This is a genomic window from Chryseobacterium indologenes, from assembly GCF_001295265.1.
Classification (GTDB): domain Bacteria; phylum Bacteroidota; class Bacteroidia; order Flavobacteriales; family Weeksellaceae; genus Chryseobacterium; species Chryseobacterium indologenes_A.
The window spans coordinates 173,015-218,969 of the sequence record NZ_LJOD01000009.1 but is presented as its reverse complement, the minus strand read 5'-3'; the positions used below and the strand labels follow the sequence as shown (position 1 = coordinate 218,969).

General features: G+C 38.1%; 54 protein-coding genes and 1 tRNA gene (1 of these 55 only partly in view). 30 read left to right on the top strand and 25 right to left on the bottom strand.

Annotated features, from left to right (window positions below; genetic code table 11):
- Positions 1–155: 155 nt before the first annotated feature.
- Positions 156–392, top strand: a complete 237-nt coding sequence (locus AOB46_RS14690; RefSeq protein WP_131724390.1) for a hypothetical protein — start codon at positions 156–158, stop codon at positions 390–392.
- Positions 393–467: 75 nt separating this feature from the next.
- Here AOB46_RS14690 and AOB46_RS14685 read toward each other — a convergent pair whose 3' ends face one another.
- From AOB46_RS14685 to AOB46_RS14670, 4 genes are all read right to left on the bottom strand, one after another.
- Positions 468–1,658, bottom strand: coding sequence for a multidrug effflux MFS transporter (locus AOB46_RS14685; protein WP_157845068.1), 1,191 nt, complete (start codon positions 1,656–1,658; stop codon positions 468–470).
- Between the two features lie 169 nt (positions 1,659–1,827).
- The gene (locus AOB46_RS14680) at positions 1,828–2,649 is read right to left on the bottom strand and encodes an AraC family transcriptional regulator (RefSeq protein ID WP_062700667.1); all 822 of its coding nucleotides are present in this window, start codon (positions 2,647–2,649) and stop codon (positions 1,828–1,830) included.
- 81 nt (positions 2,650–2,730) lie between these two features.
- The gene (thiL, locus tag AOB46_RS14675) at positions 2,731–3,795 is read right to left on the bottom strand and encodes a thiamine-phosphate kinase (protein WP_062700666.1); all 1,065 of its coding nucleotides are present in this window, start codon (positions 3,793–3,795) and stop codon (positions 2,731–2,733) included.
- 85 nt (positions 3,796–3,880) lie between these two features.
- On the bottom strand, positions 3,881–4,375 hold the full coding sequence (locus AOB46_RS14670; RefSeq protein WP_062700664.1) for an acyl-CoA thioesterase: 495 nt from the start codon (positions 4,373–4,375) through the stop codon (positions 3,881–3,883).
- A 113-nt stretch (positions 4,376–4,488) separates the two neighbouring features.
- Between AOB46_RS14670 and AOB46_RS14665 the strand changes: the two genes are divergently transcribed.
- From AOB46_RS14665 to AOB46_RS14645, 5 genes are read left to right on the top strand one after another with little or no spacing between them, the layout of a single operon-like run.
- Entirely contained in the window at positions 4,489–5,691 is a 1,203-nt protein-coding gene (locus tag AOB46_RS14665; RefSeq protein ID WP_062700662.1) for an NAD(P)/FAD-dependent oxidoreductase, read from the top strand.
- A 3-nt stretch (positions 5,692–5,694) separates the two neighbouring features.
- Positions 5,695–6,111: an energy transducer TonB gene (locus AOB46_RS14660; RefSeq protein ID WP_062700660.1), complete on the top strand. Its 417-nt coding sequence runs from the start codon at positions 5,695–5,697 to the stop codon at positions 6,109–6,111.
- Positions 6,095–6,781: a DUF2306 domain-containing protein gene (locus AOB46_RS14655; protein ID WP_241489221.1), complete on the top strand. Its 687-nt coding sequence runs from the start codon at positions 6,095–6,097 to the stop codon at positions 6,779–6,781. The genes AOB46_RS14660 and AOB46_RS14655 overlap by 17 nt, the downstream gene beginning before the upstream one ends.
- Positions 6,778–7,695: a YARHG domain-containing protein gene (locus AOB46_RS14650; RefSeq protein ID WP_062700658.1), complete on the top strand. Its 918-nt coding sequence runs from the start codon at positions 6,778–6,780 to the stop codon at positions 7,693–7,695. Before AOB46_RS14655 ends, AOB46_RS14650 begins: the two co-directional genes overlap by 4 nt.
- A gap of 10 nt (positions 7,696–7,705) precedes the next feature.
- Positions 7,706–8,116, top strand: coding sequence for an energy transducer TonB (locus tag AOB46_RS14645; protein ID WP_131724389.1), 411 nt, complete (start codon positions 7,706–7,708; stop codon positions 8,114–8,116).
- Positions 8,117–8,196: 80 nt separating this feature from the next.
- Here the strand turns inward: AOB46_RS14645 and AOB46_RS14640 are convergent, their stop codons facing one another.
- From AOB46_RS14640 to AOB46_RS14630, 3 genes are all read right to left on the bottom strand, one after another.
- The gene (locus AOB46_RS14640; protein ID WP_062700654.1) at positions 8,197–8,595 is read right to left on the bottom strand and encodes a DUF2809 domain-containing protein; all 399 of its coding nucleotides are present in this window, start codon (positions 8,593–8,595) and stop codon (positions 8,197–8,199) included.
- A gap of 95 nt (positions 8,596–8,690) precedes the next feature.
- On the bottom strand, positions 8,691–9,350 hold the full coding sequence (locus tag AOB46_RS14635; protein WP_062700652.1) for a thioredoxin family protein: 660 nt from the start codon (positions 9,348–9,350) through the stop codon (positions 8,691–8,693).
- Between the two features lie 9 nt (positions 9,351–9,359).
- Entirely contained in the window at positions 9,360–9,848 is a 489-nt protein-coding gene (locus tag AOB46_RS14630) for a TlpA family protein disulfide reductase (protein WP_062700650.1), read from the bottom strand.
- A 178-nt stretch (positions 9,849–10,026) separates the two neighbouring features.
- Between AOB46_RS14630 and AOB46_RS23400 the strand changes: the two genes are divergently transcribed.
- Positions 10,027–10,185 carry a hypothetical protein gene (locus tag AOB46_RS23400; protein WP_157845067.1) on the top strand — a complete coding sequence of 53 codons (159 nt, stop codon included), beginning with the start codon at positions 10,027–10,029 and terminating at the stop codon, positions 10,183–10,185.
- Between the two features lie 30 nt (positions 10,186–10,215).
- Here AOB46_RS23400 and mutS read toward each other — a convergent pair whose 3' ends face one another.
- A complete protein-coding gene (mutS, locus tag AOB46_RS14625; RefSeq protein WP_062700648.1) occupies positions 10,216–12,804 on the bottom strand; it encodes a DNA mismatch repair protein MutS in 2,589 nt (862 codons plus the stop codon).
- 144 nt (positions 12,805–12,948) lie between these two features.
- Between mutS and AOB46_RS14620 the strand changes: the two genes are divergently transcribed.
- The gene (locus AOB46_RS14620) at positions 12,949–13,479 is read left to right on the top strand and encodes a GNAT family N-acetyltransferase (protein ID WP_062700646.1); all 531 of its coding nucleotides are present in this window, start codon (positions 12,949–12,951) and stop codon (positions 13,477–13,479) included.
- A 145-nt stretch (positions 13,480–13,624) separates the two neighbouring features.
- On the opposite strand, the gene AOB46_RS14615 is transcribed toward AOB46_RS14620, so the two are convergent.
- Positions 13,625–14,503: a cupin-like domain-containing protein gene (locus AOB46_RS14615; protein WP_062700644.1), complete on the bottom strand. Its 879-nt coding sequence runs from the start codon at positions 14,501–14,503 to the stop codon at positions 13,625–13,627.
- A gap of 271 nt (positions 14,504–14,774) precedes the next feature.
- Here AOB46_RS14615 and AOB46_RS14610 point away from each other — a divergent pair, with 271 nt between their 5' ends.
- Positions 14,775–15,653, top strand: a complete 879-nt coding sequence (locus AOB46_RS14610; protein WP_062700642.1) for a bestrophin family protein — start codon at positions 14,775–14,777, stop codon at positions 15,651–15,653.
- A gap of 9 nt (positions 15,654–15,662) precedes the next feature.
- Here AOB46_RS14610 and AOB46_RS14605 read toward each other — a convergent pair whose 3' ends face one another.
- Positions 15,663–16,262 (bottom strand): hypothetical protein, encoded by a 600-nt coding sequence (locus AOB46_RS14605; protein ID WP_062700640.1) that lies wholly within the window; start codon positions 16,260–16,262, stop codon positions 15,663–15,665.
- Between the two features lie 55 nt (positions 16,263–16,317).
- Here AOB46_RS14605 and AOB46_RS14600 point away from each other — a divergent pair, with 55 nt between their 5' ends.
- From AOB46_RS14600 to AOB46_RS14555, 10 genes are all read left to right on the top strand, one after another.
- Entirely contained in the window at positions 16,318–16,938 is a 621-nt protein-coding gene (locus tag AOB46_RS14600) for a toxin-antitoxin system YwqK family antitoxin (protein WP_062700638.1), read from the top strand.
- A gap of 4 nt (positions 16,939–16,942) precedes the next feature.
- A complete protein-coding gene (locus tag AOB46_RS14595) occupies positions 16,943–17,473 on the top strand; it encodes an RNA methyltransferase (RefSeq protein WP_062700636.1) in 531 nt (176 codons plus the stop codon).
- 187 nt (positions 17,474–17,660) lie between these two features.
- Positions 17,661–18,311, top strand: coding sequence for a CBS domain-containing protein (locus AOB46_RS14590; protein ID WP_062700634.1), 651 nt, complete (start codon positions 17,661–17,663; stop codon positions 18,309–18,311).
- A 1-nt stretch (position 18,312) separates the two neighbouring features.
- Entirely contained in the window at positions 18,313–19,179 is an 867-nt protein-coding gene (locus AOB46_RS14585) for an NAD kinase (protein ID WP_062700632.1), read from the top strand.
- Between the two features lie 69 nt (positions 19,180–19,248).
- Entirely contained in the window at positions 19,249–20,319 is a 1,071-nt protein-coding gene (fbaA, locus tag AOB46_RS14580; protein ID WP_062700630.1) for a class II fructose-bisphosphate aldolase, read from the top strand.
- Between the two features lie 90 nt (positions 20,320–20,409).
- A complete protein-coding gene (accD, locus tag AOB46_RS14575) occupies positions 20,410–21,264 on the top strand; it encodes an acetyl-CoA carboxylase, carboxyltransferase subunit beta (RefSeq protein WP_062700627.1) in 855 nt (284 codons plus the stop codon).
- A gap of 54 nt (positions 21,265–21,318) precedes the next feature.
- Positions 21,319–21,828, top strand: a complete 510-nt coding sequence (locus tag AOB46_RS14570; RefSeq protein ID WP_062700625.1) for a DUF6973 domain-containing protein — start codon at positions 21,319–21,321, stop codon at positions 21,826–21,828.
- A gap of 229 nt (positions 21,829–22,057) precedes the next feature.
- A complete protein-coding gene (locus AOB46_RS14565; protein WP_062700623.1) occupies positions 22,058–23,461 on the top strand; it encodes a nucleoside recognition domain-containing protein in 1,404 nt (467 codons plus the stop codon).
- Positions 23,462–23,473: 12 nt separating this feature from the next.
- Positions 23,474–24,040 carry a hypothetical protein gene (locus tag AOB46_RS14560; RefSeq protein WP_062700622.1) on the top strand — a complete coding sequence of 189 codons (567 nt, stop codon included), beginning with the start codon at positions 23,474–23,476 and terminating at the stop codon, positions 24,038–24,040.
- A 33-nt stretch (positions 24,041–24,073) separates the two neighbouring features.
- Positions 24,074–24,466 carry a hypothetical protein gene (locus AOB46_RS14555; RefSeq protein ID WP_062700620.1) on the top strand — a complete coding sequence of 131 codons (393 nt, stop codon included), beginning with the start codon at positions 24,074–24,076 and terminating at the stop codon, positions 24,464–24,466.
- A gap of 15 nt (positions 24,467–24,481) precedes the next feature.
- On the opposite strand, the gene AOB46_RS14550 is transcribed toward AOB46_RS14555, so the two are convergent.
- From AOB46_RS14550 to AOB46_RS14535, 4 genes are all read right to left on the bottom strand, one after another.
- Positions 24,482–25,366 (bottom strand): hypothetical protein, encoded by an 885-nt coding sequence (locus AOB46_RS14550; protein WP_062700618.1) that lies wholly within the window; start codon positions 25,364–25,366, stop codon positions 24,482–24,484.
- Between the two features lie 33 nt (positions 25,367–25,399).
- Positions 25,400–25,798: an ExbD/TolR family protein gene (locus AOB46_RS14545; protein ID WP_062700617.1), complete on the bottom strand. Its 399-nt coding sequence runs from the start codon at positions 25,796–25,798 to the stop codon at positions 25,400–25,402.
- A gap of 9 nt (positions 25,799–25,807) precedes the next feature.
- Positions 25,808–26,512 carry a MotA/TolQ/ExbB proton channel family protein gene (locus AOB46_RS14540; protein ID WP_062700615.1) on the bottom strand — a complete coding sequence of 235 codons (705 nt, stop codon included), beginning with the start codon at positions 26,510–26,512 and terminating at the stop codon, positions 25,808–25,810.
- Positions 26,513–26,685: 173 nt separating this feature from the next.
- Positions 26,686–27,147: a hypothetical protein gene (locus AOB46_RS14535; RefSeq protein ID WP_062700613.1), complete on the bottom strand. Its 462-nt coding sequence runs from the start codon at positions 27,145–27,147 to the stop codon at positions 26,686–26,688.
- A gap of 166 nt (positions 27,148–27,313) precedes the next feature.
- Here AOB46_RS14535 and AOB46_RS14530 point away from each other — a divergent pair, with 166 nt between their 5' ends.
- The 3 genes from AOB46_RS14530 to AOB46_RS14520 all read left to right on the top strand — a co-directional run bounded on the left by AOB46_RS14530 (position 27,314) and on the right by AOB46_RS14520 (position 30,076).
- A complete protein-coding gene (locus tag AOB46_RS14530) occupies positions 27,314–29,110 on the top strand; it encodes a DUF885 domain-containing protein (RefSeq protein WP_062700611.1) in 1,797 nt (598 codons plus the stop codon).
- 152 nt (positions 29,111–29,262) lie between these two features.
- Entirely contained in the window at positions 29,263–29,709 is a 447-nt protein-coding gene (locus tag AOB46_RS14525; RefSeq protein ID WP_185113874.1) for a DinB family protein, read from the top strand.
- Positions 29,710–29,713: 4 nt separating this feature from the next.
- Positions 29,714–30,076, top strand: coding sequence for a hypothetical protein (locus tag AOB46_RS14520; protein ID WP_131724388.1), 363 nt, complete (start codon positions 29,714–29,716; stop codon positions 30,074–30,076).
- A gap of 3 nt (positions 30,077–30,079) precedes the next feature.
- Here the strand turns inward: AOB46_RS14520 and nth are convergent, their stop codons facing one another.
- Positions 30,080–30,700, bottom strand: a complete 621-nt coding sequence (gene nth, locus AOB46_RS14515; RefSeq protein ID WP_062700608.1) for an endonuclease III — start codon at positions 30,698–30,700, stop codon at positions 30,080–30,082.
- Between the two features lie 33 nt (positions 30,701–30,733).
- Between nth and bcp the strand changes: the two genes are divergently transcribed.
- Positions 30,734–31,180, top strand: a complete 447-nt coding sequence (gene bcp / locus AOB46_RS14510) for a thioredoxin-dependent thiol peroxidase (RefSeq protein ID WP_062700606.1) — start codon at positions 30,734–30,736, stop codon at positions 31,178–31,180.
- 97 nt (positions 31,181–31,277) lie between these two features.
- Here the strand turns inward: bcp and AOB46_RS14505 are convergent, their stop codons facing one another.
- From AOB46_RS14505 to AOB46_RS14485, 5 genes are read right to left on the bottom strand one after another with little or no spacing between them, the layout of a single operon-like run.
- A complete protein-coding gene (locus tag AOB46_RS14505) occupies positions 31,278–31,808 on the bottom strand; it encodes a GNAT family N-acetyltransferase (protein WP_062700604.1) in 531 nt (176 codons plus the stop codon).
- On the bottom strand, positions 31,780–32,442 hold the full coding sequence (locus AOB46_RS14500; protein WP_062700602.1) for a hypothetical protein: 663 nt from the start codon (positions 32,440–32,442) through the stop codon (positions 31,780–31,782). The genes AOB46_RS14505 and AOB46_RS14500 overlap by 29 nt, the downstream gene beginning before the upstream one ends.
- Positions 32,443–32,481: 39 nt before the next feature.
- A complete protein-coding gene (locus AOB46_RS14495) occupies positions 32,482–33,564 on the bottom strand; it encodes a mannose-1-phosphate guanylyltransferase (RefSeq protein WP_241489220.1) in 1,083 nt (360 codons plus the stop codon).
- The gene (locus AOB46_RS14490; RefSeq protein WP_062700600.1) at positions 33,558–34,157 is read right to left on the bottom strand and encodes a SprT-like domain-containing protein; all 600 of its coding nucleotides are present in this window, start codon (positions 34,155–34,157) and stop codon (positions 33,558–33,560) included. Before AOB46_RS14490 ends, AOB46_RS14495 begins: the two co-directional genes overlap by 7 nt.
- Position 34,158: 1 nt before the next feature.
- On the bottom strand, positions 34,159–35,484 hold the full coding sequence (locus AOB46_RS14485; protein ID WP_062700598.1) for a TolC family protein: 1,326 nt from the start codon (positions 35,482–35,484) through the stop codon (positions 34,159–34,161).
- A gap of 98 nt (positions 35,485–35,582) precedes the next feature.
- Between AOB46_RS14485 and AOB46_RS14480 the strand changes: the two genes are divergently transcribed.
- The 5 genes from AOB46_RS14480 to AOB46_RS14465 all read left to right on the top strand — a co-directional run bounded on the left by AOB46_RS14480 (position 35,583) and on the right by AOB46_RS14465 (position 37,905).
- The gene (locus AOB46_RS14480) at positions 35,583–36,827 is read left to right on the top strand and encodes a bifunctional folylpolyglutamate synthase/dihydrofolate synthase (RefSeq protein ID WP_062700597.1); all 1,245 of its coding nucleotides are present in this window, start codon (positions 35,583–35,585) and stop codon (positions 36,825–36,827) included.
- A 41-nt stretch (positions 36,828–36,868) separates the two neighbouring features.
- Positions 36,869–36,942, top strand: a tRNA-Val gene (locus AOB46_RS14475).
- An 18-nt stretch (positions 36,943–36,960) separates the two neighbouring features.
- Entirely contained in the window at positions 36,961–37,275 is a 315-nt protein-coding gene (locus AOB46_RS14470; protein WP_131724387.1) for a hypothetical protein, read from the top strand.
- Positions 37,276–37,402: 127 nt separating this feature from the next.
- The gene (locus AOB46_RS23120; protein ID WP_241489219.1) at positions 37,403–37,531 is read left to right on the top strand and encodes a DUF3871 family protein; all 129 of its coding nucleotides are present in this window, start codon (positions 37,403–37,405) and stop codon (positions 37,529–37,531) included.
- A 116-nt stretch (positions 37,532–37,647) separates the two neighbouring features.
- Positions 37,648–37,905 carry a hypothetical protein gene (locus AOB46_RS14465; protein ID WP_062700593.1) on the top strand — a complete coding sequence of 86 codons (258 nt, stop codon included), beginning with the start codon at positions 37,648–37,650 and terminating at the stop codon, positions 37,903–37,905.
- A 158-nt stretch (positions 37,906–38,063) separates the two neighbouring features.
- Here the strand turns inward: AOB46_RS14465 and AOB46_RS14460 are convergent, their stop codons facing one another.
- The 5 genes from AOB46_RS14460 to AOB46_RS14440 all read right to left on the bottom strand — a co-directional run bounded on the left by AOB46_RS14460 (position 38,064) and on the right by AOB46_RS14440 (position 41,783).
- Positions 38,064–38,969 carry a glycosyltransferase family 2 protein gene (locus AOB46_RS14460; protein ID WP_062700591.1) on the bottom strand — a complete coding sequence of 302 codons (906 nt, stop codon included), beginning with the start codon at positions 38,967–38,969 and terminating at the stop codon, positions 38,064–38,066.
- Positions 38,969–39,940, bottom strand: a complete 972-nt coding sequence (locus tag AOB46_RS14455; RefSeq protein ID WP_241489218.1) for a glycosyltransferase family 9 protein — start codon at positions 39,938–39,940, stop codon at positions 38,969–38,971. Before AOB46_RS14455 ends, AOB46_RS14460 begins: the two co-directional genes overlap by 1 nt.
- A 2-nt stretch (positions 39,941–39,942) precedes the next feature.
- Positions 39,943–40,362, bottom strand: coding sequence for a SufE family protein (locus AOB46_RS14450; protein WP_062700586.1), 420 nt, complete (start codon positions 40,360–40,362; stop codon positions 39,943–39,945).
- 99 nt (positions 40,363–40,461) lie between these two features.
- On the bottom strand, positions 40,462–41,562 hold the full coding sequence (locus AOB46_RS14445) for a glycosyltransferase family 4 protein (protein ID WP_062700584.1): 1,101 nt from the start codon (positions 41,560–41,562) through the stop codon (positions 40,462–40,464).
- Complete coding sequence (locus tag AOB46_RS14440) at positions 41,559–41,783, bottom strand: hypothetical protein (RefSeq protein WP_062700699.1); 225 nt, start codon at positions 41,781–41,783, stop codon at positions 41,559–41,561. Before AOB46_RS14440 ends, AOB46_RS14445 begins: the two co-directional genes overlap by 4 nt.
- Positions 41,784–41,935: 152 nt before the next feature.
- On the opposite strand from AOB46_RS14440, the gene AOB46_RS14435 reads away from it, so the two are divergent.
- Together AOB46_RS14435 and AOB46_RS14430 are read left to right on the top strand one after the other, a co-directional pair.
- Positions 41,936–44,470 carry an ATP-dependent Clp protease ATP-binding subunit gene (locus tag AOB46_RS14435; protein ID WP_062700697.1) on the top strand — a complete coding sequence of 845 codons (2,535 nt, stop codon included), beginning with the start codon at positions 41,936–41,938 and terminating at the stop codon, positions 44,468–44,470.
- Positions 44,471–44,628: 158 nt separating this feature from the next.
- Positions 44,629–45,955 carry the 5' portion of a T9SS type A sorting domain-containing protein gene (locus tag AOB46_RS14430; protein ID WP_062700582.1) on the top strand. Its footprint extends 455 nt past the window's final position, so the window shows 1,327 of its 1,782 coding nt (coding positions 1–1,327); the start codon lies at positions 44,629–44,631; the stop codon falls past the right edge of the window.

The window sequence follows — 45,955 nt, the reverse complement described above, 5'->3', positions numbered from 1 at the left end:
CTGTCTCAAAAGGTAAACTAACGCTCTGAGAATCTCCTAAACAACAAAAGTTGTCAGACAGGAGTTCGAGAGATGGGGTACTTTTGAGACAGCCTCTTTATTTTTTTTCTATATTTACCTCACTACCAATCATTAACAACTTTATTATGAAAACAATGAAAAAACTTTTAAGAAAGGATCTTACTTTAATTCTCGGAAGCGGCGGAAACGGCTGCCATATGAACGGAGATTCCGCTTATTGCTGGTCTGATTGCGAATGCTCTTTTGGAAAAGCATGTGAAATGGCCGATGACGGAAATCCCGGAACCTGTGTATCTGCTGGAGGAGGAAACCCCGGCGGCGGAGGCGGAGGCTGTCAGCCCATACAAAACTGTGAAGAGCAGCCTTATTAAAAAAAATAACCGGAAGAATATTCATCCGGTTTTTTATATGCTATCTATAACAACTTTTTTTGTCTCTTCCGCCCATTAAACAATCCCCTTTTTACCCGTAAAGGAACGCCAGCCGAACCACACAGCAATCAGGGCAATTCCCGCCCTCATCACCACCATTGGGATGATAGAATCCGATTCTAAAAATCCGGCTAATCCTGACAGCAGAAAAGTAACCATCAACTGCATGAATCCCATAACAGCTGCTGCTGTTCCCCTTCCCTCTTTAAAAGGAGACAGTGCATGGGCAGAAGTAATAGGAAACAGAATCCCTATAGCCAGCAATGACAGATACAGCATCCCTATTTCTAAAGCTACAGAAAGGTCTCCGGCTGCAATAAGGATATGAAGACTGCAGACAGATAATAACAGAATGGTAGCAATGAACAGAAGTTTGGTATCTCTTATCCTTTTAACCAGCTTTGGGGTAAGATACGCAGCTGTAATTAAAGCCAATGAATTAAACCCGAATATCAGGCTGAATACCCCGCTGGAGAAGCCATGAAGCTTCATAAAAAGAAAAGGCGCATTGGAAATATAAATAATCAGAGAGGCAAAAGCAATACTCCCAATCATCGTATTATTGATAAAATCTTTATTGGAAAGAATCAGTTTCAGCTGATCTTTTAACCCTCTTCCGCCTTCTGTTTTATCCTGAATTTCCGTTTTTGAATTGGTTTCAGGAATATATCTGATTACCATAAACAAAGTAATCATTCCTAATATGCCCAGAAAAGCAAACGAACTGTTCCAGCCCCAGAACTTAAGGAATACGCTCCCCAGCAATGGTGCAATAATGGGCGCAATACCACTGATCTGGGACTGCTGGGAAAAAATAGCCACTGACTTTTGTTTATCATACAGATCAATCACAATAGCCCTTCCAATCACAATACCGGCACTTCCGCCAAAAGCCTGAAGAAAACGCATTATCCATAAAACATAAATATTGGCAGTGAAAAATATAGCGATAGTTCCTGCAATGAAAAGCAAAAGCCCGCAGTACAGCATAGGCTTCCGACCTGTTTTATCAGACAAAGGCCCCCAAAGCAGCTGGCCAAAGGCAAATCCTGCAAAAAACACTGAAATTGAAATCTGAATATGTCCTATATCTGTTCCGAAAATTTGGGCCATGCTTGGGAAAGCAGGCAGATAAAGGTCTATACTCAAAGACTCCAATGTGTTGAGCAGCGCTAAAATAAACACTACAATATTTAACTTCTTCATAAATAACAATAAGCCTTCGCAGGCGATTTTTTCAGTGTGCAAAAATGCCCGAAAAAGCAAAAACTTACAATAAAAGAAATGGAGGAAGTATAGGACAAACTGAGGATTTAAATTCAGAATAAAATGAAACAGGCTCATTTAAATCCAATCAAGCTGTAAATATTGAGGATCACCTTTTTTCATTATTCTTAAAGCTATCGGGATTCCGGCCGGTATGCTTCTTGAAAAACCTTGAAAAATATGAAGCATCATTAAAACCGAGCTTGAAAGCAATTTCTTTCACGGTGAGAGCTCCAAAGCTGAGTTCTCTTTTGGCCTCCAGAATAAGACGTTGGGAAATCATTTTTTTTACCGTTGTCCCTCTCGAAATACGGACAATATCATTAAGATGATGGGCACTTATCTTTAATTTCTCAGCATAGAAAGCTGTTTCTTTATGCACAATATAATGCTTCTCAATGAGGCCCATCAGCTCATGAACGCGCTGGCGGTCATTTAATAAAGGCTCAGGAGGAGTAATCTGTTCTCCGATGATGATGCAGAGTGCCTTCAGATAGGCCTTCAAGAGCTCAGTTCTTGATGTGGCTTTATATTCCTGCTCAATCAATGATATGATTGTAGCACAGATTTTTTCATTGTCAGGATGTAAAAAAAAGGGAAGTACTCCTCCTGTGAGCACCGACTCTATATCGCAGGCTTCACTGAAAATTTCCCGGCTTATCGCCATTGCATACCCTTCTTCTCCTCTCAGTTTCATGTTGAATGCCTGCCCTGGTGCTATGATGCAGATTTGGTTGTTCTCCAGCTGATAGCTTTCAAAATCCAGTTCCAGGCGGCTGTTTTCATACACCTCTCTGAACCAGATAATTTCAAAAAAATTGTGCCGGTGAACATCATGAAAATTCTCCGGACCAGCCATTCTCAGAGTACTCATCTGAAATTTTTCAGAAGTCAGGTGGTGAACCGGGATTTCTTTTTCTGGTATAATCATCAGTGCATTTTAAAACAGTAAACAAAAACCACAGCAAAAAAAGTGCTGCGGTTTTCTACAATATTCAAATTAAATATAATTTTATGGGTTCTGCTGGCTGCCTAAAAAAGCATCCCAGCCCTGAGCGGTAAGGGCAACTAACTGATTGGACCCTCTTGCTACCATGAAGTTTCCGTCTTCTTTTTCCACAGCATGTCCTATAATGGTAAAATCCGGATGGTTTTTAATCTTATCAAAATCATTAGGAGAAATGGTAAAGAGCAGCTCGTAATCCTCACCTCCGCTTAACGCTGTCATTACAGGGTTTAAATTCATTTCATCCGCCGTAGAGATGGTAAGGCTATCCAGAGGGATTTTCTCTTCATACAGCCTGAATCCTACTTTAGACTGATCGGAAAGGTGAAGAATTTCAGAGGCCAGACCATCTGAAATATCAATCATAGAGGTAGGTTTAATACCCAGCTCTTCAAGAATCTGTTTAACATCTGTTCTTGCCTCAGGCTTCAATTGTCTTTCCAGAATATAATCATATCCTTCCATTTCCGGCTGCATATCAGGATTCGCCAGATAAACGGAATGCTCTCTTTCAAGAATCTGAAGTCCCATGTAAGCTCCGCCTAAGTCTCCCGTAACAACAAGAAGGTCATTAGGTTTTGCGCCGCTTCTTTTGACAATATTTTCTTCATTTTCAATTCCTACAGCGGTAATGCTCATCACCAGTCCCGAATTGGAGCTTGTGGTATCTCCTCCTATCAAATCTACTTTGTATCTTGCGCAGGCTGCCTGAATTCCGGCATAAATCTCTTCCAATGCCTCCACCGGAAAACGGTTGGAAACGGCAAGGGAAACAAGAATCTGAGCAGGAACGGCATTCATTGCGGCAATATCGCTGAGGTTTACCACCACTGCCTTATACCCTAAATGCTTTAACGGAACATAGCCCAGGTTAAAGTGCACTCCTTCTGCCAGGACATCTGTGGTAAGGACCACTTTCTTATTTTCAGGATTAATAACAGCCGCATCATCTCCAACTCCCAGCTCTGAAGAAGCATTGGAAAGAGGAAAATGCTCTGTAAGATGCTTAATAAGACCGAATTCTCCCAGTTTTGAAATGGGTGTTAATTCCTGTGATTTATCTTCAAACATAGTTTCTTGTATTAATGTTCAATGTAAAAGTATTAATGCTTTCAAAACAATTCTGAACCATTAAACTCTGAACCTGAACGTTGAATTATTTAGTAAATTCTGCCGGATCAATGTTATGCGGGTGGAAAGGAAATTTTTTGAAATCTTCTTTACTCAACACCACTGTTTCCGGGCTTTTATATTTATTCATTGCTTCCACCACATCATCCGGCGGTGTTGTCATTTTTCTCAGCATCATATCAATCCATACGCCTGTAGCCTCAGCTGTTGCACAGTGTACACCATCCGGCGTATAGAATTTGTGAACAAAACGGTAGATGGCAGAATCATCGGAGCATCCGTCAATTTCTACACTTACAATGACTGTCTGATCCGCATATATTTCTTTGAAAAATGAATATCTTTCATGCAGAATCACCGGTCCTATCCCCCATCTGCTTAATTGGGTAACCCCCATTTTTTCTTTGGTCATAAAAGCCATTCTGGCCTGGGCACAGTACTGAACGTATGATGAGTTGGCCAGGTGCTTGTTGGCATCAAGATCACTCCAGCGCACTTCAAATGTATGGTAGAAAATCATGTAAAAATCGTTTTTAGTATAATTAAATTATAATCTTCAAAAATACTCAAATAAGATGGTTTATAAAAATTGTACTTTTGGAAAAATAATCTTCAGCATAGGATTACATATACATGAAAAAGATCATCATTATCGGAGGCGGTGCAGCAGGTTTTTTCTGTGCATCGAATCTTGACGAAAAGAAATATCATATTACAATTCTGGAGCAGAATTCAGATGTTCTGCAAAAGGTAAAAATCTCCGGAGGCGGGAGATGTAACGTTACACACGCCTGTTTCGATCCCAGGGAGCTGGTACAATTCTATCCCAGAGGACATAAAGAATTACTAAGTGTTTTCACTAAATTTCAGCCGGGAGACACCATGGAATGGTTTGATCAGCGTAATGTACCCCTGAAAATTGAAAATGACAACAGAACTTTTCCTGAAAGCAATTCTTCACAAACCATCATCAATACTTTCATGAAAGAGGTTCAGCATAAAAATGTTGAAGTAAAAACCAAATGTACGGTAAAAGAGATTGAGAGACAGAATGAGAAGTATCTGATAAAAACAAATTCGGGAGACTTCGAGGCAGACTATGTGGTTTACACTACCGGAAGTTCTCCGAAATCTTTGAAAATTGTTGAAAACCTGGGGCATAAGATCATAGACCTTGTTCCTTCTCTTTTTACTTTTAATATTAAAGATGATCTTTTAAAAGACCTTCCGGGAACCAGCTTTGAAAATGCAGGTATTTCAATTCCTCAACTGAAAACAGATGAAAGCGGACCGTTGTTGATTACGCACTGGGGACTTTCCGGGCCTGCAGTTCTGAAGATTTCTGCATGGGAAGCCATTAGCCTTGCAAAGCTTAAGTATAATTTTGAGATTGAGGTTAATTTTGTTTCCATAGCCATAGATGATGCTGAAGAAATTTTTCAGAACTTTAAACAAAATAATCCTAAAAAATCCATCGGACAATCTAAAATCTTTGATATTACCAACAGATTCTGGCAGAAAATCCTAAATATTTCAAAAATAGACCTCAACAAACAGGTAGCTAATATTTCAGGAAAGGAAATGCAGAAAATACTGGAAAATCTTTGCAAAAAGAAATTCCAGGTAACAGGGAAATCTACCTTTAAAGATGAATTTGTAACCGCCGGAGGTGTTGATTTAAAGGAGATTAACTTTAAAAACATGACTTCAAAACTGCTTCCGAATTTTTATATTGCTGGCGAAGTTCTGAACATCGATGCGGTAACGGGAGGATTTAACTTTCAGGCCTGCTGGAGTGAAGGATGGCTGATTGCACAGGATTTAAATACTTTATAGGTTATGAAAAAGTTTTTACTATGTTTTTTACTTTTAGGCTTTAATATTGCATTTTCTCAAACGGTACAGGAGGTAAAACGCCCTCCAATAAACAATTCAACAGAAGATACAAGTGTAAATCCAGATATTCCGCCGGAATATCCCGGTGGGATGGGAGGAATAAGAAGCTATATTGGGGAAAAATTTAATAGTTCTAAAATAACTGGTTCGGGTATTGTCAAATCTGTGACTAAATTTGTGATTGAAGCTGACGGCAAAATTACTTCTGTCACAACAACAGGAAATGATGAGGGGATGAATAATGAAATGAGCCGCATTATACAATCTATGAAAGGTAAATGGAAGCCAGCTATGTTAAAAGGAAAGCCCGTCAGAGCTTGGGTTACAATCCCTATGGCATTTAATGCAGAATCGCATTAAATATTTTATTGATGTATTTTTTGAAATAAACAGAATGCTTTTCGCCCGAAAAAATATCTCGATTTTAACAATCCTTTTACTCATTGGATTTGGATATTTCTTTTGGCTGATGCTGAAGATCACACTGGAATACATTCCTCTGGACCCTAATGTGAGTTTTTTAATGATCAAGCAGACTGAAGTTCACGAAAGACCAGAATATCTTTCTTTTTTCTATACTCATGTTTATACCAGTATTTTTGTGCTGCTTTCCGGGTTTCTGGCTATTCTCAGAAAGAATTTCGGGGTAAAGAATTTTCACCGTACTGCCGGAAAAGTCTATATTTTCCTGATTCTGATCTGTGCTGCACCTTCCGGAATTTATATGGGAATTTTTGCGAATGGCGGTATTTTATCAAAGATTTCATTTGTTATTCTAGGTACACTCTGGTGGTTTACGACTTATAAAGCTTATCAGCAGGCAAGGCAAAAACGGTTCTCAGAACACAAACATTGGATGTGGCGGAGCTTTGTCCTCACTTTATCTGCTGTCACCTTAAGAATATGGAAAGTTATTATCGTATATTTATTCCACCCGAATCCTATGGACGTTTACCAGATCATTGCCTGGCTCGGCTGGATTCCTAATATCCTTTTAATTGAATACTTAATCTCAAAAAAACATATATGAAAATTTTACATTACACCTTTATCTCTTTACTGACAGTTTCGCTGGCGAGCTGCAAAAAGGAAGGCAAAAAAGACGGGAAAATACAGGATTCCCTCACAGCAAAAAAAGACTCTGTCGTTATTCCTGAAGTTCACCAAGAATATTATGGAATCTATACCGGAGAATTTGCCGGAATGGAAAAAATGATTGATGAATCAGACGGTTCTGAATATGAAGGCAGAATTTACAAAAGAATTTCTCTGAAAATCAACAGAATTACAAAGGATAGTGTGTATGGGCAGAGCATCGTGAACGGAAATCAGCGCCCGGTAAGAGGTGTTTTCAATGAAGTTTCAAAATCTTTCGTACTGGATGAACCCGGAAACGACAAAACAGACGGCAGATTTGAAGTAAAGCTGGCTGGCGACAGCATGACCGGGAAATGGAATGCATTCAATAAAAAAGCGGTAAAAGCGCCTTTAAAGACAATTAAATTAGCAAAAAAAGAATTTGTTTACAACCCGAATTTCATGCTTGATCCGGATTCCAATCTTGTAGACTGGAGCAACCCTAAAGATTTTGTAGAAAAATATACGGACAGTGACGGTAAAACGGAAAGCTATACCATATCCAAAAACAGAGTTGCTTCTGAAGCAGTGTTTACGCTGAATGCTTCTAAGCAGAAGCTGACGGAGAAAGATATCAAAAACCTTCGTAAACTGGATCTTGAAATCATCAAAAACTCTGTGTTTGCAAGGCATGGCTATTCTTTCAAAAAGGAAACCTACAGAAACTTTTTTGAACAGACCGACTGGTATATTCCTGTTTCGGGCAATGTAGATCAGGATCTTTCTCCTATGGAAAAAGAAAATGTGGCCCTTCTCAACAGGTTTATCAAATACGCAGAAGACAAATATGACAGTTTTGGAAGATAATTTTAGCAGGATGAAAAAATTCCTGATTTTTGTGATGATGTTCTGGGCTGCATCAACGTCTGCCCAGATTACCTCACCTCCCTCTGAACCACTGCCTAAACCACAGGATACCCTAGTCAATTTTAAAAATCCGGAATTTCCCGGAGGACACAGAGCCTTTGTACAGAAGATTCTGAAAAACTTCCGCACCTCTGTTCCTGCCAGGCAGAATATAAAAACGGCCAAAGTAATTGCCACATTTATAGTAGAGCCAGATGGCAGCATGAGCCAGTTTGCAATAGAATCTTCTGAAAATGAGCTTGTAAAAAATGAGTTCTTACGGGCCCTGAAAATGGTAACTACCCAATGGATTCCTGCAGAAAAAGATGGAGTGAAAGTAAAAGCAAGAATGAGGCAGCCTCTTGTTTTTGTTCTTGAATAGAGGGAGGATGGAAGTTAAAACCAGTCCTGGTACTTCATACATTGCTGATGTGGAAAGCTTCTGCCTTTCTTAGTACAAATCTATATTGAACTAACCCCATCTGTTTTTTGAGGCTTATATTTTATGAACAGATAAAGGATCAGGCCTCCTGCTGCATAGCACAGAATATCAATCCATGAAAATGAATTACCGATTATAATATACATCAGGCTTCCAGGACGGAAGCCTAGTTTTTCTGCAATCTTAAAATACTGGGCAAACTCTACAAGGCAGGAAAATATGAAGACCCCGAAGATCAATTTTTCATTATTTATTCTGATAAAGCTTTTCACCAGTGTATACAGGAGTATTACTACAATAACATCTCCCAAATAAGCTCTTACAAAGAATATACCGGCCAGTTTGGTCGCAATAAGAACTTCTATCAGGATAATAAACAGGGTCAGAAAGAGATATTTCAGATTGAATTTAAAGCTCATGGTCAGATTTCAGCAGTCATTAATAATTTTAGGCATAAAAAATCGGCATCCTTAAGAATACCGATCTATTAGTATTGAACTGTAAAGCAAATATATTATTTCTTTACTTTTATCGTACATCCGATGGCGACTGTTTTCTGCATTTTTATGGTCCCTTCTTTCAGCAGTGTATTCACAGCATCCTGTACATAGTATTCTGAAACATCATTCGGATTATCATAATTATTGTCAATAGCCCCTATATATTTCACAATATTTTTCTTTCCCTCTTTCTGCAGTACAAAAACATGCGGGGTCTTAGTGGCTCCATACTGTGGATAGATTTTCTGTCCTTCATCCACCAGATAGGGAAAAGTAAATCCTTTCTGTCTGGCCCGGGCAATCATTTCTTTATATCCGTCTTCCGGCTGTACATTGGGGTCATTAGGATTGATCGCAATTACCGGATATCCCTGATTTTTAAATTTCTGATCAAGCTCAATAATCCGGTCTTCATATTTTTTAGCATACGGACAGTGGTTACAGGTGAAAATGACAATAAATCCCTTAGCTCTTTTGAAGTCACTCAGAGAAACCATTTTTCCATCAACATTTTTCAATTTAAAATCGGTTGCTTCATCCCCTACTTCATAGCCTTTTACAGCAGAAGGAGTATTTATTTCCACAGGATTATTATCGTTATGATTTACCGCAGTGAAGCTCAGCAGCCCCAATCCGGCGATACATGCTGTCAGTAGAATTTTTAAATTTTTCATATCTATTTTTTATTGCAAGTTGTCGTTAATTGTTTTTTCCAGCTCTTCCCTGCTCATTTCTCCATCATTGAAATACACTTTCTCTCCATTTTTATAGAATAAGGTAACCGGAATATTCCCATCCCAGTTTTTTTCAAACCTTGGGATCCAGGTATTCATTCTTTTAATGTCATCCAGAAGGATCACCTCAGCGGTCAGGTTTTTATTTTTCATAAATTTGATGACCCTTTCTTTATCTGCCAGCCTGTCAAGGGAAACCAGAATCATTTTAAATTTCGGATTACCTGAATTTTTGTTATTGACTTCCATAAAATGAGGAAGCTCTTTAACACAGGGAGCACAAGTGGTAGACCAGAAATTAACGACCAGCAGTTTATCATTTTCCTGTTGAATACGTTTTTCCAGGTCTTCATATTTCATTACTTTCAGATCAGTTTGCTGGGCTTTAATCCCGGTGAAACTGAGAAAGATAAATAATAGTGTTATCCAGTTCTTCATATTCAAAAATAATAAATTATTCAATGACCGGGAGTAAATCTTTATAAGAACCCATTTTTTCGTTTTATTGTCCTTCAGGAAGCTTTAATTATTGCAGATGGAAATCATCATTCATTATTTTCCACACAATATTATTTTAATCACTTCGTTTTGAATTATGCACACCAATCTAAATAATATGAAAAAATCAGGTATTCAAAAAAGAAAACTCACGAAAGGTGAGCTGAGAGAGATTAACGGAGGAGCCGGAGCATGCGCTGAAGGTTTATGTAAACTCAGAGGGGTAAGTCATTTTCTGATTATAGGGCCGAGAGGTAAAGACGGATACTGCTGCTAGCCCTATCCTCCGAAATAAAAAATGATTGGATTAACCTCCAATCATTTTTTTTATCGCATTCAGCTTCATCAAAGCTTCAATAGGTGTTAATGTATTAATATCTATTTTAGTAAGCTCTTCCCGGATATTTTCCAGCACCGGATCATCCAGCTGGAAGAAAGAAAGCTGCATATTCTCTTCTGTTACACGTTTGATGCTTTCTGAGGTATTTCCGCCTTGGGTACGGCTTGCTTCAAGCGTTTTCAGAATCTCATTGGCCCTGTTCACAACTTTCGCAGGCATTCCTGCCAGCTTCGCCACATGGATACCAAAGCTATGTTCACTTCCACCCGGAACCAGTTTTCTTAAAAAGATGATATTTCCTTTATTTTCCTGGATAGAAACGTGGAAATTTTTGACACGGTCAAAGTTTACCGTCATCTCATTCAGTTCGTGATAGTGTGTTGCAAACAAAGTCTTGGCCTGGCTTGGATGCTGGTGAAGGTATTCTGCAATAGCCCATGCAATAGAAACCCCGTCATAGGTAGAAGTTCCTCTTCCTATTTCATCCAGAAGGATAAGGCTTCTCTCGGAAATATTGTTCAGGATATTGGCAGCTTCATTCATTTCTACCATGAATGTAGATTCACCGGCAGAAATATTATCAGTGGCACCTACTCTCGTAAAAATCTTATCCAGCATTCCGATCTCGGCATGTTTAGCCGGCACAAAGCTTCCGATCTGCGCCAGAAGACATACGATGGCGGTCTGACGAAGAATCGCGGATTTACCGGCCATATTCGGGCCTGTTACCATAATGATCTGCTGTGAGTCTTTATCTAAAAAGATGTCATTAGGAATATATTTTTCTCCAAGCGGCAGTGCATTTTCAATGATCGGGTGTCTTGCTTCTTTAAGATCAATCGCAAAACCGTCATTCAGAACAGGCTTGGTATAGCTTTCAGAAACAGCAAGTTCGGAAAGACCTGCCGCCACATCAAGCTGTGCTATAATATTGGAATTCCCCTGAATCTGATCAATATAAATCATGGTTTCTGAACAGACGTTTCTGTACAGCTCATTTTCCAGCATTCCTATTTTTTCCTCAGCACCAAGAATCTGGTTTTCATATTCTTTCAGCTCTTCGGTAATGTATCGTTCTGCATTTACAAGGGTCTGCTTTCTTACCCATTCGCCCGGAACTTTATCTTTGTGTGTATTTCTTACTTCAATAAAATAACCGAAAACATTATTAAAATCAATCTTCAGACTGGAAATTCCCGTTCTTTCGATTTCTCTCTGGCACATTTCATCCAGGAAGCCTCTTCCTTTACTCTGAAGCCCTCTCAGACGGTCCAATTCCTCAGAAACCCCCTCCTTAATAATATTTCCTTTGGCAATATTCACCGGAAGCTCATCGTTGAGACGGTTTTGCAATAGCTTAATCAGCTCTTCCAGGTCAAACAGCGGTTCCAGCCACGCCATTACATCGGCATGCGGATGAAGCAAACCTTTTATGGTATGAATATTAATCAGGCTCTGACGCAGATATCCCAGTTCTTTCGGAGATATTTTCTCTGCGGCCAGTTTCCCCATCAGACGGTCAAGGTCTGAAATGGATTTCAACAGCTGGCAGATTTCATATTTCAGACTGTCATTTTCGTTTAAAAAGTCAATCAGGGAAAGTCTTCTCATGATTTCCTCCACCGATTTTAAAGGAAGAATAATTCTTCTTCTCAACAATCTTCCTCCCATTGGAGTAGACGTTTTATCTATGATATCCAGAAGGGATTTCCCCTGAGGGTTGCTTGGATAAACAATTTCCAGGTTTCTCAGGGTAAAACTGTCCATCATCAGATAATCTTCCTGTGGAATGGTCTGTAGTTTTGTGATATGGGCAAGCAGATTGTGGTGGGTATCTTCTACTAAATACGCAAAAATAGCTCCTGCAGCTGTAATCGCCATCGGAAGATTCTCTACCCCGAATCCTTTTAAAGAGTTGGTCTTAAAATGAGAGGTAAGTTTTTCGTAGGCAAAGTTATACTGAAAAGCCCAGTCTTCAAGCTTAAAAGCACTTTTATTTTTCAGCTGTTCCGGCATCTGGACGCTTCTCTGATAAATGATCTCACTTGGATCAAAAGTATTAACAATGTGCAGAAGCTTATCCAAATTTCCTTCACTCACCAGAAATTCCCCAGTAGAAACATCTACTAAGGCTATTCCGTATTTTTCCTTTTCTTTATGTAAAGCAAGAAGAAAGTTATTCTTTTTTGAATTCAGTACCTGATCATTGAAAGTAACCCCCGGTGTTACCAATTCTGTAACGCCTCTTTTCACAATCCCTTTCACCATTTTCGGATCTTCCAGCTGGTCGCAGATGGCTACTCTCATTCCTGCTCTTACCAGCTTGGGAAGGTAAGAGTCTACCGAATGGTGTGGAAATCCTGCCAATTCTATACTGCCTTCCCCGTTTGCTCTTTTGGTAAGAACAATACCCAGGATTTGAGATGTTTTCACGGCATCCTGCCCGAAAGTTTCATAAAAGTCCCCCACCCTGAACAGCAGAAGTGCATCAGGGTATTTAGCCTTGATGGTATTATACTGCGTCATTAACGGGGTTTCCTTCTTCGTTTTTGCCATAATAAAAAATGAGGCCCAAATTTAAAAAAATAAATTCACGCTTTGTAATTTGTTCGGAAATTAATCGCCATCCTGAGATATTGTTTGATTTCCATGTCCTTCAAAATAAAATATTTATCGTATTTTTCAGTAAAATAAATCCTAATGATCTATCCGGTATTAGAAACTGAAAGACTTATCTTAAGACAGCTTACTCTTCATGATGCAGAAGACCTGTTTGAATACTTTTCTCTTGATGAGGTGATGGAATATTATGACCTGCCTCCTTTTAAAACCATACAGGATGCACAAAACATCATCAATCATTTCAATGGTGAATTTGAAAAGGGAAAGGGATTCCGTTGGGCATTAGAGCTGAAATCTGAAAAAAAAGTGATAGGAACCTGCGGATACCATAACTGGTACAAAGACCATTATAAAGCCGAGATCGGATATGAGCTGAACCCTGCATTCTGGAGAAATTCATATATGAAAGAAGCTATTCTTCCCATTCTGACCTTTGGATTTGAAACGATGCAGCTTCACAGGGTAGATGCGTTCATTGATCCGGCCAATATCTCCTCTGAAAAACTTTTAACCTCTCTCAACTTTAAGGAAGAAGGCCTACTTCACGATTTTTTCTTTGAGAAAGGTAAGTTTGTGGATGCAAAAATTTTTGGGCTGATTAATAAATAAGGAAGCCAGCTGCCGGAAGAAGGGATTTTTTTGAGATCTGAAGGACAAAAGTATTTTTTCCGGCTGCTCTAAAATACCACGACCAATCAAAAACAGTCATCCCTAAAGCTTAAAATAAGCCGAACTTCCAGCTTTCCTCTAAAAACTATTTGTCTTTTTTCAAATGTTTCTCCAAAGCCTCTGAACTTTTCTCATAGGCCCATTTCTGCTTATAATTCACCCATTTTTCTTTAAACAGTTTGCGCAGAATCTTATCTGTGTACCGCATGATGAAAACGTGATACAGCATATTGGCAAAAACTTTCGGCTTGTTGGGAAGCGCTCTCAATGAAAGGGAAAAACCGGGTTCCAGATAGCGGTTAAAATGCCAGAATGCCCCCGGAATAAAAAGGGCATCCCCATGCTCCATAAAGATTTCATACCCTTTGGCGTATTTAAGTGCAGGGAATTTTTCATAATCCGGATTTTCATAATCCAGCTCATAAATGGTATGAACAGATAATGGTACCTTATATAAAAAGGGAGACTGCTTCTGGTCAAACAGCAGAATTCTCTTTTTTCCTTCAAAATGAATATGCATAAAATCTCCCAGGTCCACATCATAATGCATCAGTACGTGAGCTTCACTGCCTCCGAAAAACAAAGTAGGAAGCCTTTTAAAAAACTTCATTCCGAGATCCGGATAGGTAAAGTTTTTCAGCAGTTCCGGCAGCCGGTCTGTAATAATATAGAAAAAAATGCGGAGATCTGAAGGTTTGCTTTTAATAGTATCAATGTACTCCTTCATTTTCATATGTGTTACCGGAGCATCTGAACTTTTGGAAGCATCAGCCGGCTTATTATCATATAATGGAACTTCCTGGTCACCCGCTTTTTCACGGATATAGGCAAAATTCCATTTATCGAAAGCATCCCAACGGCTTGCAAAGTTTTTAATCAGAAGCGGCTTCTGCTTTCTGAAATAGTTGTTCTGAAAGTCTTCTTTGCTGATATCGTTAACAACATCTACATTTTCGAGGATCATTTTTTCTTCTGTTATTTAATGTGAAATAAAAATAGTGTTTTTTTGAAATCTGCAGAAACTTTAAAACGAATATTCGGTATCATTTTCCATGAGCAGCTGCCAATTTATTCCTGAAAACTCCAGAATTTACGAGGGATAACAGAGTATTAAATGTAACATACCTATCAAAAAAAATTGTGTATCAGAAGAAGCAAAAGATTTTAAACAGGATACATCGCAGAGAAAACAGATAAAATGAAAAAAAATTATATTTGTAATACCAAGTAAATCTATGAGAGTCTACAATACTAAACATTTCCTGAAAATTCTTTTCAGTTTACATAAAAGCGACACGTTAAAAATTCTGTTTCCGAGTATGGTTCTTGTGGGATTATATTCCTGGGGAATTCAGTATTTAGAAGTGGAATATTTCCACCTGACGTCAAAATCGGGGATCAGCAATGTAGGGATGATTCATTCTTTACTGGGCTTCGTATTATCTCTCTTATTGGTTTTCAGAACCAACACGGCTTATGACCGATGGTGGGAAGGGAGAAAGCTTTGGGGAAAACTGGTGAACGATACCCGAAATTTTGCCATAAAAACCAATACCATTCTTGGAGATAATCGCCAGGATGCAGAACAGATTTCAAGATATTTAAAATACTTTCCTCACTTTTTAGCCAAGCATCTTTCCAAAGAATCCACAAGACTGGCTTTGGATGAGGATTATTCTGAAATTGAAAAATCACTGAAAAATCATGGTCCGAGTGAAATGATTATCCTTTTAAGTCATAAGCTGAACCAGTTAAAAAAAGAGGGTAAAATTTCAGAAATTGAAATGCTTTATCTGGACACTCAATTATCAGGCTTTCTGGAAGTGTGCGGAGGATGTGAAAGAATTAAGAATACCCCTATTCCTTATTCCTATTCTTCCTTTATTAAGAAGTTTATCATCCTGTATGTATTTGCATTGCCAATTGCTTATGTGATCACCATAGGGCTTTTCATGATTCCGCTTACCGTTTTTGTCTATTATGTACTGATGAGCCTCGAGCTTATCGCAGAGGAGATCGAAGACCCTTTCAATAATGATGAGAATGACATTCCGATGGAAACATTAGCGCAGAATATAGAGAAAAACGTTCATCAGATCATGGGTAAAAAATAAAAACCAACCTTAAAGGTTGATTTCTTTGAGTTCGCCGTCTTGTTTGATCTCTACAAATTTACTTTCGCGGTTGGCTGCCGAATACCCGTAAAAGAAGGTCTGATAAATTGGTGTGGAATAAAGATAACCTCCATACGCGTTATAGGAATCTGTTCTTCCGGTCTGCTGCTGATAGCTGGCTGTTGCTGTGAAATTAACGATGGTTTCGAGATAATATTTACCGGGCTTCAGTTTTTCAAATTTAAAACGGCCATGATCGTCTGTTAAAGCTTCCAGTTTGTATTTAAAAGCTTCTTCGGACATATAAACGGTAGTTTTTTTGTTTTCATACTTCTTCCTCATATTATAAAACTCTTCAAAATAAGGGGTTACAGGAAAAAGCATCACAACGGTTCCTTTGGGTGCATAATGTTTTGTCCCAAATACAGGCTTGATTCCCCAGTTATTCTTTTGTTTTGTGGAAGCTACCCCCTCTATTGTAGAATTTCCGAAACTGAGCATGTCACGGGCCATCTTTTTATCAAAAAACACTTGCGGAAAATAGGTATTTTGTGCCTTTGGAAAAATAAAACCTAATACCAACAACAGTAAAACAGATATTTTTTTCATATTAATATTTTTAATCAAATGTAACTATTTTGCTATTTTTGAAACAAAAAAATCTATGAAATGCATTTTTTTGCTATTGATTTATGCATCAACGTGGGCCGTAGCACAAAAGCCCTGTGGATTTAAAGACGGTTTACAGGAAGGCTCCTGCAAGGATTTTTATGAAAACGGTCAGGTAAAGCAGATCGTGGAATGGAAAAAAGGTAAAATAGACGGAGACGCTGTATATTATTATGAGAACGGAAAAGTAAAAGCTAAAGGCGAAAACAAAAAAGGGTACAAATCTAAAGAATGGACCTATTATGATCAGAACGGCGTTCTTACCTCCAGAGAATATTTCAGAAATGGTGAAAAAAACATTTATGATGATAATTCAACGGCAACCTTCTACTCTCCTAACGGAAAAATAAATGAAGTCTCCAATTACAGATTAGGGAAACTGGATGGCGAAAGCAAGCTTTATCACGAAGACGGAAAATCTGTAAAACAGGTTGGGTTTTATGAAAAGGGGCTGGCTCAGGGAAAATGGAAGGTTTATTATCCTTCCGGAAAGCTTCAGCGGGAAACAGAACTTGTTAACGACAAGCGCCACGGAAACAGAATCCACTACCGTGAAGACGGAAGCATTGAAAAAACAGAAGTCTACAAAGACGGTCAATTAATCTCTACAAAATAAAACATTGGTACAAAAATTAAAACTGGAGGAACTTAACAGAATAGATGTGGAAACCTTCAAAAAAGTTAAGAAAATTCCACTCGTTATTATCTTAGATAATATCAGAAGCATGCACAATGTAGGGGCAGCTTTCAGAACAGCAGATGCATTTCTGATTGAAAAAATTATCCTCTGCGGTATTACCCCCCAGCCTCCCCACCGTGAGATTCACAAAGCAGCACTGGGGGCAACAGAAAGTGTGGACTGGAGCCATGAAAATGACATTAATACAGCCATCAGTGACTATAAAAGTCTGGGATATGAGATCATCGGCATTGAACAGACATCTGACAGCAGAATGATTACAGATTTCACTATTGATCCTTCAAAGAAATATGCCCTGATCCTAGGAAATGAAGTAGAAGGAATCAGTAATGAAGCCCTTCCGAATATAGATACCTTCCTTGAAATTCCCCAGCTGGGAACCAAACATTCTCTTAATGTAAGTGTATGCGGTGGAATTGTGATGTGGGAATTTGCCAAAGCCCTGAAATAAAAAAACTGCATATGTCCTTAGTAGACAGTGCAGTTTGAAATAAATCTAATAAAAAGTAAAAATGAAAGGCGACAAAGGTACCTTTTTTTTTCTTACAAACAAATTTTAAGTTCATTTTTTTTACTTTTTCAGAAAAAAAGTTTTGTTTTCAGAAATTATTTCATTTAATTTTTTATAAATTAGCACAATGTTTATCAAGGATTATATCTCAAAGGACTTTCCGTGTTTTAGCCTGACTGACTCAATAGAATCAGCAAGAAATACGTTAGAAGATTTTGGATATTCTCATATTTTCATCAAAAAATCCCATCACTTCTACGGGGCCATCGCTAAAGATTTCCTGTACGAAGCCAATGGAGTTCTGAAAGATCTTGAACATCAGCTTGAACGATTTACCATTCTGGAGGATAATAACCTGATGGACAGCATTCGCCTGTTCCATACCTTTAATGCCAATGTCGTTCCGGTGATCAACAAAAATGAAAAATACCAGGGATATATTACCAGTGAAGATATTTTTCAGGACCTGTCCCGCTATCCGCTATTTTCAGAAAGCGGAGCCATCCTTACGATAGAAACCCCGGCCAGAAAATATTCAATGACAGAAATTGCGAATATTGTGGAAAGCAATAATTCTAAATTTTACGGAGGATTTATCAGTTTTATATCGGATGAGGTAATTCATGTCACCATTAAGATCAGCAATGAAAATTTATCCTCCATAGACTCTACTTTTGACCGGTACGATTATAGAATTGTTGAAAAATTTTATTCTGATGAAAAATCAGATCTGTTTAAAAACCGGTTCGGATTTTTCCAAAAATTTATAGAAATATAACATGAAGGCTGCCATATACTCCCAGAAAAAAGACCTCGATACTTTTTTATATTTAAGCAAGTTCATTTCTGAGCTTGAAAACAGAGGTGTAAAATCTGTTCTGTATGATGAAATGGCTGAAGCTCTTCAGTTTTCGAAGATATTTGAAACCTTCAACAATAAGCAGGACCTTCTGGATAAGAAAGTAGACCTGTTTTTTACTTTCGGAGGAGACGGAACCATCGTTAACTCACTGACCTTCATTGAAGACCTTGAAATTCCGATTGTAGGGGTAAATACCGGAAGACTAGGATTTCTGGCAAGCTTTACCAAGGAAGAAGCCTTCAAAGAACTGGATGCCATTTTAAAAGGAGATGTTAAAACAAGCCGGCGTGCGGTTATTCAGGTTGTTTCACCAATATCTGATGATTTTTTCCCGTATGCCCTTAATGATGTGACTGTTTCAAGAAAAGAAACCACGTCCATGATTACCGTAGACTCGTACATTAATGATGAGTTTCTGAATGTTTTCTGGGGTGACGGAGTTATTGTTTCCACACCTACAGGTTCTACCGCTTATTCTTTAAGTTGCGGCGGACCGATTATTTCTCCGAATAACGAGAATTTCGTAATTACTCCTATTGCCCCTCACAACCTGAATGTGAGACCTTTGGTAGTGAACGACAGGGTGGAGATCAAGTTTAAAGTAGAAAGCAGAGTCCCTCAATATTCCCTTTCTTTGGACTCCAGGCTGATTCATATTGAAACCGATAAAGAAATTATCATCAAAAAGGCGGATTTCCAGATCCTTCTGGTACAGCCTAACCATTTAAGCTTCTACGAAACGATCCGTCAGAAGCTGCTTTGGGGCAGGGACAAAAGAAATTAGTAATTCCTCAAAAATGATTACCTTTACAGGAATTTAAAAACGCCTAATAATAAAAATAAAAAGTAAAACATGAGCAGAATTTTTCCGGCAGGAGTTGCCACAGGTCAGTTAGTTACCGACATTTTTCAGTACGCTAAAGAAAACAAATTTGCACTGCCTGCAGTAAACGTAATTGGTTCTAGCAACATAAACGCTACGATGGAAACTGCAGCAAAATTAAATTCACCTGTTATTATCCAGTTTTCAAATGGAGGAGCTGCCTTTAATGCAGGGAAAGGATTAAGCAATGACGGACAGAAGGCTGCCATCTTAGGAGCAATCGCCGGAGCAAAGCATATTCATACTTTAGCAGAAGCTTACGGAGCAACTGTAATTTTACATACAGACCACTGTGCCAAGAAATTACTACCTTGGATTGACGGATTAATGGATGCCAATGAAGAATTCTTCAAGCAAACCGGAAAATCTCTTTATTCATCTCACATGCTTGATCTTTCTGAGGAATCTTTAGAAGAGAACTTAGACATTTCAGTTCAATATTTTGAAAGAATGGCTAAACTTCAGATGACTCTTGAAGTGGAAATCGGAGTAACAGGAGGTGAAGAAGACGGTGTTGACAATTCAGACGTAGACAATTCAAAATTATACACACAGCCGGAAGATATTGCTTATACCTACGAAAAATTAAAAGCTGTTTCTGATAACTTTACTATCGCTGCCGCTTTTGGTAACGTACACGGAGTTTACAAGCCAGGAAATGTAGTCCTTACACCAAAAATCCTTGACAACTCTCAGAAGTATGTTCAGGAAAAATTCGGAACAGCAGATAAGCCGATCAACTTTGTATTCCACGGAGGTTCTGGTTCTACATTAGAAGAAATCAGAGAGGCCATTGACTACGGCGTAATTAAAATGAATATTGATACTGACCTTCAGTTCGCTTACACAGAAGGGGTTAGAGATTATATGGTAAACAATATTGATTACCTGAGATCACAGATCGGAAACCCTGAAGGAGAAGAAAAACCTAACAAAAAATTCTATGACCCGAGGGTATGGGTAAGAAAAGGAGAGGAAACTTTCTCTACAAGACTGGTAAAAGCGTTTGAAGATTTAAATAACGTAAATACTTTAAAATAAGAACTGTACATTTGTATTAATGTGAAAATATTCATCAGAATACGTTTACATTAATACATTTTTACATTTATACATTAATACTAATATAAAATGGCATTCGACTGGTTTAAAAGAAAAGCAAAAAACATTACCACCTCTACTGATGAAAAAAAGGATGTTCCTAAAGGCCTATGGCACCAGACTCCATCAGGAAAAATAGTGGAACATGATGAACTTAAGAGAAATAATTACGTTTCTCCTGAAGACGGATTTCATGTAAGAATAGGAAGTGCAGAATTTTTTGATATCCTTTTTGACGAAGGTAAGTTCACAGAACTGGATGCCAATGTTGAAAGTATTGATATCCTGAACTTCAAAGATACAAAGCCTTATAAAGACCGTTTAAAGGAAGTAAAAGCCAAAACTAAGCTTACCGACTCCATAAGAAATGCAACAGGAACCGTAAAAGGAACCGAAATGGTTGTTTCATGTATGGACTTTGCTTTCATTGGAGGATCTCTGGGTTCTGTGATGGGTGAAAAGATCAGAAGAGCAGTAGATTATTGTATCGCTAACAAACTTCCGTACATGATCATCTGTCAGTCCGGAGGAGCCAGAATGCAGGAAGCTACCTATTCCCTGATGCAGCTTGCTAAAGTTCAGGCTAAACTAGCTCAGCTTTCAGAAGCCGGACTTTTATACATTGCTTATCTGTGTGATCCTACTTTTGGAGGTATTACCGCTTCCTTCGCAATGACTGCAGATATTATTATGGCTGAACCAGGGGCTCTGATTGGTTTTGCCGGACCTAGAGTAATCCGCGAAACAATCGGAAGAGACCTTCCGGAAGGCTTCCAAACCTCTGAATTCCTGCAGGAAAAAGGATTTGTAGACTTCATTGTTAAAAGAACTGAAATTCAGGATACCGTAGCTAAAACAGTTAATTTATTAGCCGTAAAAGCATAGTACCTGTAACAAAAACAATACAATCTCTCTCTAATTGGGGAGAGATTTTTATTTATGAGGACTTTTAAGATATTTTTCAATACCATCCGGAGTATGAGCTTTAGAAAGATCATGCGTCTTTTATCGCTTGTCCTTCCTCATCCTCTTTTTGCGTTATTAAGCTTTCATGCAACGGTACAGGCTTTTGCCATTGCACAAAAAAAATTTCCTGAAACAGCATCCAGTAACGGAATCGGAAACTCATTCAGACATGCTCTCTGGTGCTGTTTTATCATGATGTACTGCTGTAAAGTTTCTTCCCCCCAAAAAGCCCTGGACTTCTGTAAAAAAATGACCGATTTGCATGAAGAACTCTTCCCCAATAAACCATTGGAAACTAAAATGGATCTGCATAACAACCAAATCGGCATGGATTATTTTATGGAGCTTCTTCCCGGAATTCACCGTCAGTTTTTTGAAAAAAGCTTCTTTATAGAAGGTCTGATTAAAAAAATGGATGAAGCCAAAGTGCTGAAGAATCTTGATGATAACTTTGAGGGATATCTTGTCTATCTCGAAGAATAACTTTGGTTTAACCGCGAAGAAAGGTGGTATTAGGTAAAACTTATGCATATTTGCGGTTTCCAGTAAAAAAACTTTGCGAACCTTGTGATAAAAACAAATGATTTCAAAAAGCTTAAAGCACTCCACAGCCAAATCTTGTTAACTTTATAGAAACTTAGTCGTTTAATTTTTTTTGTGCCTTTTGCAGTTTAAAGTATTTTTAATAAGTTTAAACAATTAAATCAATCAGATGGTTCTCAGCAGAATTTGGTCGGCTTTTATTATCATTGCCATTACCATTGCCAGTATAAAGTACATTTCATCAAACCATTACAGGACCATTTTCAATGATATGGTAGTGGGAAAAGGCGGAGATACAGTTCAGATCGCCTCTCAGCCTATGAACGCTCTCTCTCCTGTTGTTAAGGACAGCCTGATGAAAAAAAATGATTTTGCAGACAGCAGAATTCATTATAAAACAGATTCTTTAAAGCAGAATGTAAAAATTTACCGTGTTCAGGAAGCAGACGGAGTGATAGGAACTTCCGAAACGGCTGTAAAAATCTGTATTGGCCTCATCGGAATTATGACGTTATTCATGGGATTTATGAGTATTGCTGAAAAAGCAGGCGGAATTAACCTTTTAAGCCGTTTTATCCAGCCTTTTTTCTCTAAATTGTTTCCGGACATTCCCAAAAACCATCCGGCTTTCGGACATATGCTGATGAATTTCAGTGCCAATCTTCTCGGCCTGGACAACGCTGCAACACCTTTCGGACTTAAAGCAATGGAAAGTCTTCAGACATTAAATCCCAATAAAGATACAGCCAGCAACTCACAGATTATGTTTCTGTGCCTTCATGCGGGGGGAATGACACTTATTCCTGTATCTATTATTGCCATCAGGGCATCAATGGGCTCCAAAACTCCGACAGATATTTTTCTTCCGTGCATGATCGCTACTTTTGCCGCAACAATGGCAGCCATGATTATTGTTTCGCTGTACCAGAAGATCAACCTTCTCCGTCCGATAGTAATTGCTTATGTAGGCGGGATTTCTGCCATAATCGGACTTCTTGTGCTCTATCTGGTCCGTTTAAGCAAAGATGAGCTGGATGATTTCAGCAAAGTACTTAGTAATGGCCTCATTTTGTTTATTTTCCTTGCGATTGTATTGGGTGCTGTTTATAAAAAGATCAATGTTTTTGATGCCTTTATTGATGGAGCCAAAGAAGGGTTTACCACCTGTGTTAAGATCATTCCTTATCTGGTAGGAATGCTTATTGCGATCTCACTGCTAAGAACTTCCGGTGTTTTTGATGTAATCATTGACGGAATGAAATGGGTAGCCCATACCGCCGGTTTCGATCCGCGATTCGTAGACGGACTTCCTACTGCCCTTATCAAGCCTTTATCCGGTTCGGGAGCCAGAGGAATGATGGTAGATACAATGGCCACATTCGGAGCAGACAGCTTCCAGGGGAAACTGGCAGCCGTGCTTCAGGGAAGCTCAGATACGACGTTTTACGTGATTGCTGTATATTTCGGGGCCGTAGCCGTGAAAAATACGAGATACACCGTAATTGCTATGCTTCTGGCCGATCTGGTAGGGGTTATCACTTCCATCGCGCTGGCTTATCTGTTTTTTGCTTAAAAGTAATATAATATGATCCGTTTATTTACTCTTATCAGCATTGCCCTGTTCTTTATTAGCTGTAAAAATGATAAAGTTGTAAAAGATTCTCATAAACAACAGAATCTCAAAGATTATATTGATTTCCCATATGATAAAGTCATTGCATTTGCAACAGTTAATCCAATGGATTATTATGACGGTAATTTTGATAAAGAACTTGATGTAAAAAAGCTTAAGGATACCATTAGTATAACATTGAATTCAGTTCAGATCAAAAATCTTAATGATATACTTAGCGGAAGGAGAAAACAAGAAAAAGAGGCTACAATGAAAGTGTCCGACTGCTTTTACCCGAGGCATAATATCCTATTTTTAAATCAAGATAAGATTGTGAACCATATTTCCGTTTGTTTTGAATGTAATCAGGTTAAAGGCAGTAAACCTCCGTCAGCAGATATGAAAAATTATCAGGATTTTTTCAGCTCGCTGGGCTTAAAAGTATTTGACAACCCTATTGAACACTCAGAGTACTATGATTCTATTCAGCTTTCACGAAAGAAATCAGGAAAAATAATAAGCCCCGGTTCCGGAACTTAAAATTCAACCCTTAAATCTTAACTTTTAGATAACATGATAACAGATAAAGAATTCACACTAAGGCTGATCCGCCAGCTGACACAAGCACTGGAAAAACTGATTTTAGACAAGCCTGAAGAAAGTTTAATGCAGAAAGAACTGGACTTTGATACGCTGATGAGAGACATCTTCAAAATGACCTTTACCGAAGTTTCTTCAATGACTAAAGAAGAAATGATTACCCTTGTCAGCGAGAAACAGGAAAGGGATCATAAAGATTACTACGAAATGCTGGGAAATCTTTTCTACTTTAAAGGAAAACAAGATCAACACAATGATTTTCTGGATAAGGCCAAAACATTTTATGAAATGTATCTCCAGACCAGCGGTATCTTTGCCCTTCCTGTCATCAACAGAATCAATGAAATAAAAAAAGCACTTGAATAAAGTGCTTTTGTATTTTTAGAATGTTATTTTATAGGTTCCGGTAGAGGATGTGCTTGCTTTTTCAGCTTTTACATACTTTTTAACCCAGGCCACAGATGTTGAAGATACACAGGGATCAGAAATTCCTCCTGCCCTTCTTGCTGAGACTACATTTCCGGCTTTATCAACGGTGTAGGCAATGGTAATGGAACCACTCGCCGTACAGCTGTGTGAAGGTTGTGCTCCTCCTCTTCCCATCGTTCCCGGAATATAGCCGGTCAGTTTTCGGTCAATTCCCACTTTACTGTCTCCGTTTCCGTCTCCGCCTAAAGGGTCTCCTGCATTACCTATTCCCTCTCCTGTCCCCTGGCTTCCGGCTTTTGTACCTCTTCCCCGGATCAGGTTTCCGATGGCAGCATTTCCTTTTCCGTCTCCGTTTCCGGTTTTTGAATTAGCTGTTGTTGCTCCGGATTTTTTAGTCGTTTTTGAAGCGCTCGAACTGGCTGAAGCTTTATTATCCGCTTTCTTGGATTCTTCTTTTTTAGGAACTGCTACTTTAGAATTATTCCCGGTAATGATTTTCTCTTTAACTTCAGCTTTTTTCGGCTCTGGTACAGGCTCTGGTTTCACCACCGTTTTCGTCTCAGGAACAGGCGTTTCTGCAGGTTCCGGAGTTATTTCCTCTGTTGCAGCGGCCAGACTTCCCGGCTGATCGGCAGGCTCTTCAATTCCGTTACCGTTTCTGTTGTCTCCAAAATTGACAAGCATAGTGGTTACCACTTCCGGTTCCTGCTCCAGATTAGGCTTCAGCTTATATAAAAAAACAAAAAGAAGAACAGCAGCCCATATCAGGACAGAAAGCAAAGCACTTTTTATCCGGTCGCGGTTTTCTTCGTTTTTATTTACAGTATAACTTCTCATTTTACAACACATTCCGCCGGTATTCCGGCTTTATTATTTGTCTTTAACCGTTGCAATGGCAACATTGAATTTATGTTTCTCAGCAATTTCCATTGCAAATACAAAGTCTTTATGCAGGGTATTTTCGTCTGCCCTTATGGTGAAAGACTTATTGGTCTGACCTGTTAATTTATTGACAATGACCTGCTCCAGCTGATCTTTGGTTACCGGATTGTCGTCTACATAATAGGATCCGTCCGGTTTGATACTTACTGTTAAAGGATTGGGAATATTGTCTTCAACAGCTCCTGCTTTTGGCAGTTTTACATCAATAGCACTCTGATTGGCTGCAGATGAAGTAATCATAAAGAAGATCAGCATCAACAGGATAACATCAGTCATCGCTGCCAGGCTGAATTCGGGATTTGCTTTATTTCTTCTCTGAATTTTCATACCACAGAATTATAAAGGTTTATTGATAAGGTCTAAAAATTCGCCAGACATATCCTGAGCTTTCAGAACAAATTTATCAATTCTTGTCAGAAGGATATTATAGAAAAAGTTTGCAGGAATTGCGACTGCCAAACCTACAGCAGTCTGCCCTAATGCAGTGTAAATACCTTCTGAAAGTGTTTTGGGGGAGAAAGATCCTGTTGCATGAGAAAGGTTGAAGAATGCAATAATCATCCCGATTACTGTTCCTAAGAGCCCCAACATAGGAGCAATACTCGGTACAACAGCCAGAAGGTTAAGATTCTTTTCCATATTGGCCACTTCTACCTGTGCCTGAGATTCCATAGCGCTTACAATATCAGAAACAGGACGTCCTAATCTTGAAATTCCCTTTTCCAGGATTCTTCCTTCAGGAGAGTTCTGTCTTTTACAGTAATCCACCGCAGACTCTATCTTTCCTTCTTTGATAAAATCCTCGATGTTATCCATGAAATTGGAATCTGTTTTTGAGGTTAACCTTTTAATAAAGAAAAAACGTTCAAAGAACAGGTACAGAGAAAATACACCCAGAGCCAAAACGGTTACCATCACTATTTTAGCGAAAGCTCCTCCGTGGAACATGATCTTCCAAAATGAAAATTCTAAATCGTCTGTTGCAACTGCAGGTGCAGTAATTTGTGCAAATAAAATCTGAGTAAGTTCCGTTAACAGCATTAATGTGAATTTTTATAAAAGTTTTAACGACAAATGTAGTGGAATATTATGAATTGCTTTCTTAAAAAATGCTTAAAAACAACTTAAATTTGTTATAATACATAAACAGCAAATTTCTTTCCAAAAGAGTTTTTGAAAAGAAATCTGGTATAAAATAAGGATGATTGAAGGGTCTAGTCTTCGTCTACTTCAATGTCGTCCTGTTTAAATTCGCATTTTAATCGGAATGGGATCGGCTGATCAGATCCGGTATAGAAGTCATCAATGGTTCCCTTCCAGGTTACCTGAAGTTCTCCTTCTTCATTTTTCTCAAATAGAAGCTCGTTATCATAAATAAAGGCTTCTTCATCATCGAAAAGATCTACTTCAGTATATGTATCTTCTTCTGAATCATTGATCATAATGGTCTTTCCCTCTATTTCTGCTGATTCGATCGGAAAATCGAAGATTTCAAGTGAAAGTTGTGGAAAGTTGTACTGCAGTGAATCATCGTCTACATGATCCAGTCCGTCATCCGTGATCACTTCAACCTCTAGAAAGTGCTGCTGGTTGCTATATACCGCCTTACAATAAGTATTTCTGATATTGTATTTTAGGGTCTCGTCCGGATGGTAAATTTTTAAAATCCCTTTCATTATTTCTTAAAAAAGAGCTGTAATAATATGATTGTTAAACGTTTTAGACAAAGATAAAAAATTGATCTTAAGTTGAAAATATTTTGAAAATTATTTTTTTAAATCATTCATCAATTATCCTGTATATCTCAATAATACTTACTTTTGTTTCCTAAAGATTTTGAAAATGAAAAACATTTTATCAAAAAGCATTTTAGGACTGGGTCTGGTGATAGGACTTGCTTCGTGCAAAAAATCAGACTCTCCCCTGACGAAGGTGACCCCTACCAACTTGGACTCTATTGCCGCCAATTATTATGAACAGGCTCTTAAATTATATCCTCTGGAAGCTACCTCTCAGGGAGACCTGCGATATAATGACCAGCTTCCCATCAACATTGATAAAGATTTTATCTCCGGTGAGATCGCATTTTACAATTCGGTGCAGAAACAGCTGGAAAGCGTAGATTATAAAGGGCTTTCGGATGAAGATAAAGTGGTATATGATGTGCTGGATTATACTTTAAAAGATAAAACCGAAGCTTATGCATATCATCCTGAATATATCCCTTTTACACAGTTTGGCGGACTGCCACTGACTTTTCCTCTCTATGGAAGCGGTGAAGGCAGCCAGCCATTCAAAACAGAAAAGGACTACAGCGACTGGCTGAAAAGAATGGAAAAGTTTCCTGAATGGATGAATACTGCTACAGAAAATTTCCGTGAAGGAATCAGCAATAAAATAGTTCTTCCCAAAAAGCTGGTGGTAAAAATGATCCCGCAAATGAAAGCTGAAGAGATTACCACTCCCGATATGGAAAAAAATATTTTCTACGGACCTATCCGAAAGTTCCCGAAGAACTTTACCAAGGAGCAGAAAGATAAGTTCAGTGCACAGTATAAAGAGATCATCACCAAAAAGATTATTCCCGCCTATACCAAAATGGGAGTTTTCCTGGAGAAAGAATATCTTCCAAAGGCAAGAGATACCGATGGCTATAACAGTCTTCCTAATGGAAATGAAATTTACAGATATTATACAAAAAGCTGGACTACCACTAAGAAAAGCCCTGAAGAAATCAACAAAATCGGACTTCAGCAGGTGGCTATGCTCCGTGCTGAAATGGAAAAAGTGAAGCAGCAGTTAGGATTTTCAGGAACTTTGGAAGAGTTCATCAATTTCGTAAAAACAGATCCGAAGGCAATGCCTTATAAAACATCTAAGGAGGTTCTGAATGGATTCAATGGTATTTTGACGAAGATTACGCCGAAACTGAAAACCATGTTCAGTGTCACGCCCAAAACGAAGTTTGAAATCAGACAGACCGAGAAATTCAGAGAAGCCAGCGCCAGTGCAGAATATATCCAGGGAACTCCGGACGGGAAAAGACCGGGAATATTCTATATGCCGCTTCCTGATCCTTCCAAGTTCAATGTAACTTCAGGAATGGAATCTCTTTTCCTTCATGAAGCTATTCCGGGCCACCATTATCAGGTTTCTCTTCAGCAGGAAAACACAAAACTTCCTAAATTCATGAGATTTGGCTGGTTTGGTGCTTACGGTGAAGGCTGGGCTCATTACTGTGAAACATTAGGTCCTGAATTTGGTCTGTACACCGACCCTTACCAGAAAATGGGTTATCTGAGCGATCAGATGCTGAGAGCAGTAAGGCTGGTGGTAGATACCGGAATTCATACCGGAACAATGACCAGAGAAGAAGCCATTAAATATTTCCTAAGCAATATCTCTTACGATGAAGCCAGCGCAACCGCTGAAGTGGAAAGATATATGGCCATGCCGGGACAGGCTCTGGGCTACAAAATTGGTTCTTTAAAAATCCGTGAGCTGAGACATAAGTATCAGAAAGAGCTGGGTACAAAATTCAGTCTGGCAAGCTTCCATGATGAAGTATTAAGCCAGGGATGCCTGCCACTGGATGTATTAGACCGAAAGATGAAGCTTTGGGCTAAGAAACAGAAATAAAGAAATATAAAAAATGGGACATTGATGATGCTCCCATTTTTTATGTTTTTCAAAGGAATTTCAAAATTTTATAGTTTTAGCAGCAATTATTCAGAGGAAAGAAATCTAAACTGATCTTCATCAATAATTAAAAAACCATAATACAGTAAAACATGATCATAGAAAGCCTACAATCTCTTTATAACAGAGATTTAAATAAATTAAAAACAGAAATCGAAGCGTATCAGCATGAAGCTGTGATCTGGAAAACGGATCAAAACATCTCCAATTCTGCGGGAAACTTATGTCTCCATCTTATTGGAAACCTTAATCATTTCATAGGCGCATGCCTTGGTAACACGGGTTACATCAGAAACCGGGATCTTGAATTTTCATTAAAAAACATTCCCAAAACAGAACTTACTGAAAAAGTTGAGGCAACATTGACCATGATTAACCATGTTCTCAGCCAATTAACTCCGGAAGACCTTGAAAAGGAATACCCTCTTGTTGTTTTTGAAGATAAAATGACGACAGGATACTTTCTGATCCACCTGATTACCCATCTGGATTATCATCTTGGGCAGATTAATTATCACAGAAGATTACTTGATATATAAAAGCATGAAAAAAGAATTTATCCCCGTCATCAATAGATCCTGTTTTGAAGAAGTGATCTTGAAAAAACAAGGAAACGAAGGAAATAACACGCTGGTCGTCAACACCATTGATGAAAAAATTAAGAATACAGATATTTATACCGGCTTTATTAATCTTTGCCGGGAATTCAATATTGAAGTTGAAAGTTTTATACAGGATGATTTCTGCCATGTTGTTATTTCAACAAACGGCTGGGGATCTCTTTCTATGGAATATGAAGATCCGCTTACAGACATCAGTACCGATCTGGCTACTGCTCTGTACAGAGAATTGTTTACACAGATCAGAAAGCAGGATTTTGTACAAAAAAGCTTACCGAAGCAATAATTTTTATTTCTCAAACATCATCTTCGTGATAAAATCTTTTTCACCCTTTCCTCTTGCAGGAGAATATTCTCTGCCATAGAAAATGATCTGAAGATGGAGTTTATTCCATACTTCTTCCGGGAATAGTTTCTTGGCATCTTTTTCCGTTTCCACCACATTTTTTCCTGAGGTAAGCTTCCATTGGGTCATAAGACGGTGAATGTGTGTATCTACCGGAAAAGCAGGAAAACCAAATCCCTGACTCATGACAACGGATGCGGTTTTATGCCCTACGCCAGGAAGTGCTTCTAATTCCTCGTAAGTCTGCGGAACGATACCGTTATGCCTTTCAAGTAAAAGTTCGGCCATTCTTTTCAGGTTTTTGGCTTTTGTATTGGACAGCCCTATTTCTTTGATGAGTTCTTTAATCTCATGTTCTTCCAGCCTGGCCATTCTTTGCGGTGTTCCGGCTACGGCAAAAAGATCAGGAGTGACCTGGTTTACTTTTTTATCCGTTGTCTGGGCAGAAAGTGCCACAGCAACCATTAATGTATACGGATCCGTATGATCCAGCGGAATAGGTGTTGTAGGATATAACTTTTCTAATTCCTGCTGAACAAGCTCAGCTCTTTGCTTTTTTGTCATGTAACCCTTAAATTTGAACAAAAATAAATCATTATGTTGAAAGTTGGAGACAAATTACCTGAATTTGAAGGGGTAAATCAGGATGAAAAAACAATATCCTCAGCAAAATTAATCGGAAAAAAGCTGGTTGTTTTCTTTTATCCGCAAGCTAATACTCCGACCTGTACTGTAGAAGCCTGCAACCTGAGCGACAATTATGCCAAGCTTAAGAAAGCAGGATTTCAGCTTTTAGGAGTAAGCGGAGATACCGTGAAAAAGCAGAAAAACTTTCACAGTAAATTTGCTTTTCCTTATGACCTCATCGCTGATGAAAGCCATGATATCATCGAAAAATTCGGAGTATGGCAGGAGAAAAAAACATTCGGAAAAACCTATATGGGAATTGTAAGGACCACTTTTATTTTTGATGAAAACGGGATTTGTACAAGAGTGATTGAAAAGGTTACTTCGAAAACGGCTGCCGAGCAAATTTTAGAGTAATTGCAGTAATAGTAATATAAAAAATAAGGTTCCGGTAAATATCAGTTTCGAGCTGCCTGTGGCAGCCCGAAACTGATATTTATCTCATAAAAATAATTCATTCCGTTTCGTAATACAGCAGTTCATCATCATCATCCGGAAGCGTTACGTATCCTTTGAGCTGAAGCCCCAGCTTTTCGATCAGTTTCTGGGAAGAAAAATTATCTTTCGAGGTAATGGCAGAGATTTTCGTCAATCCGAAATCATCCATTCCTATAGATTTTACCTTTACAGCGGCTTCATAAGCGTATCCTTTACCTTCAAACTCTTCCAGCAGCGAAAATCCTATATCTGCTACATCCAGCCCTTCTCTTTCAAAGATTCCTATTCCGCCTATTTTTTTGCTTCCTTCCTTGGTAATAATTGCATAATTTCCGAAGCCCAGTTTTTCAAACTGAGGTAAAAATCTGTTCCTGATATAGTCTTCTGCATCATCAGGTGTCTTGATATGACGGTCTCCGATATACCTGATAAACTTGGGTGTGTTGTACAATTCAAAGATGAGGTCGCGGTCTTCCAGAGACATCGGGCGAAGAATCAGCCTTTCCGTTTCGTAGGTTTTATTTTTTGCTTGATTTTTTAGGGTCATCTTTCGGTTCTTCTTTTTTCTGAGTTTTCAAAAGCCTTGGATTATTCGGACACCTCTTATTGTAAAGTTCAATATAGGTTCCGTTGTCTTTTATACTGGAAATAACACCAGTAGACTTATTAACAGTGAGGGTATAATGCGTCTTTTGGTAAGGACATTCTTTGGACGTCAGTTTTCCAAGATCAAGATAATAGTTTGAAGAATCTTCATAATAATTTCCGGCAATATCTGTAAATTCTTCGTCTACCATATAATCACCTGCAGTAAGTAAAATAGCAGCTTCTTCGGCATTATCAATTTTTCCCACAAACTTTCTCAGCCCCTCCAGATCAGTTATATAATTCATTTTCCCTCCCGCAGAATAGGCAATATAATAAAAGCTGTTTTCACTTGGAAACAGATTAAATCCCGAAAATTGCGGGGTATATTCCATCTTTCCTCCGGATTTCTTTATTTCCTGATTTTTTCCATAGCTGTTGTAAACCAGTACCCATGAATCTATTTTATCATTGGGAGTAACATGCTGTAAAATATTGGAAATACTGGAAAATTTTATTTTTTTCCCTTGGGCATACCCAAGAACTCCCAGAAACAAAAAAATAAAAGCGATGATTCGTGTTGCTGTTTTTATCATAATTTCAAAATCAACAGAAAGTATACCAACTTATATATTTTACATGAACTTATCTCCTTTCTTAAAGCTTTTTAGATCAAGGACATAGTCTTTAATCAGCTGATCATTATCTCTTGGACAAATCAGCAGTGCCTTATCTGTATCTACCACTATATAATTTTCAAGACCGTCAATGATAACCGCTTTATTATTATTTTTCAGACGGATGATATTTCCTTTTGAGTTATAAGCCAGTAAATGTTTCAGCTTTACAGCATTCCCGTCCTTATCTTTCTCTGTGTTCTCGTACACGGAAGTCCAGGTTCCTAAGTCGCTCCATCCCAGATCAGAAGGGATAACATAAACATTCTTAGCTTTTTCTAATATCCCGTTATCAATGGAGATTTTCTGAACTTTCGGGTAAATGAGTTCAATACAGTTATTTTCTTTCTCAGAATTATACTCACAGGCCATAAAATGCTGCATCATTTCAGGAAGATACATTTCAAAAGCATGATGAATACTTTTTACATTCCAGATAAATATTCCGGCATTCCACAGAAAGTCTCCGCTTTCCAGGAAGCTTTGGGCAATTTCCAGAATGGGCTTTTCGGTAAATGTTTTTACTTTAAAATATTCTGATCCTTTCTTTTCTACAAACTGAATATATCCGTACCCTGTATCAGGTCTTGTAGGAGTAATTCCCAGCGTTACAAGATAGTCGTTCTTTGATGCCAGGTCGAAGGCCAGCTCTACTTTCTCTAAAAATGTTTCTTCCTTCAGAATCAGGTGATCTGCCGGCAGCACAATCATAGTAGCGTCGGGGTTTATTTCAGCAATTTTATTGGCCATGTACAGATTACATGCCGCTGTATTTTTCATCAGAGGCTCACCCACAATATTTTCTTCAGGAATTTCCGGAAGCTGCTGATGGGAAAGCGCTACATATTCTTTATTCGTAATCACGAATATATGCTCTTTAGGGATTATCCTGCTGATTCTGTCATACGTCTGCTGAATCATAGTGCGTCCTGTCCCTAAAATATCCTGAAACTGTTTTGGAAATTTCTGCGTACTCATTGGCCAGAACCGGCTTCCGATTCCTCCCGCCATAATAACGCAGTATCTATCTGATTTTAACATTCTTGCCTACATTTTTCAACCCTAGCCAAAGGCTTGAAAGAATACTTCCTTCCAGTAGCCAGATTCTTACAAAGATAGTTTTTTTTAATCAGACCTTCTAATAAATACTTTTCGTTGCGGTACATAAAAAAATCTCCTTTTTGAAGTTCTTCAATGAAATAAAGCCTATCATCCTGTTTTTCAGTATGAAAATATCTTACCAGATCAGGACTCGCCATAAAATTAGCCTTTGGAGATTTTGAAAACTTTACGATAATAGGCTTCAGTTCATCATCATACACTTCAAGGCTTTCAAGAAGCATATTCCTGAAAACTTCTTTCCATTCGCTTCCATGCGGAGAGATTCTTCTTCCGTATTTTTCAAAGGCAATCAAATGAGCCAGTTCATGGGTAAGAACGAAGAAAAAAAGCGGTGGTGTAAGGGTTGAGTTTACGGTTATTTCATGGGAGTTATCCGGCAGTTTTCTGTAATCTCCTAATTTGGAATTTCTGTTGCGTGTTACTTTTATATGAATATAATGATCTGAAAACCAAATTTTTAAATATTTAAGCGTATTTTGAGGTAAATATTTTTCTAATGATTGGATTGGCATTTTATAAACTTAATGGAACTCCCGCATAGAAACTCAACATTTTAAGGCTGAAAAGATAGTTGTATTTTGCCTGTGCAACTGATCCCTGTGCGTTTGCATAATTATTTCTGGCAACATTTACGTCATAAATCGTTGTTCTTCCTGCAGCATAGCTTTTATCGGCAAATTCTAAAGCCAGCCTGGTACTCTTCTCTGCTTCTACAGCCGCCAGATAGGTTTCATAATTAGCATCTGCATCAAACTGAGCTTTCTGTACATTCTGTCTCACGGTCTGCTTCTGCTGGTTCAGTGTATTTTTAGCAATACTTTCATTAATTTTTGACTGCTCTACCTGTAATTTTGTTATCCCTTTATTAAAAATAGGAACATTCAGGGATAATCCGACATTTTGTCCGAACTGATCACTGTATTGCTGGAAAAACCCTGGTTGAGAAACTCTTTCCTGCCCTTTTGAAATTTGATAATTATAGAAAGTGCTAAGCCCGGCACTGGCCGTTAGTGTAGGCCAGAAAGCCGTTTTACTCACTTCTGTCTGAGCTTCTGCAGATCTTATCCTGCTTTCTGCGGCTTTAATCTGCGGTTGTATTTCATAGGCAGTGGTAAGAACCTCATCTGCTGTCATCAACGGTGAATCTAACGTTTCAGGAACATTTACATTTTCCACATCAAAATCCTTATACTCAGGGAGCTGTAAAAGCTGTGCAATGGCAAATAATGCTCTTCCCACCTCAATTTCAGCTTTCTTAAGATTCTGTTTTTCTCTTGCCAGCGCAGCTTCTGCTTCAGCTAAAACGGTTTGAGCTGTTGTTCCCACCTCCGTTGTTATTTTAGCTCTGTCATATTGCTTTTGAGCATTTTCCAACGCACTTTGAGAAATCTTAACAATCTCCTTATTCAAAAGAGCAGTCAGATATTGTTGGGCAATCTGAAGAGAGATATCGTTTTTAATTGTTTCAATATCATATTGACTGGCTTCTACATCAAACTGAGCTTTCCTCACGCTTTTTTCCAGCCTCCCGTTATTATAGACCAATATATCCGCTCCAATTCCCACACTGTTGTTGAATCTGTCGTTTCTGAAACTTCCTGCACCTAGAGACGCCTGTCCGAAGCTTACCCCGTTTGACATATTAGCTGACAAAGTGGGCAGATACTCTTTTTTAGCAATTTTAAGGCTGGCATCCTGTGATTGTTTGTTATACTGATTTTGGATAACCTGAAGATTATGCTCCACCGCATAGTCTACACATTCTTTTAAGGACCATTTCTTCTGGGCACTCAATCCCAGGCAGCTTAATCCAAAAACGATAATCCAAACTTTTTTCATATTAAGAATTTTCCATATTAGACGTATCAAATATAAAAAAGTTACAGTTTAAAAAAATTATTGTTTCATGTTATTAAAACTTTTGAGAATTTTGTATTATGACAAATGAACAATATCAGGAAGCTGTTGACTGGCTTTTCGTACAGGCTCCCAATTATCAGATCGACGGCCAGAAGGCATATAAACCAGGCCTGGACAATATTACCAGACTATGTAACTTCTTTGGCAACCCTCAGAATAAAATACAATGCATTCATATTGGAGGAACCAATGGAAAGGGATCTTCAAGCAACATGCTCGCTTCTGTACTTCAGGAAGCCGGATATAAGGTGGGATTATACAATTCTCCTCATCTTATTGACTTCACTGAACGCATTAAAGTGAACGGAACTAACTGTGATAAGGTGTTTGTTTATGAATTTATCCAAAAGCTTAAAAACCTTCCGGAAGATATCCGTCCTTCGTTTTTTGAGTTTACCACGATCATGGCTTTTGAATATTTTCATCAGAAACAGGTAGATTTTGCCATTATTGAAGTAGGCCTGGGAGGAAGACTGGATTCTACGAACATTATAAAACCCCTGGTTTCTGCTATTACCAACGTTCAGCTGGACCATCAGGATATTCTGGGAGACACTGTTGAAAAAATTGCAGCAGAAAAGGCAGGTATTATCAAAAGCGGTACTCCTGTAGTTTCCGGTGATGAAAATGAAACGGTAAAAAGTATTATCCAGAACAAAGCCATTGAAGAAAAAGCACCTTTTATTGATGCGACTGCTATACAAACCAGTCTCAGATCTGATCTTCAGGGAAGTTACCAGCAGAAAAATATCCGTGTTGTACTTGCTCTTATCTCAGAATTAAAAAAACTGAATATCTCTATTTCTGATGAAAATATTAAACTGGGGTTATTGAATGTTCATAAAAATACAGGATTCATCGGCCGATGGTATGAGTTTTCTAAAAATCCGCTTACAATTTGTGATACGGGACACAATCAGGCAGGATTAGAGTATGTTTTTTCACAGCTTAATACTATCGACAGACATAAGCATGTCATTTTGGGGTTTGTGAATGATAAAAAAATAGATGAAGTAATGGCGCTTCTTCCGGAAAATTCTGAGTTTTATTTTGCCAAACCATCCATTAACAGGGGAAGACATCCTCTGGATTATGAAAATCTGCTTCAGGAGGCAAAAATTTTTTATAAAATTTTTGATTCAGTACAGGATGCGTATCTCGCTGCAAAAGAACGATGTACAGAGGAGGAAATGATTTTCATCGGCGGAAGTAACTTTGTTGTTGGAGAATTTTTAGAAAAAAATTTGCAATTATCCGAATAAGTCGTATATTTGCACCACTCTAATCGAGGAAACGAAGATAAGGTTCTTAGCTCAGTTGGTTCAGAGCATCTGGTTTACACCCAGAGGGTCGGGGGTTCGAATCCCTCAGGACCCACAGAAATCTCTCAAATTTTTGGGAGATTTTTTTTGTTTTTCAATACGTGAGAATAACTTAATGAATAATCCGGAGTATGTAAGGGAACTCTTTCAAAAAGAAGGCTACTATGCTGAATTTAAGCAGTTCAACAATGACGCAGAAAGAATTTTGTTTTGCGGCATCAAGGACCACACATTTATCATAAAGCCTGGAAGGGAATTTTATTTGAAAATATCTGAAGGCAGATATAATATTCAATATTCTGAGGCCCAGCTAGGATTGGAAAAAGACTTTACAGACCTTGAAGCATTAATTAAATTTGTACAGCAGCTCTTCCCAATAGAAAAATAGCATTGATTTTTATTTATAAAACCCACAAAACCAGCTGGTTTTAATCCACAAAATAAATCCAAGCCTCTTTAGTTTTGAAGAAATTTCTAATCTTTGAGATACCTATAATCTCTTTACATAGGCTAATATGAGCAACTATATAGATACTTTCCTAAATTTGAATGCCTTTGAATTTTCAAAGGGTATTCAGAAAGCACTCAATGGTAGTTCAGATTATCATTGGTTTTTGAGTTCGTTTTTTAACCCACATCATTAATTTGAGGTCGGTTATCTATTTTAAAATCATAATAAAACTGAAAATATACTTTATCTTTAACCAATCTGTATTGAAAATCACCAAAATTCCACATTCTTCCACACCAATGATTAATTATGGACTATAAAGAGATTTCAGAAAAACTAGAAGAATTAGGCTATACCACTCAGTATCATAATCTTATTAATTCATTAACAGTTGGCATTCCAGAAAATGGAAATTTTAAGCTGGATTCAATATTTAGAATAGAGAAAAATGGTGATAAAATGAATGTTAATTATTTCACTGGGCAAGTTCCTGTTGAGAAAGAATTTAAAGCCATTGAAGAGCTTCTTAAGTTTGTGAGACAAGTTTTTCCTATAGAAGAAAGCTAACCTTAATATTTCTAAACAGAACCATTCTTTGCTGTAATTCAAGAATGGTTTTCTTTTTCATACCTTATACATTTCCTCATTCAACACCTAAACTTATTCCTAACTCTCTGAAAAAAACTTTATCAAAAATAAATTTCAGAGAGCTTATTCTCACGTGATTACCCCTTCATCTTCTTAAAAAGCAGCCCCAGCTTATAAATATCAAGATACCTGAGACTGACATTTCCTTTTAAAAGAGTTTCCTTTACTATTTTCAACCCCCTGTTCCCTAATAAAACCCTGATAAAAAAAGCAAACGGCGTTTTATAAAGCTTAACATACAGTCTCACCAGCTTAACTTCAGTCAGTTTAGGCCGGAGATTTTTATCTTTAAGCATTTTAGCCAGGCTTTCTACAGATTCATCTACTTTTCCCAGATACACACGATTGCTTTCCAGATCATTATTCAGGATCGGGTTATCAATATGGTCTATTTTTACTTTTTCAGACTTCAGTTCCATGGCAAAAAGGAGGTCTTCATAGCCGTATTTTTGAAAATCAGGATGGAAATTCACTTTTTTAAAGACCTCTTTTTTGATGATAAAATTATTTGTCTGAAAGCTTAAATAAGGTTTATTCCGGCGCAAATCAACCGGCAGATTCTCTCTTTCTACCGCAAACTTCCATCTCAGGTAGTGCTCAGGGTCTGAAGCAGTTTTTGGGGCATTCCTACCACCGTAAATAACAGCAGCTTCCGGATTCCCTTGTATAAAGCATATATAATTCTTTAAGAAGTTTTTATCTGTAATCTTACCGTCGCAGTCCAGAAACAACAGATACTCCCCTGCTGTATGTTGATAAAAAAGATTCCGGATCCGGGATCTTCCTATATTTTCTTCAAGGAAAATAAAATTCTCCACCTTATTTTGAAGGCTTTGATTGACTTTCCTGTAATCAACACCGGAAGCATCGTCAATAAGGATAATTTCTGCATCAATATCATTCCTTCCGATCTCGCTTTTCAAATCAGAAACAAGTTCACAGACATCAAAGTTATAAACAGGAATACATACGGAAAGTTTCATTATAGCTGAATTTTTTCGACGATCTTCTGAACATCCAGTTCTTCAAGACATGCCCAGTCCCCGCGATAACATTCTTTATCACCAAAAACAGAACAGGGTCTGCAGGTAAGATCTTTTACCTGAACCACATCTTCTTCGTGCTGTCCAAAGCCCAGAAACCCAGCATAGGGATGTGTTGCCCCCCACACAGAAACACATCGGGTTCCCATTAAACTGGCCAGATGCATGTTGGCAGAATCCATAGAAATCATCAGCTCTAATTCTGAAATTTTTTTCAGTTCTTCTGTAAGACTTAATTTTCCTGAAAGACTTTTGGTATTCGGGATCTCTTTTTCCCATTTTTCAAGCGTTTCAGTTTCTTTTTTACCTCCACCAAAAAAGTATACTGTATGTTTTTGAGCTAATATTCTTACCAGTTCGTATGATTTTTCCAAAGGAAGCATTTTTCCTTTATGCTGGGCAAAAGGAGCAAAACCTATTCCCTCTTTCGGGCCCGGAGCAGGTCTCAGCTGATTGGAAAGCTTTACAGGAAAACCCATATTACGGAAAACATCAGCATAACGCTCAACCGTTCTCTTCAGCTGTACTTTATTCAGGTTCCAGACATCGGTAAGCTCTTCTTTTTCTTCTTTTCCTTTATCTATTTTAAAAACTTTAAGACCTCTCCTTCTGTAAATACGGTCAAGAATTTTGGTTCTGATCACGTCATGGAGATTGGCGATAAGATCAGGATTAAACTCCTTCATTAATTCATGAGCCAGCCTTCTTAAGCCAAAAAAACCTTTATAATCATCCAGATCAATTCCTTTGAAGGTAACATTGGGAATTCCGGTAAATAAGCTTTCAAAATTTTTTCTGGAAACCATAATGATCTCCACATCGGGATTTTGTTCCAGAAATTCTCTGAAAACAGGAACTGTCATGGCAACATCGCCAAAAGCCGAAAAACGATATGCTAAAATTCTGGTCACGACTAAGACTTTAGCTGATACGCTACTGCATAAAATTTGATCTGTTTCGTCATGGCCATCAGGCCGTTTGCCCTGGAAGGTGAAAGGAATTCCTGCAGCCCGATCTCAGAAATAAATTCAAAATCAGAATCAAGAATTTCCTGTGTAGAATGTCCACTGTAGATGCTTACCAAAAGAGAAACAATCCCTTTAGGAAGAATTCCGTCAGAATCTGCATTGAAAAAAAGTTTTCCATCTTTAAATTCAGCATCAATCCATACCTTGCTCTGGCATCCTTTAATCAGATTTTCGTCAGTTTTTTTGTCTTCCGGGAGACCTTTCAATTCTTTTCCAAGATCAATGATATACTCATATTTTTGCTCCCAATCCTCAAGAAACTCAAATTCTCCGATAATTTCCTGCTGTTTTTCTTTAATGGTCATTTTTCACAAATTTCTTAATGCAAAGATACTAAATTTAGAAATTTTAAGTTTTTCTTAAGCTTTTATTTGAATATTATGTTGATTAGAGTCTACAGCTTCCTACAACCTTGATGCTTCTTCAAATACCTGCAACAGTTTTATTTCCTCATTTTCCCAGCACAGGATGTCTGCTGCCTTTTCAAGTTCTTCCTGATAAGAAAACCTTCCTTTATTTAAGACGGTTTTTACTGCTGCTGCAATATTTTCAGGCTGATGATCCTTAATAATTTCACCTACATCAAACCGGTTTCTAATATGTTGCATTTCAGGAAAACCAGTCAAAATTACAGGAACACGGCTTTGGATATAATCCATTACTTTATTAGGCAGTGAATACAGATAGCTGTCTCCCCCATTCTCTTCAAGGCTCATTCCTATATCTGCCGTAATCGTAATTTTTCTAAGCTCTTCCGGGTTAAGCTTTCCCAGAAACTTAACTTTATTCTGAAGATTTTCTCTGCAGACAAGGTCTTCATAATCTTTTTTCTGGGGTCCGTCCCCTGCTATCTTCAAAATAACACCTTCCAGATGATGCATCGCCAGAATGGCTTTGTCGATTCCGCGAAAAGGATTAATCACTCCCTGATACAGAAATATTCTGGGAGTATTTTCCGGGATTCTTTCTGTAAATTTTATTTTTCTTGGCGCATTCTGAATAACAACTGGGTTTACTGCATACTTTTTTTGAAACCATTTGGCGTAGCTTCCACTTGCTGTTATCATCAGTTCAAGCTTCGGAATTATGCTTTTTTCTAAATATCTCCACAATTTTTGTGACATTTTGCCCTGAATGGCAGGCATTTCTGAAAAAATTTCATGGCTGTCAAATACCAAAGGGATATTCAGCTTCTTAGAAAGAAGATAATTTGGCAGCAACGCATCCAAATCGTTGGCATGAAGAATAGTATTGTGGTCAGCTTTCTTATTTAATTCCCGGTATAATTTCCAGTTGAATTCAAAATAAGCTGTTTTTAAACTTCTGGAAATCAAGTGTATTCTGGAAAACGGATAGGGACGTTCCATTTTTTCAGCTCCGTTCCAGTCATTCCCAATCAGCTCGAGCTGATATCCATTGTCATGCAAAGTTCTGCACACTTTTTCTATACGCTGATCTGTGTATAGATTACTAAATGCAGAAGTGATTATTTTTTTCTTCATCATTTTTTATTTCCGATCATCAGATGATAGATCTGTATAAAGCAGATCAATCCGTTCGGAATAATAACCGGCCAAAGCCATCCGTTATAGATGCCATAAATAACAAAGCATATACAGCCTATCATATTGACCACCCTAATTTTTCTTACATCTTTCAGAATGAAACTCAGCACGATAAAAACTGAAGCAGAATAGCCTATATAAGTTGTGATATTGGAATCCATGGGGGAAAATTTAAGGATCACAAACTTAATCATTTTCAATAAGATAATAAAATTTTTTCTGCCATAAAGTCATTAATTGTTTTTTGGTAAAATATTTGTAATTTAGATAATGAATAAATGGCACCGCAGCCTTTATTCTAATGAGATATATTATGGATTATAAGTTTTCACAAGGTTTGAGCCAGGTGTTCAAACAAAGCAAGAGCGAAGCTAAAAGGCTGAAAAGTGAATTTCTTAATACAGAACACCTACTTTTAGGTATTATAAAGACGGAAAACTCTGCAAAAGAAATCCTTCAAAACCTTAATGCGGATTTAACACAAATCAGAAGAAAAATTGAAACTCTAAATACAGCAAGTTTAAATCCTATTTCTGAGGAAGTTACCAATATTTCTTTCACCAAGATGGCTGATCATGCCATTAAGCGTGCAGAGCTGGAATGCAGACAATATAAAAGCAATGAAATTAATACCGTTCATTTGCTCTTAGGCATTCTTTATAAATATGAGGATCCTACTTCCAACATTTTAGGAGCTTACGACATTGACTATGAAGGCGTTTCAAGAGAGTATCAGACGATGCTGAAAAATTCCGGGCAGGCACCACAAATGAGTGCTTATGACGACGACGATGAAAGAGAGGATTTTGAGCAGATGAGGAAGCCTACAGGAAATCTGGGTTCGGCGAAAAGTAAAACTCCTACACTGGATAACTTTGGCCGGGACCTAACTTCTTTGGCAAGAGACGGAAAATTAGACCCTGTAATAGGACGTGAAAAGGAAATTGAACGTGTTTCTCAAATCCTGTCCCGTAGAAAGAAAAACAACCCGCTTCTTATTGGTGAGCCAGGAGTTGGTAAATCTGCGATTGCAGAAGGATTAGCTTTAAGAATTCAACAGAAAAAAGTATCAAGAGTTCTTTACGGGAAACGTGTGATCACTCTGGATCTTGCCAGTTTAGTGGCAGGAACAAAATACCGTGGTCAGTTTGAAGAAAGAATGAAGGCCATCATGACGGAGCTGGAAAAGAACCGTGATGTGATCCTGTTTATTGATGAGCTTCACACCATTGTAGGCGCCGGAAGTTCCACTGGAAGTTTAGATGCTTCTAATATGTTCAAACCTGCTTTGGCAAGGGGTGAAATTCAATGCATCGGAGCAACTACTCTGGATGAATACCGTCAGTATATAGAGAAAGACGGCGCTTTGGAAAGAAGATTCCAGAAAGTAATGGTAGAACCAACTTCTATTGATGAAACCATTCAGATTCTGAACCAGATCAAAGATAAGTATGAAGAGCATCACAATGTAATTTATACTCCTGAAGCCATTGCAGCGTGTGTTAATCTTACGTCGAGATATATTACGGACCGTTTCTTACCAGACAAAGCGATTGACGCAATGGATGAAGCCGGTTCCAGAGTATATATTAAAAATATGAAAGTGCCTACTGAAATCATTGATTTTGAGAAAAAGATCGAAGATATCAAGGAACTGAAGCAGAAAGCAGTAAAAGCCCAGGATTATCTTGAAGCAAGAAAGCTTAAAGACGAAGAAGAACGTCTTCAGATGGAGCTTAATGCCGCCCAGGATAAGTGGGATAAAGATGTAAAAGAGAAAAAAGAAACCGTAACCGAAGAAAATGTTGCAGAAGTGGTTTCTATGATGAGTGGAGTTCCTGTAACGAAAGTCGGCAAAAATGAGCTTGACAAACTCGCTCAGATGGATGAAAAGCTTAACGGAAAAGTGATAGGACAGGAAGATGCCGTGAAAAAAGTTGTTAAGGCTATCCAAAGAAACAGAGCCGGTCTGAAAGATCCTAACCGCCCTATCGGAACATTTATTTTCCTTGGTACTACCGGGGTTGGTAAAACCGAGCTGGCTAAAGTAATGGCAAGAGAATTATTTGAATCTGATGAGTCTCTTATCCGTATTGACATGAGTGAATACATGGAAAAATTTGCCGTTTCAAGGTTAGTAGGAGCGCCTCCGGGATATGTAGGGTATGAAGAAGGTGGTCAGCTGACAGAAGCCGTAAGAAGAAAACCTTATGCTGTGGTTCTTTTGGATGAAATTGAGAAAGCTCACCCGGATGTATTCAATATTCTTTTACAGATTCTAGATGAAGGCCACGTGACTGACAGCTTAGGAAGAAAGATTGATTTCAGAAATACCATCATCATCCTTACTTCCAATATCGGAACAAGAGATCTTAAAGATTTCGGAGATGGTGTAGGATTTGGGACTTCGGCTAAAAAGACAACTTCAGACTCAAGAGCGAGAAGCACCATTGAAAATGCCCTTAAAAAAGCATTTGCTCCGGAATTCCTGAACAGAATTGATGATATTGTGATCTTCAACTCTCTTGTACAGGACGATATCAAGAAAATCATTGATATTGAGCTGAATAAGCTTTACGGAAGACTGGAAAAACTAGGCTACAAAGTAGAACTTACTGAAGAAGCAAAAGATTTCATCTCTGAAAAAGGATGGGATAAAGATTTCGGTGCAAGACCACTGAAACGTGCTATCCAGAAATACATTGAGGATCTATTGGCTGAAATGCTGGTTAACAAACAGCTAAACGAAGGTGAAACAGTAATTCTTGACCTGAATGAAGCGAAAGACGGATTAACCGGAAAGGCATCAAAACCTAAAAAAACGGCTGAAAAGTCTTCTCAATCTTAAAGTAAATAGAGTTTAATCATAATGAAAAGCATCGGAAAAAATCCGGTGCTTTTTTTATTTTATATTTTCATTTTATCTCCAATCGATGAATATTATTCGTTTTTGTTTTCCTATTTTTGTGGATAACCTGCTAAAAACCAAGAAATATCAAATATGTTATGAAATCAAAACATCTGTTTCTTATTTTACTCCCAACCCTTTTATCCTCTCAAAATTTCCCTTATCAACGGGATTGGGCAACTTATTTAGGAGGTTTCAATACTGAAATTTCATCTATTTATGAAGACCCTGATACTCATTCTATTATAACAGACGGAATTTCGGGCCATGATATAAATAATCCCGTACAGCCTGCTGCTTATTACAACCAGTTTGTTACTCCCGGAGGACATCTTTTTACTCCTTCAGCAACATCACCTTATACCAATGAATTTTACGGAAAGCTCTCTTCATCCGGAAATATGCTTCTTTCAGAGTATCCCTTCTTTGGAAATTATGTCCGTTTCAGAGATCAGGCCGGAAATATCTATTATGTTGAGAAAGCAGAACCAAACTCACCACTGCCTTCCGGAGTCTGGCTTCCCGAATCGGTAACCAATAATGATGCTATTCTTTCAAAATATGATGAAAATAACCAACTTTTGTGGAAGACCTACGTTCCCGGCGGAAGCTCGTATACTCTGGCAGATGATGAGCAGGGAAATATATACATTACCGGTACAACTACCTGGCAGAACCTTGGAGACCCCGGAACCTTTCAGCCTGCCTTCACCGTTGTTCCTGATTTAAGCGGAGTTCCACTGGCCAATTCTTATCTCGTAAAGCTTAATCTGCAAGGACAGAAAATATGGGCAACTTACACGCCTTCCAAACTCATTTATTGCCTCAATGCTTTTGACAATGATCTTTATATTGCAGGAAGTGATGAGCTTGATGAAACGAGCTCTGTTCTTGCAACTCCAGGAGCTTTTCAATCGGAAAAATCAAAGCAGTTTTTTTCTAAGATTGACGGAAATACCGGAAAAAGAATGTGGGGGACTTATTACGGAATTCCTCAGACTGCATCCGGTCAGATTATTGGTATAAAAGCAACTTCTACCGGTATTTATCTGGCAGGAAGTACCGTAAATCCCAGCACCTATTATGCTACAGAGGGGGCTTATAAGCAGCAGTCTACAGGTTGGCTTGATCTTTTTCTGACAAAATTTGATGACAACGGAAAACGGGCATGGAGCACATATCTGGGAGGTGACGACCTTGATTTTGTATCTTCCTATAATTTCCTTGATGTAAAAGATGACAAAATACTCTTCGCAGGAACTTCGCAGGGAAGTCAGAACATAGCATCACCCGGAACTTATGGCCCCACTAAGCCCAATCCAGCAAGGGATGATGCTTTCTTTTCTATGTTTACCACTTCAGGATCACATCTTTTCACTTCTTATTATGGAGGGTTTAACAGTACGGAAACTAATGGATATTACT

Coding starts and splice junctions, on each gene's coding strand:
- AOB46_RS14690 (WP_131724390.1), top strand. CDS start 156: ATGAAAAAACTTTTAAGAAAGGATCTTACTTTAATTCTCGGAAGCGGC.
- AOB46_RS14685 (WP_157845068.1), bottom strand. CDS start 1,658: ATGAAGAAGTTAAATATTGTAGTGTTTATTTTAGCGCTGCTCAACACA.
- AOB46_RS14680 (WP_062700667.1), bottom strand. CDS start 2,649: ATGATTATACCAGAAAAAGAAATCCCGGTTCACCACCTGACTTCTGAA.
- thiL (WP_062700666.1), bottom strand. CDS start 3,795: ATGTTTGAAGATAAATCACAGGAATTAACACCCATTTCAAAACTGGGA.
- AOB46_RS14670 (WP_062700664.1), bottom strand. CDS start 4,375: ATGATTTTCTACCATACATTTGAAGTGCGCTGGAGTGATCTTGATGCC.
- AOB46_RS14665 (WP_062700662.1), top strand. CDS start 4,489: ATGAAAAAGATCATCATTATCGGAGGCGGTGCAGCAGGTTTTTTCTGT.
- AOB46_RS14660 (WP_062700660.1), top strand. CDS start 5,695: ATGAAAAAGTTTTTACTATGTTTTTTACTTTTAGGCTTTAATATTGCA.
- AOB46_RS14655 (WP_241489221.1), top strand. CDS start 6,095: ATGCAGAATCGCATTAAATATTTTATTGATGTATTTTTTGAAATAAAC.
- AOB46_RS14650 (WP_062700658.1), top strand. CDS start 6,778: ATGAAAATTTTACATTACACCTTTATCTCTTTACTGACAGTTTCGCTG.
- AOB46_RS14645 (WP_131724389.1), top strand. CDS start 7,706: ATGAAAAAATTCCTGATTTTTGTGATGATGTTCTGGGCTGCATCAACG.
- AOB46_RS14640 (WP_062700654.1), bottom strand. CDS start 8,595: ATGAGCTTTAAATTCAATCTGAAATATCTCTTTCTGACCCTGTTTATT.
- AOB46_RS14635 (WP_062700652.1), bottom strand. CDS start 9,350: ATGAAAAATTTAAAAATTCTACTGACAGCATGTATCGCCGGATTGGGG.
- AOB46_RS14630 (WP_062700650.1), bottom strand. CDS start 9,848: ATGAAGAACTGGATAACACTATTATTTATCTTTCTCAGTTTCACCGGG.
- AOB46_RS23400 (WP_157845067.1), top strand. CDS start 10,027: ATGAAAAAATCAGGTATTCAAAAAAGAAAACTCACGAAAGGTGAGCTG.
- mutS (WP_062700648.1), bottom strand. CDS start 12,804: ATGGCAAAAACGAAGAAGGAAACCCCGTTAATGACGCAGTATAATACC.
- AOB46_RS14620 (WP_062700646.1), top strand. CDS start 12,949: ATGATCTATCCGGTATTAGAAACTGAAAGACTTATCTTAAGACAGCTT.
- AOB46_RS14615 (WP_062700644.1), bottom strand. CDS start 14,503: ATGATCCTCGAAAATGTAGATGTTGTTAACGATATCAGCAAAGAAGAC.
- AOB46_RS14610 (WP_062700642.1), top strand. CDS start 14,775: ATGAGAGTCTACAATACTAAACATTTCCTGAAAATTCTTTTCAGTTTA.
- AOB46_RS14605 (WP_062700640.1), bottom strand. CDS start 16,262: ATGAAAAAAATATCTGTTTTACTGTTGTTGGTATTAGGTTTTATTTTT.
- AOB46_RS14600 (WP_062700638.1), top strand. CDS start 16,318: ATGAAATGCATTTTTTTGCTATTGATTTATGCATCAACGTGGGCCGTA.
- AOB46_RS14590 (WP_062700634.1), top strand. CDS start 17,661: ATGTTTATCAAGGATTATATCTCAAAGGACTTTCCGTGTTTTAGCCTG.
- AOB46_RS14585 (WP_062700632.1), top strand. CDS start 18,313: ATGAAGGCTGCCATATACTCCCAGAAAAAAGACCTCGATACTTTTTTA.
- fbaA (WP_062700630.1), top strand. CDS start 19,249: ATGAGCAGAATTTTTCCGGCAGGAGTTGCCACAGGTCAGTTAGTTACC.
- accD (WP_062700627.1), top strand. CDS start 20,410: ATGGCATTCGACTGGTTTAAAAGAAAAGCAAAAAACATTACCACCTCT.
- AOB46_RS14570 (WP_062700625.1), top strand. CDS start 21,319: ATGAGGACTTTTAAGATATTTTTCAATACCATCCGGAGTATGAGCTTT.
- AOB46_RS14565 (WP_062700623.1), top strand. CDS start 22,058: ATGGTTCTCAGCAGAATTTGGTCGGCTTTTATTATCATTGCCATTACC.
- AOB46_RS14560 (WP_062700622.1), top strand. CDS start 23,474: ATGATCCGTTTATTTACTCTTATCAGCATTGCCCTGTTCTTTATTAGC.
- AOB46_RS14555 (WP_062700620.1), top strand. CDS start 24,074: ATGATAACAGATAAAGAATTCACACTAAGGCTGATCCGCCAGCTGACA.
- AOB46_RS14550 (WP_062700618.1), bottom strand. CDS start 25,366: ATGAGAAGTTATACTGTAAATAAAAACGAAGAAAACCGCGACCGGATA.
- AOB46_RS14545 (WP_062700617.1), bottom strand. CDS start 25,798: ATGAAAATTCAGAGAAGAAATAAAGCAAATCCCGAATTCAGCCTGGCA.
- AOB46_RS14540 (WP_062700615.1), bottom strand. CDS start 26,512: ATGCTGTTAACGGAACTTACTCAGATTTTATTTGCACAAATTACTGCA.
- AOB46_RS14535 (WP_062700613.1), bottom strand. CDS start 27,147: ATGAAAGGGATTTTAAAAATTTACCATCCGGACGAGACCCTAAAATAC.
- AOB46_RS14530 (WP_062700611.1), top strand. CDS start 27,314: ATGAAAAACATTTTATCAAAAAGCATTTTAGGACTGGGTCTGGTGATA.
- AOB46_RS14525 (WP_185113874.1), top strand. CDS start 29,263: ATGATCATAGAAAGCCTACAATCTCTTTATAACAGAGATTTAAATAAA.
- AOB46_RS14520 (WP_131724388.1), top strand. CDS start 29,714: ATGAAAAAAGAATTTATCCCCGTCATCAATAGATCCTGTTTTGAAGAA.
- nth (WP_062700608.1), bottom strand. CDS start 30,700: ATGACAAAAAAGCAAAGAGCTGAGCTTGTTCAGCAGGAATTAGAAAAG.
- bcp (WP_062700606.1), top strand. CDS start 30,734: ATGTTGAAAGTTGGAGACAAATTACCTGAATTTGAAGGGGTAAATCAG.
- AOB46_RS14505 (WP_062700604.1), bottom strand. CDS start 31,808: ATGACCCTAAAAAATCAAGCAAAAAATAAAACCTACGAAACGGAAAGG.
- AOB46_RS14500 (WP_062700602.1), bottom strand. CDS start 32,442: ATGATAAAAACAGCAACACGAATCATCGCTTTTATTTTTTTGTTTCTG.
- AOB46_RS14495 (WP_241489220.1), bottom strand. CDS start 33,564: ATGTTAAAATCAGATAGATACTGCGTTATTATGGCGGGAGGAATCGGA.
- AOB46_RS14490 (WP_062700600.1), bottom strand. CDS start 34,157: ATGCCAATCCAATCATTAGAAAAATATTTACCTCAAAATACGCTTAAA.
- AOB46_RS14485 (WP_062700598.1), bottom strand. CDS start 35,484: ATGAAAAAAGTTTGGATTATCGTTTTTGGATTAAGCTGCCTGGGATTG.
- AOB46_RS14480 (WP_062700597.1), top strand. CDS start 35,583: ATGACAAATGAACAATATCAGGAAGCTGTTGACTGGCTTTTCGTACAG.
- AOB46_RS23120 (WP_241489219.1), top strand. CDS start 37,403: ATGAGCAACTATATAGATACTTTCCTAAATTTGAATGCCTTTGAATTT.
- AOB46_RS14465 (WP_062700593.1), top strand. CDS start 37,648: ATGGACTATAAAGAGATTTCAGAAAAACTAGAAGAATTAGGCTATACC.
- AOB46_RS14460 (WP_062700591.1), bottom strand. CDS start 38,969: ATGAAACTTTCCGTATGTATTCCTGTTTATAACTTTGATGTCTGTGAA.
- AOB46_RS14450 (WP_062700586.1), bottom strand. CDS start 40,362: ATGACCATTAAAGAAAAACAGCAGGAAATTATCGGAGAATTTGAGTTT.
- AOB46_RS14445 (WP_062700584.1), bottom strand. CDS start 41,562: ATGATGAAGAAAAAAATAATCACTTCTGCATTTAGTAATCTATACACA.
- AOB46_RS14440 (WP_062700699.1), bottom strand. CDS start 41,783: ATGGATTCCAATATCACAACTTATATAGGCTATTCTGCTTCAGTTTTT.
- AOB46_RS14435 (WP_062700697.1), top strand. CDS start 41,936: ATGGATTATAAGTTTTCACAAGGTTTGAGCCAGGTGTTCAAACAAAGC.